The organism is Streptacidiphilus fuscans (assembly GCF_015690355.1).
GTDB lineage: Bacteria > Actinomycetota > Actinomycetes > Streptomycetales > Streptomycetaceae > Streptacidiphilus > Streptacidiphilus fuscans.
In genome coordinates, this window is the sequence record NZ_JADPRT010000010.1 from 229564 (window position 1) to 286228 (window position 56665).

The window sequence follows — 56665 nt, forward strand, 5'->3', positions numbered from 1 at the left end:
GTCGTGCTCTTCCGCGACCTCGGTCCGCTGCCCGAGGACAAGCTGAGCACCACCGGCTGGAAGGCCGGCATGCTCCTGAAGAATATGAACACCGGTGAGCCGATCCAGGCCTCCGACGTCCAGGTCGGTTCGCTGACCTTCGCGATGCCCGCCGACCTGTCGGAGACGGACGACGACTTCCAGGAGCGCATCGCCAAGGACGCGCTGATGCTGGTTCGCATGCAGCCGTCCGACATCAAGGACCAGAAGTCGGCGTCCCTGGGTTACGACGGCGTGCTGGCCTTCTCGAAGATCTGCACCCACGTCGGTTGCCCGATCAGCCTCTACGAGCAGCAGACGCACCACGTCCTCTGCCCGTGCCACCAGTCGACGTTCGACCTGTCGGACGGCGCCCGCGTCATCTTCGGCCCGGCGGGTCACCCGCTGCCGCAGCTGCAGATCGGGATCGACACGACTGGCAACCTCGAGGCCCTCAACGGCTTCACCGCCCCCGTCGGCCCCGGCTTCTGGGAGCGCAGCGAATGAGTACCCACGCATACGAGGACTCCCACGTGGAGCAGATCGGCCACAGCGAGGCCGGCGTCGAGCAGAAGCACCTCGGCGAGAAGGCCGCGGACTGGGCGGACGGCCGCCTCGGTATCTACAACCTGGCCAAGTCCAACCTGCGGAAGATCTTCCCGGACCACTGGTCCTTCATGCTCGGTGAGATCTGCCTCTACAGCTTCATCATCATCATCCTGACCGGCGTCTACCTGACGCTGTTCTTCCAGCCGAGCATGGCCGAGGTCGTCTACCACGGCTCGTACGTGCCGCTGCAGGGCATCAAGATGTCCGCGGCGTACGAGTCGGCGCTGGACATCAGCTTCGACGTGCGCGGCGGTCTGCTGATCCGTCAGATCCACCACTGGGCGGCGATCGTCTTCGTCGCGGCCATGCTGGTGCACATGATGCGCGTCTTCTTCACCGGCGCGTTCCGCAAGCCGCGTGAGATCAACTGGCTGTTCGGCTTCCTGCTGCTCTTCCTGGGCATGTTCGACGGCTTCATGGGCTACTCGCTCCCGGACGACCTGCTGTCCGGTACGGGTATCCGCTTCATGGAGGGCGCGATCCTGTCGGTGCCGATCGTCGGCTCCTACCTGGCGATGTTCCTGTACGGGGGTCAGTTCCCGGGCAACGACATCATCCCGCGCTTCTTCACGATCCACGTGCTGCTGATCCCGGGCATCATGCTGGGCCTGCTGGTGGCCCACCTGATCCTGGTCTTCTACCACAAGCACACCCAGTTCGCGGGCCCCGGCCGCACCGAGAAGAACGTCGTCGGCATGCCGCTGATGCCGGTCTACATGGCCAAGGCCGGTGGCTTCTTCTTCCTGGTCTTCGGTGTCATCGCGTTCGTCTCGGCGATCGCCTCGGTCAACCCGATCTGGGCGTACGGTCCGTACCGCCCCGACCAGGTGTCCACCGACGCCCAGCCGGACTGGTACATGGGCTTCTCCGAGGGCCTGATCCGCATCATGCCGGGCTGGGAGATCCGCGCCTGGGGTCACACCCTGGTGCTGGGCGTCTTCATCCCGCTGGTGGTCTTCGGTCTGATGTTCGTCGTCATCGCGATCTACCCCTTCCTCGAGGGCTGGATCACCGGTGACAAGCGCGAGCACCACATCCTCGACCGCCCGCGCAACGCCCCGGTCCGTACCGGCCTCGGCGTCGCGTGGATCGTGGAGTACATCATCCTGCTGGTCGGTGGTGGCAACGACCTGTTCGCCACCCACCTGCACCTGTCGATCAACGCGATCACGTGGACCTGCCGCATCCTGTTCTTCGTCGGCCCGGTCATCGCCTTCATCGTGACGAAGCGTTGGTGCATGGGTCTGCAGCGCAAGGACCGGGACAAGATCCTGCACGGTCGCGAGACCGGCACGATCAAGCGCCTTCCGCACGGTGAGTTCATCGAGGTCCACGAGCAGCTGCCGCAGGCGGAGCTCTACACCCTCACCGCTCACGAGCAGAACGCCCCGGCCGAGCTGCCCCCGGCGGTCGACGAGAACGGCGTCAAGCGCAAGATCGGTCGTATCGCCAAGCTCCGCGCGAAGCTCTCCGACGGCTACTTCGGCCCGCAGAGCCAGATCGCGAAGCCGACGGCCGAGGAGCACGCCGAGCTCACCAGCGGCCACGGCCACCACTGAGCGCTTCCCAGCGCACAGCGCACCTGCAGTAAGCCGCCGCCACAGCGGTAGAGGCCCCCTCCCGGGTTCGGGAGGGGGCCTCTGGCTTTCCCCCTCAGGTACCCGGGCGGAGGAAGCCTGCCGTCAGAGCGCTCGCTCCGCTCCCCTGGGTCGCGTCGTTCGTCGTCGAGACGGACGCCGTGGACGCAGCCGTCGTGGACGCACCCGACGCGGTGGAGGCGGTGGACGCGGTCGTGGACGCCGCAGTCGTCGACGCCGAGGCGGTCGCCGCCGCGAGGTCCGCCGCCGTCACCGGCGCCGTGCGGACCGGCCCGCCCAGCGCGCTGCCCTGCTGCCACGCGGACCAGCTGAGGTTCCAGTCGCCGAAGCCGTTGCCGAACGGCTCCATCTGGTGCCCCTCGCTGTTGATCACCTGGACCAGGTCCCCGCGCCGGAAGGCGTTGTAGAACCACTCGGCGTTGCCGGTGCTCATGCCCGTGCAGCCGTGGCTGACGTTGGACACGCCCTGGGATCCGACCGACCACGGCGCGGCGTGCACGAACTCGCCGCTCCAGGTGACCCGGGTGTCCCAGTAGACGTCCAGGTGGTAGGCGTTGGGGCTGTCCGCGGCGATGCCGACGGTGGAGGAGTTCATGAAGACCTCCTGCGACTGCTCGAGGACCACCTTGATGCCGTTGCGGGTGGAGAAGCCGGGCTTGCCGGTGGTCACCGGGATGCTGCGGATCTCCTGGCCGTTCTTGTAGACCGTCAGGTAGTCGCTGGCGGCGTCGGTGACCGCGAGCATCCGGTCCCCGGTACGGAACGCCACCGAGGCCGGAGCGCCACCGTAGAGGCCCTTCTGGACCTGCGCGCCGTGGAGGTCGAAGGCGGCCGCGATCGTGGCGTGCGTGGGCCAGTAGGACTGCGGACGGAAGTGCAGCGTCTTGTCGTCCACCCAGTACCAGCCGCCGACCACCTGGGGCGTGGAGCGCACGGTCAGCGCCCGCTCGACGGTCTTCCGCGCTGCCGGGTCGTGCACCGGCGCGCTGAGCGCGACGGTGAGGGGCTCGCCGACGCCGTAGACGGCGTGGTCGCCCGGAGTCATCGTCGCGGTGAGCAGCGCGGAGGAGTTGAGGGTGGTGAAGTCCCGCTGGACGCTGCCGCGTCCGTCGCCGTCCGCGGCGGTCACCCGGACCGTGTAGTGGGTGGCGATGGCCAGCGGGCTGCTGGAGCGCCAGGAGCGCCCGTCAGCGGCCAGCGTGCCGGCGACGTGGCGGCCGTTGTCGGCGACGACGGTGACGTCGGTCAGCCGGCCGCCGTTCCTCGCGGTGACGACGACGGGCAGGTTCGGGTCGACGCCCGTCTTGCCGTCGGTGGTCGGGGACATCTGGACCAGGGTGGCCGCGTCCACCTGGGCCGGCGGCTCGACGCCTCCCCCACTGCAGGCGGTCAGGGCCAGCGGGGTGGCCAGCGCCGCGCCGGTGAGCAGGCTGCGCACCCATACCGACTGTGCGGACTTCATGCGGTACCACCCTCTTCCAAGCCTCTTGCAGGTTTTAGACGCTCCGTCACATCGTAGGAAATCAGGACATTTTCCACCGCTCCGCGCACCCACCGGAGTGGTCCGGGTAACACGAAGGGCCGAACGCTCCGCCCGAAGGCGGGGTGTTCGGCCCTTGCGTGACGTGCGAGCTGCGAGCTCGGCAGTGTCACCCGGTGCGGGTCACTGCGTCTGGCTCTCGCCGCGGTAGTACTCGAAGGTCCAGCCGAAGAGTCCCATGAGGATCACCGGAACTCCGAACATCATCAGCCACCAGCCGAAGATGACGCCCAGGAAGGCCACCGTGCCACCGAGGCCCAGCAGCAGCGGCTGCCAGCTGTACGGGCTGAAGAAGCCCTGCACACCGGCGTCGTCCGAGACCTCGGCCTGCGGGTTGTCGCCCGCGCCCGTGTCCACGCGCTTGGCGGTGAACAGCAGGTAGAAGGCGATGAACGAGCCCAGGCCGAAGGCCAGGAAGAGGCAGGTGGTACCCGTCGGGTCCTTGGACCAGAGGCCGTACCAGATCGCGATGCCCAGAACGAAGATCGCGAAGCCGGCGAAGATCTTGCCTTGTTCCCTCATCGGTCACCCGCCTCCTTCTTCTCCAGCGCGGCCTGCAGATGGGCCGGCACCTCGCCGTGGTTCTCCAGGTAGTCCTGCGCCGCGATCTCCGGGTGGTGCAGGTCGAACGCCGGGGATTCCGAACGGATGCGGGGCAGCGTGAGGAAGTTGTGCCGCGGCGGCGGGCAGGAGGTCGCCCACTCGAGCGAACGGCCGTAACCCCACGGGTCGTCGACCTCGACCTTCTTGCCGTACTTGGCGGTCTTCCAGACGTTGTAGAGGAACGGCAGGATCGACGCGGCCAGGATGAACGAACCGATGGTCGAGATCAGGTTCAGCGTGGTGAAGCCGTCGGTCGGCAGGTACGTCGCGTAACGACGCGGCATGCCCTCGGCGCCCAGCCAGTGCTGCACCAGGAAGGTGGTGTGGAAGCCGATGAAGAGCAGCCAGAAGGTGATCTTGCCGAGGCGCTCGTCCAGCATCTTGCCGGTCATCTTGGGCCACCAGAAGTGGAAGCCCGCGAACATCGCGAAGACGACGGTGCCGAAGACCACGTAGTGGAAGTGGGCGACGACGAAGTACGAGTCCGAGACGTGGAAGTCGATCGGCGGGGAGGCGAGCAGAACACCCGTCAGACCACCGAAGACGAAGGTCACCAGGAAGCCGATGGTCCACAGCATCGGCGTCTCGAAGCTCAGCGAGCCCCGCCACATGGTGCCGATCCAGTTGAAGAACTTGACGCCGGTCGGAACGGCGATCAGGAACGTCATGAAGGAGAAGAACGGCAGCAGCACCGCGCCGGTGACGTACATGTGGTGGGCCCACACGGTCACGGACAGACCGGCGATCGCGATGGTGGCCGCGACCAGCGACTGGTAACCGAACATCGGCTTGCGCGAGAAGACCGGCACGACCTCGGAGATGATGCCGAAGAACGGCAGCGCGATGATGTACACCTCTGGGTGCCCGAAGAACCAGAACAGGTGTTGCCACAGGATGGCGCCACCGTTGGCCGGGTCGAAGACGTGCGCACCGAACTTGCGGTCGGCCTCCAGCGCCAGCAGCGCGGCGGCCAGGACCGGGAAGGCCAGCAGGACCAGCACGGCGGTCAGCAGGACGTTCCACACGAAGATCGGCATCCGGAACATGGTCATGCCCGGGGCACGCATGCAGAGGATGGTGGTGATGAAGTTCACCGAGCCGAGGATGGTGCCGAAGCCCGAGAGCGCCAGACCCATGATCCACATGTCGCCGCCGACGCCGGGGCTGTGGATCGCGTCGGAGAGCGGCGCGTAGGCGAACCAGCCGAAGTCGGCCGCACCCTGCGGGGTGAGGAAGCCGCCGACGGCGATCAGCGAACCGAACAGGTACAGCCAGTAGGCGAACATGTTCAGTCGCGGGAACGCGACGTCAGGGGCGCCGATCTGGAGCGGCATGATCCAGTTCGTGAAGCCGGCGAAGAGCGGCGTCGCGAACATCAGCAGCATGATCGTGCCGTGCATGGTGAACGCCTGGTTGAACTGTTCGTTCGTCAGGACGCCGCCGTCCGGCTGTGCCAGCTGCGCACGCATGGTCAGCGCGAGGATGCCGCCGATCAGGAAGAACGCGAACGACGTCACCAGGTACAGGGTGCCGATCGTCTTGTGGTCCGTCGTCGTCATCCACTTGATGATCGACGTCCCGTGCTTCTGCCCCTTCACCGGGCGCGCGGTGGCGGTTCCCCCGCTGAGCCCATGGGGTTCATTGAGGATGGTCATTTCTGGAGGTTCCCTGCTCCCGTGGTGACAATGCCGGACGGAACGTTGCCGCCCTGGCCCTTGGCCCGAAGCTGAGCCAGGTGGGCCTGGTACTGGGCCGGGGTGACCACCTTGACGTTGAACAGCATCTGCGAGTGGTCGACACCGCAGAGCTCGGTGCACTTGCCGCGGAAGGTGCCAAGCGCGGTCGGGGTGACCTCGAACTTGTTCACGATGCCGGGGATGACGTCCATCTTCATGAGGAAGTCGACCGGCCAGAAGCCGTGGATGACGTCACGCGAGGTCAGCTCGAACTCGGTGGTCTCACCCAGCGGCAGCCACAGCGTGGGCGGCTGACCCGGCGTGCCGACGTCGTAGGCGCCGGGGCCGTTCGGGTTCGCGGCGGTCTGGTTGTGCGGGTCGACCTGGAAGTCGTAGTTGAACGCCCAGCTCCACTGGAACCCGACCACGTTGACGTGGTTCTGCACGTTGTCGATCTTGAGCAGATCCGTCTCGTCACGCGCCGTGTAGTAGAAGAACACCGACACCATGATCAGCGGGACCACGGTGAACAGCGCCTCGAGCGGCATGTTGTAGCGGAACTGCGGCGGCACCTCGACCTTGGTGCGGCTGCGCCGGTAGAAGAAGACCGCCCACAGGATCAGTCCCCAGACGAGCGCACCGACCGCAAGCGCGGCGATCCAGGAGCTCTGCCAGAGGAAGAGGACCGTGTGGCCCTGCTGGTCCCTAGGAGTGGGCAGGCCGAGCCGGGGCAGGTCACTGGACTGGCAGCCTGTGGCGGTGGCAAGGACGAGGCCCAGCGTCAGCGCTGAAAGCAGCTTCCGCCGCATCGAGCGCCGCGGCGAGCGGTCGGAGCCGTTGGGACTCACGTAGCGCCTTCCCGAAGTCTCGCCCGCTCACCAGCCGACCGAAGAGATGCCGGAGATCTCTCCGGGATTCCCGATGGCGTGGTCACGGGCAGGGTTTGGATGTTTATGCGGCCCAAACCCTACTCCAGGCGAATCGAAGGTTCGCGGGCAGGTCCCACTAACGCGCCGATCATCCCTCCGGATGGCCCCCGAACAGGCGGAATCGCAGGTCAGGGCGGGTCTGCCCGGACCGCAGGGACAGCCCGGCGACACGCCGGGGGGCCGCCTTCTGACGCCTTATGAGCCCGTAATACGATCAGAGGCGAACGGGAGGAGTGTCCCTTCTGCCGCTGGTCCGGCCGTTGCCTGTCCGGCGCCCGTCGCGGTACCCGCCTGACGGTGTGCGCGGCACCGGCTGACACTCTGCCACCCCCGCGCTCGTTACGGTGGGACCGTGCCGAATTTTGATGTCGCGTCCACCGCGCCGTTGCACCCGCTGGCCAGACAGGCGCTGCTCTCCGCCCTGGACGAGGGATGGGCCGACCCGGCCCGGCTCTACCGCGACGCCCGGCACGCCAGGATGCTGCTGGACGCGGCCCGCGAGAGCGTCGCCGCCGACCTCGGCGTCCGCGCGGACGAGGTGAGTTTCACCGCTTCGGGTACGCAGGCGAACCATCTCGCCGTTCTCGGCCTCCTCTCCGGAAACCACCGGAAAGGACGTCATCTCGCACATTCCGCCGTCGAACATTCCTCCGTGCTCCATGCGGCGGAACAGCACGAGGCGACCGGAGGCACCGTCAGCTCCGTGCCCGTGGATGTGACGGGACGGGTGAACCTGGACGCGCTGGCCGTTGCCGTCCGCGCCGAGGGAACCGCGCTCGCCTGCCTCCAGTCCGCCAACCACGAGGTCGGCACCGTCCAGCCGGTCGCCGAGGCCGCACAGTTGTGCGCCGAGGCGGGCGTCCCGCTCTTCGTGGACGCCGCGCAGTCGGCGGCCTGGGGAAAGGTGGACGGCGCCTGGTCGGCGCTGGCCGCGTCCGCGCACAAGTGGGGCGGCCCGGCCGGGGTCGGCGTCCTCGCGGTGCGCAAGGGCGTCCGCTACCGCTCACCGCTCCCGGCCGACGAACGCGAGGGCGGCCGGGTGCCCGGCTACGTCAACGTGCCCGCGATCGTGGCCTCGGCCGTCGCGCTGCGCGCCGTCCGCCAGGAGGCGGCGGAGCTCGACGCGCGACTGCGCCCGCTGGTCGCGCTGCTCCACGAGCGGGTACCGGCCCTGGTCCCTGACGTGGCGGTGCTCGGCGACCCCGCGCTCGGCGATCCGGCGCGGCGGCTGCCGCACCTGCTCGCGTTCTCCTGCCTGTACGTCGACGGAGAGTCCCTGCTGGGCGCCCTCGACCGGGCGGGTTTCGCGGTCTCGTCCGGCTCCTCGTGTACGTCGAGCACCCTGACGCCCAGTCACGTGCTCGCCGCGATGGGCGCGTTGACCGAGGGCAACGTCCGCGTCTCGCTGGGCCGCGACGCGACCGCCGCGCAGGTGGAGGAGTTCCTCGCGGCCCTGCCCGGCGCGGTCGCCGAGGTCCGGGCGCACCTGCTGGGCCCGACGCAGGGCGGCGGGGCGGTCGGCACACCCGGCGGCACAGTCAGCGCCGACGTGACCGTGGTGGACGCGCTGGGCATGCTCTGCCCGCTCCCCGTCGCCGAGTTGGCCAAGGCCTTCGACCAGGTGCCGCTGGGCGGCCTGGTGGCGCTGCTCGCCGACGACGAGGTCGCCGCGATCGACGTCCCGGCCTGGTGCCACCTGCGGGACCAGGAGTACGAGGGCCAGGCCCCGGCGGACCGGTACCGGCCGGGCGCCGAGGGCACGGCCTACCTGGTCCGCCGGATCTCCTGAGGGGTGCTCAGCCGAGGTGGGCGCGCAGCTCCGCCGCCGCCTCGTCCCCGTACGCGACGGCGAAGCGCTCGGCGAAGTGGCCGCGGCGCAGCTCGTACTCCTGGGTGCCCAGGGTCTCGATGACCAGCGTCGCCATCATCGCGCCGACCTGCGCCGCCCGCTCCAGCGAGACGCCCCAGGTGAGACCGGCCACGAAGCCGGCCCGGAAGGCGTCGCCGACACCGGTCGGGTCGACCTTGGCGTTCTCCTGCGGGCAGGAGACGAAGATCGGCGCCTCGCCCTTGCGGTCGATCCGCGCGCCCTTCGCCCCGAGCGTGGTGATCCGGACGCCGACCCGGTCCAGCACGTCCTCCTCGGACCAGCCGGTCTTGGACTCGATCAGGGCCTTCTCGTACTCGTTGGAGAAGAGGTAGGCCGCGCCCTCGACCAGGTTGCGGATGTCGTCGCCCTCGAGCCGGGCCAACTGCTGCGAGGGGTCGGCGGCGAAGGCGAAGCCGCGGGTGCGGCACTCCTCGGTGTGACGGACCATCGCCTCCGGGTCGTCCGCGCCGATCAGCACCAGGTCCAGGCCGCCCGCACGCGCGGCGATCGGCTGCAGCTCGATGTTCCGGGCCTCGCTCATCGCGCCGGTGTAGAAGGACGCGATCTGGTTGTGGTCCTGGTCGGTGGTGCAGACGAAGCGGGCGGTGTGCCGCGTCTCCGAGATGTGCACCGCGCCGGTGTCGACGCCGTGCCGGTCCAGCCAGGAGCGGTACTCGGCGAAGTCGGCCCCGGCCGCGCCCACCAGGAGCGGCTTCAGCCCGAGCAGGCCCATGCCGAAGCAGATGTTCGGCGCCACACCGCCACGCCGCACGTCCAGGGTGTCCACCAGGAAGGAGAGCGACACCGTGTGCAGCTGGTCCGCGACGAACTGCTCGGCGAAGCGGCCGGGGAAGGTCATCAGGTGGTCGGTGGCGATCGAGCCGGTGACAGCAATACGCACGGCGGCGGACTCCTATGGCTGCAAGGCGGGCTGCGGAGAGTGCAGGCGCTCTACCGTACCGGCCCGCCTTTGCCGGTGGTGCGGGTACTACTCACGGGCGTTACCGCAGCGTAGGGGTAGAACCACTCCGAGTGCGGTTCTAGTGTCGAACTGTAGAGACCGAGAGGCGGCGGCCCAGCCGCCGAGGAGGCCGTGATGATGCCCGACCGCAGCCCTGTAAGGATCCCGGCGTACCTGCGCGGCGACGCGGACCAGGACACGCTGGCGGATCTGGTCGAGGGCGGACGCCGACTGGGCCTGTTCTGGCCGCTCCAGCCCGCCGCGAAGGAGCCGGTCACGAAGGAGTCGGTCGCGTCGGTGCGCCACCCCGGCTTCAAGGTCAGCGCACGCGAGGCCCGCCGGTTCGGCAACCTGTCGCCCTTCGGCGACTGAACACGCGGCTCGGACAGCCGATCGCACAGGTGACCGGGTAGGGGAACCACTTCTGTCACTCCCACGTCCCATGGTCGTTCAGCAAGGAACAGACCAGGAGGCCGAACCGTGGAGTTTCGCAGCAGTCCCCGCACGCCCGGCGCCCGCCCGCGTCCACGGGTCCGCGTCGCTCTCGCCGTCCTTGCCACGGCCGGAGCCCTCGCCCTGACGGCCTGCGGCCCGACCAACACGGGGCCCGGCACCGCATCGAGCTCCGGCTCGGCCACGGCGAAGCCCAGCGCGTCCGGCTCCCCGTCGGTGAACCCCGGCGGGCCGGTACAGACGGTCTCCCCCGGCCCGTCCCACTCCGGCGCGTCCTCCCCAGGCGGCGCCGCACCGACCGCGCCCGGCTCGTCCGGCGGCAGCGCGCAGGTCGTCCCCGCCACCGGCTACAGCGCGTCGGGCAACGACCTGACCGTGTACTTCGACGCGGGCACCTGCGACAAGTACGGCGCCACGGCCGACCAGTCGCACCCGGGCGAGGTGCTGGTCCGCATCGTCATCACGCAGCGGGCGCCCGCGGGCCAGATGTGCCCACTGGTGATCACGCCGCAGCACGCCACCGTGGACCTGGGCCGCCCGCTCGACGGCCGCCGCGTCGTCGACGGCTCCGACAGCAAGGCGCTGCCGCAGGCCAGCGGCATGCCGCAGAGCAAGGTGACGCACGGCCCTGCCACGCAGTAGCGGACGCAGCGCAGTCTGAGCACGACGCACGACGTGGGGCCCCGACCGTCACCGGCCAGGGCCCCTCGTCACTGCTTCACTGCTCCACCATGTTCGGTGGTGCGGCGCAGCTCAGCTGAAGGAGTCGCCACAGGCGCAGGAGCCGGTCGCGTTCGGGTTGTCGATCGTGAAGCCCTGCTTCTCGATCGTGTCGACGAAGTCGACCGTGGCGCCGGTCAGGTAGGGGGCGCTCATGCGGTCGGTGACGACGTTCACGCCGCCGAAGTCGGCCACGACGTCGCCGTCGAGCGAGCGCTCGTCGAAGAAAAGCTGGTAGCGCAGGCCCGAGCAGCCGCCGGGCTGCACCGCGACGCGGAGCGCCAGGTCTTCGCGGCCCTCCTGCTCCAGCAGGCTCTTGACCTTGGCCGCGGCGGTGTCGGTGAGGATGATCCCGCTCTCGACGCTGGTCTCGTCCTGGACGGTCATCTGCATACTCCCGGGTTTGACGACGTACTTCCACCGGCGGAAACCGGTGGCGCCCCGGATGTATTCCGGGTGAAGTCCTGAACCTCCATGCTCGCACACCCGGCCGCGCACGAGAATGCAGAGATGATCCTGCGACCCGTGCACGACACCGCCGCCGACGCGAGCGCCGTCCGCTCGATCTACCAGTCCGCCTTCGCGGTCCCGCCCCTCGCCGACCGGGAACGGGCGCGCGCGGACGTCCGGACCCGGCGACTGGCCGCGGCGGACCAGGGCGGTTGCTGGTTCGCGGTGGACGACCGCGAGGGTGACGGCGAACCGCTGGGCGTGTCGCTGTCGCTGCGGCGCGAAGGGCTGTGGGGTCTGGCGCTCTTCGCGGTGCGGCCGGAGGCACAGGGCAAGGGCGTCGGGCGGTTACTGCTGGACCACGCCCTCGCCCACTCCGGGGGCTGCCTGCGCGGCATGATCGTCGCCTCCGACGACCCGCGCGCGGCGCGGCGCTACCACGCGGCGGGCTTCCGGCTGCACCCCACCATGGCGATGGCCGGATCGGTCGACCGCACCGCGCTCCCCGCGACCGGCGGCATACCGGTCCATCTGGGTGACGCGACCCACTTCGACCTGCTGGACTCGGTCGACCGCCGCTCCCGCGGCGCCGCGCACGGCGAGGACCACCTGGCCCTGCTGCGCACCTGCGACGAGCTGCTGGTCGCGGACACCCTGGCGGGTTCCGGTTACGCCTACCGGCTGGGCGGCCGGGTGATGATGCTGGCCGCGACCTCGCGCCGGGTCGCCACGGCGCTGCTGATCGAGGCCCTGGCCCGGACACCGGAGTCGGACAGCACCGACGTCCGCACCGTCACCGCGGAGCAGGACTGGGCGGTGGACGTCTGCCTGGCCGTCGGACTCTCCGTCAGCACCCGTGGCTACCTGGCCCTGCGCGGCATGAGGCCCCCGACGCCCTACCTGCCGTCGGGGGCCTACCTCTAGCTTCCGGTCGCTTCCGGAAAGCCGGCTCAGACCATCGTGTCGAGGATCTCGCGGACCATGTCCATGGTCGTCCCCGGGTGCAGGAACGCGAACCGGGCCACCACCTCGCCCTCCCAGCCGGTCGGGGTGACGAACCCGGTCTGCTCCGCCAGCAGCCGCTCGGACCAGGCGTAGTACTGCTCCGGCGTCCAGCCCTTGCGCCGGTAGACGACGCTGGAGAGCTCCGGCTCGCGGATGAGCTCCAGGTCCGGGTACTCGGCCCGGATCAGCGCGGCGGTGTCGCGGGCCAGCGTGATGCCGGTCTCGATCGCCTCGCTGTAGGCCTCGGTGCCGTGGACCGCCAGCGAGAACCAGAGCGGCAGGCCGCGGGCGCGCCGGGTGAGGTGGTACGCGTAGTCGGTCGGGTTCCACTCCTGGTCGTGCTCGCCGGTGTGGAGCACGTCGAGGTAGGAGGCGTCCTGGGTGTGCACGGACTTGGCCAGGCGCGGGTCGCGGTAGATCAGCGCGGCGCAGTCGAACGGCGCGAAGAGCCACTTGTGCGGGTCCACCACGAACGAGTCCGCGTGCTCGATGCCGTTGTACTTCTCCCGCACCGAGGGGGCGAAGAGGCCGGCGCCGCCGTAGGCGCCGTCGACGTGGAACCAGAGGCCGTGCTCGCGGGCGACCTCGGCGATGCCCGCCAGGTCGTCGACGATGCCCGCGTTGGTGGTGCCGGCGGTGCCGACGACGGCGATGATCGAGCCCGGGTCCTCGTCGGCCGCGATGGCCTTGCGCAGGGCCGCGCCGGTGAGGCGGTGGTTCTCGGTCGGGACGACCAGCTTCTCGACGCCGATGATGTTCAGCGTGTTGGTGACCGAGGAGTGGGTCTGGTCGCTGACGGCGACGCGCAGCCGCGCGCCTATGCCAACGCCGAGGCGGCGACGCGCCGAGTCCCTGGCCACGACCAGCGCGGACAGGTTGCCCGCCGAGCCGCCGGAGACGAAGCAGCCGCCGGCCGAGGCGGGCAGTCCGGCCCGGTCGGAGATCAGGCGCAGCACCTGGTTCTCGGCCGCGATCGCACCCGCCGCCTCCAGCCAGGAGATGCCCTGGAGCGAGGCGCAGGAGACCACCATGTCGAAGAGGAGCGCGGCCTTGGTCGGCGCACACGGGATGAAGCTCAGGTAGCGCGGGCTGTCGGCGGAGATGACCGCGCGGGAGAGCTCGTGGTCGTAGAGCTTGAGAACGTCCGCAGGATCGTTTCCGCGCTCGTTGAGCAGGCCTTCGAGCGCCCCGGCCAGCTTCTCGCCGTCGCCGGGGTGGTCCAGCGGGACCGGGTCGTACTGCAGACGCTCCCGCATGTAGTCGAAGACCAGGTCGACCATGCGGGCGTCGTACTGGTGCATTCGCTCAGGGTGGGCCACGGGACGGTCCTTCGGCAGGGGGTGTGGGGGGCATTGCCACCCTAGGCAGCGCACGCCTCGCCCGGCATGTCGGAAACCGGCAGTCGACGCAGGCTACCGGCGTGATCACCACCCCCGGCGCACGATTCCTGCGCGCCCTCGGGCCGCCACGCGGGCTTCTGCCGTGCGGCTCAGCCGATGAGCCGGCTCAGCACCACCGTGCTGCGGCTGCGCTGGACGCCGGGCTCGCGGCGGATCCGCTCGATCACGGCCTCCAGATGCCGCATGTCGGCGGCCCGCAGGTGGACCAGCGCGTCCGGGTCGCCAGTCACCGTCCAGGCCGCGACGACCTCGGGGAACTGCCGCAGCGAGGAGAGGATCTCCTCCGGCGGAGTGCGTTCGCGGCAGAAGACCTCGACGAACGCCTCCGTGTGCCAGTCCAGCGCGGCCGGGTCGAGCACCACGGTGAAGCCGCGCACCACGCCGCGCTCGCGCAGCCGGTCGATCCGGCGCTTGACGGCCGTCGCGGACAGGTTCACCAGCAGGCCGATCTCGGCGTACGAGGCGCGCCCGTCACGTCCGAGCAGCTCCAGCAGCCGGCGGTCGGTGGCGTCGAGCGCGGCTGTGGGGCTGATCGGAGTCTGCGGTGCGGGCACACGCTCAGCTTTTCACAAGCCGCGCCGCTCACACCTCCGTCGGCTCGGCCACAGCTGGGCCGTCCGCGTCCCCGTCCCCCTGCAGGCGGTGGACCAGCAGCCCGACCGCGACCGACGCCGCGCAGACCAGCCCGGCCACCAGCACGGACGGCGAGAACAGCACCACCACCCCGCTCACCGGCAGCACCCAGAGCGCGATCCCGCGTTTGACATGCCGCGAGTGCAGCGCCCACACCGTGATCAGGTAGACCGCCGTCGGCACGGTCACCCCGAGCGTCGCGGCCTGCGCGGAGAGGTGCACCTTGCCGACGGCGTGCTCGACCGCCACCTCCAGCCCCGCGCCGACGGCGGCGGCCGAGCCGAAGACGAAGAAGTGGCCGTAGCCCCAGGTGAAGGCCACCCGGTTGGACCGAAGATGCTCCTCGACGGATCGCGCGAAGTAGATCCACCAGGCGGAGAAGCAGATCAGCAGCCCGCCGACAGCGATCGGCAACAGTTCGTGGAACGCCTGGTGCTCGTCCACCGCCGACTGCACCGCGACTGTCGCCGCCGAGACCGACTCACCCAGCACGATCAGCGTGAAGCAGCCGTAGCGCTCGGCGATGTGCCCGGGGTGCCAGGCCGTCTCGGCGTCCCGCTCGGCGACCACCGGCACGGCCATGTCGGCGACCAGCCCCGGCAGGAGGGCCCACCACTTGTCGCCGGCCGGGACGTAGACCAGCCAGAGCACCCAGTAGAGCTGCACCAGCGCGACGCCGACCGCGTACCGCAGGGCGACTCTCCGCTGCGGCCCGGCGTTGGAGGCCGCCGCCCGCAGCCACTGCGCGACCAGCGCCACCCGCATCACCACGTAGCCGGTCACGGTCACCGAGTAGTCGGAGTCCGCGAAGGCGCGCGGCACTCCGGCGGCCAGGATCAGCGCGCCCACGATGATCACGAAGGTGGCGATCCGGTAGGGCACGTCGTCGGTGTCGTAGGCGGAGGCGAACCAGGTGAAGTTCATCCAGGCCCACCAGATGGCGAAGAAGACGAAGAGGTACCCCGCGATCCCGTGCCGGACGTGCCCCTCCCCCAGCGCACTGCCCAGTTGCGAGCCCGCCTGGGCGACCGCGACGACGAAGCAGAGGTCGAAGAAGAGCTCCAGCGGCGTGGCGGCCCGGTGCCTCTCCTCCCGCCCGCGCGGACGCATCCGCCGCAGCCTCCCCGACGCCGTCCTCGGTCCCGTCCCCGACGCCGTCCCCGATACCGCTCCCGACGCCGTCCCCGATGTGTCGCCGACCCCCGCGCTCGGCTCCTCGCTCATCGCCGCGTACCCTCTCCTTCGCCGCTGTGTGACTCCCATGGATTCCTGCCAGACGATAGGGCAGGTCCGGGCCGAGGGACGGTAGCGCCGCAACGGCCACAGCGGGGTACGTCACATTGCCTCGGCGACCATCGCCAGCGTGATCGCGGCGGGCTATCATAGATAGCGTCAGGTAGACGATAAGGCGGTCGGTCTCGCACCACCGCCGAGCAGGAGGGCAGTCGCCCGTGACCACCACCTCCGCGCCCGGGACGGGCGCAACCTTCGCCGAGCCCGGGGCGACCCCGCTGGCGCTGCTGCTGCTCGGCCAGGAGGCCGACACGGGCAGCGAGCGCGGCGTCGACTGCCCCGGCGAGCTCCCGGTCGCCTCCGACCCCGACCTGGTCGCGCGTGCCGCCGCGGCCAAGGCCGCGCTCGGCGACAAGGTCTTCATCCTGGGCCACCACTACCAGCGTGACGAGGTCATCCAGTTCGCCGACGTCACCGGCGACTCCTTCAAGCTGGCCCGCGACGCGGCCGCCCGCCCCGAGGCCGAGTACATCGTCTTCTGCGGCGTGCACTTCATGGCCGAGTCCGCGGACATCCTCACCACCGAGCGCCAGCAGGTCGTCCTGCCGGACCTGGCCGCCGGCTGCTCGATGGCCGACATGGCCACCGCCGAGCAGGTCGCCGAGTGCTGGGACCAGCTGGTCGACGCGGGCGTCGCCGACACCGTGGTGCCGGTCGCGTACATGAACTCCTCGGCCGACATCAAGGCCTTCACCGGCCGCCACGGCGGGACGATCTGCACCTCGTCCAACGCCAAGCGCGCCCTGGAGTGGGCCTTCGAGCAGGGCCAGAAGGTGCTCTTCCTGCCGGACCAGCACCTCGGCCGCAACACCGCCGTGCGCGACATGGGCCTCTCCCTGGACGACTGCGTCGTCTACAACCCGCACAAGCCGAACGGCGGCCTGACCGCCGAGCAGCTGCGCGCGGCCAAGATGATCCTTTGGCGCGGCCACTGCTCGGTCCACGGGCGGTTCAGCCTGGACTCGGTCAACGAGGTCCGCGAACGGGTGCCGGGCGTGACCGTGCTGGTCCACCCCGAGTGCAAGCACGAGGTCGTCGAGGCCGCCGACATGGTCGGCTCGACCGAGTACATCATCAAGGCGCTGGACGCCGCCGAGCCCGGCTCCAAGTGGGCCATCGGCACCGAGCTCAACCTGGTCCGCCGCCTGGCCAAGGCGCACCCGGACAAGGAGATCGTCTTCCTCGACCGGACCGTCTGCTTCTGCAGCACGATGAACCGGATCGACCTGCCGCACCTCGTCTGGGCGCTGGAGTCGCTGGTCGACGGCCGGGTCCCGAACGTGATCACGGTCGACCCGGAGACGGAGAAGTTCGCCAAGGTCGCTCTGGACCAGATGCTCGCGCTGCCGTAGTACGCGGGCAGCACGAAGGGGCGTGAGGCCGTGGCCTCACGCCCCTTCGTCGTCTGCCTCTAGCCGGGGATCAGTCCGTCGGGCTTGAGCAGCGCGCGGACCTCCTCCACCGTCGCGTCCGCGTACGGAAGCGTGGCGTCCGAGGGGCCCAGGTAGTCGTGGGCCACCGGCTCGCCGCCGGTCCGGACCGCGCCCAGCAGCGCGTTCAGGCTGACCCGGAACTCCTCCTCGTGACCGCTGTCCAACGACGCGAGGACCGCGTTGTCCAGCTGGTTGAGGTGGTCGACCAGGGAGTCGGGCACCTCGTACTGGCCCTCCGTCAGGATCCTTACGATCATGGCGGCTCTCCCTACTTGTCGAAGCGGGGCTGGTCCTGCGGGGTGGCGTCCTGCTGCCCCTGCTCGATCGCCGGGGTCGGCGTCGAACCACCGGTGAGCTCGGCCTTCATCCGGGCCAGCTCCAGCTCGACGTCGCTGCCCGCGGACATGGCGTCCAGCTCGGCCGCGATGTCGTCCTTGCGCAGACCGCTCGGGTCGTCGAGCGCGCCGCTGGCCAGCAGCTCGTCGATGGCACCCGCACGGGCCTGCAGCTGGGCCGTCTTGTCCTCGGCCCGCTGGATCGCCAGGCCGACGTCGCCCATCTCCTCCGAGATGCCCGAGAAGGACTCGGCGATCTGGGTCTGCGCCTGTGCGGCGCTGTACTGGGCCTTGATGGTCTCCTTCTTGGTACGGAAGGCGTCCACCTTGGCCTGCAGCCGCTGGGAGGCGAGCGTCAGCTTCTCCTCCTCACCCTGCAGCTGCTGGTACTGGACCTCCAGGTCCTGCACCTGCTGCTGGATGCCGGAGCGGCGGGTCAGCGCCTCCCTGGCCAGGTCCTCACGGCCCAGCGAGAGCGCCTTGCGGCCCTGCTCCTCCAGCTTCGCGGACTGCTGCTGCAACTGGGTGAGCTGCAGTTCCAGCCGCTTGCGGCTGGTCGCGACATCCGCCACCCCACGACGCACCTTCTGCAGCAGTTCGAGCTGCTTCTGGTACGAGTAGTCCAGCGTCTCGCGCGGATCCTCCGCACGGTCCAAGGCCTTGTTCGCCTTGGCGCGGAAGATCATCCCCATCCGCTTCATGATTCCGTCGCTCATGGGCTTCGCGCGCCCCCTTCTCCGACCTGCCGGTTTCTCGTACCAAGCCTACGGGTCGCGCGGCCCTCGTCGCAGCGGTCCGCGCTGCAACAAGACTGCTACAGCGAAAACCGTCCGGGCCTCATCCGTGGGGCTGATTGTTCCGGAGGGATCCACTACCCGAGGGGCTGGGGAATACACCCCTTCACCACGTACTCTTGCTGGTGTGTTCCGACGAAGCTCCCAGGATGCCCCCGCCGACGCCGTGACGCTCGACAAGAGCGCCGAGGCCGAGGCCGCAGAGGCAGCCGTTCCCAGCGCCGAGGCCAAGAAGGGCCGCCCCACGCCCAAGCGCAGCGAGGCCGAGGCGAACCGCCGCGGCCGCGCCTACGTGCCGCCGGACCGCAAGGCCAGCGCGCGCAAGGCCCGCGACGCCAACCGCAGCGACCGGGACAAGACCATGCTGGCGCTGCGCGGCGAGGCCGACGCCAAGTACCTCCCGGCCCGTGACCGCGGCCCGGTGCGCGCGTTCGTCCGGGACTACTTCGACTCGCGCTTCACCGTGCTGGAGTTCTTCCTGCCGTTCGCGGTCGTCTTCATGGTGCTGGCGTTCTTCCGCTCCCCCGCGGCCGTCGAGCTGATCTACGTGCTGTGGCTGGCGTTCCTGGTCGCCGTCGTGATCCAGATGTTGTGGCTGGCGACGCGACTCCGCAAGGAGCTCGCCACGCGCTTCCCCGGCCAGAACACCAAGGGCGCCCTCGCCTACGGCATCATGCGCTCGATGAACCTGCGCCGGATGCGCCTGCCCAAGCCGGCCGTCAAGCGCGGACAGCGGCCCTGACCGGACACCCGGGCTACCCCGGGTACTCCTACTCGCCGCTCGAGCCGCGTCCGGGAACGGACGACTCGACGCTCGTGCTGCCCGCCCAACGGAACCTTCCGTCGGGCGGGCTGGCTGGTTCTGCTCCCCTCGGCCGCGCGCCCGAGGGCTTCTCCGCAGGTTCGGACGCCTGGCTGGCCAAGCTCGGCGGGCTGCGCAACGTGGTCCGCCAGGAGCTGGTCACCCGCCAGCTGACCGAGCAGCTGCACGCCCGCTTCGGCCCCGACGCCCGGCTGCGGGTGCTGGACGCCGGCTGCGGCCAGGGCACCCAGCTGCTGCGCCTGGCCCGGGCCGGTCACGAGGTCACCGGCCTGGACCCGGATCCCGGCACCCTCACCGCCGCCCAGCAGGCGCTCGCGCTTGAGCCCCTCGCGGTCCAGGCCCGGGTACGGCTGCTGCACGGCGAGGGCGGCGACTGCGGCCGGTGGTTCGGCCCGGCCAGCTTCGACGTCGTGCTCTGCCACGGCGTGCTGATGTACCTGCCGGACCCGGAACCGCTGCTGGCCGCACTGGCCCGGGTGCTCGCGCCCGGCGGGCTGCTGTCCGTGCTGGCCCGCAACGGCGACGCTCTGGCCCTGCGCCCCGGCCTGGCCGGTGACTGGGGAGCCGCTGTCGCCGCCTTCGACGACGCCCCCGGAACGAACCGCCTCGCCTACACCAACCGTCTCGGCCTGCCGACCCGCGCCGACCGCCGCGCCGTGCTCGCCCGCACCCTGGCCGAGCTGGACGTCCCCGTGCAGGCCTGGTTCGGCGTCCGGGTCTTCACCGACCAGGCCGCCGACGACGCCCCGCTGCCTCCCACGCCGGAGCTCTCCTTACTCCTCGACGCCGAGGACCGGGCAGGCCGCACCGACCCCTACCGCCGCGTCGCCGCCCTGCTGCACCTGGTGGGCATGCGGCCGTGACGGATCGCGGCTTTTCGATCTAGGGTCGGGGCCATGGAGTTTCGTCATTTGGGCCGTAGCGGCCTGGTCATCAGCGAGATCGCCTACGGCAACTGGCTCACCCACGGCTCCCAGGTCGAGGAGGACGCCGCCACGGCCTGCGTCCACGCCGCCCTGGACGCAGGCATCACCACCTTCGACACCGCCGACGTCTACGCCGCCACCCGCGCGGAGGCCGTCCTCGGCCGCGCGCTCAAGGGGCAGCGCCGCGAGGGCCTGGAGATCTTCACCAAGGTCTACTGGCCGACCGGCCCGGGCAAGAACGACCGCGGCCTGAGCCGCAAGCACATCATGGAGTCGATCGACGGCTCGCTGCGCCGTCTGCAGACCGACTACGTCGACCTCTACCAGGCCCACCGCTTCGACGTGGCGACGCCGCTGGAGGAGACCATGGTCGCCTTCGCCGACGTGGTCCACTCCGGCAAGGCCCACTACATCGGCGTCTCCGAGTGGACCGCCGACCAGATCCGCGCCGCCCACGGGCTGGCCCGCGAGCTGCGGATCCCGCTGGTCTCCTCGCAGCCGCAGTACTCCGCCCTGTGGCGGGTCATCGAGGCCGAGGTCGTCCCGACCTGCGAGGAGCTGGGCATCGGCCAGATCGTCTGGTCCCCCATCGCCCAGGGCGCGCTGACGGGCAAGTACCTGCCCGGCGCCGAACCCCCGGCGGGCTCCCGCGCCACCGACGACAAGGGCGGCGCCAACATGATCTCCCGCTGGCTGCGGGACGACGTGCTGGAGCGGGTCCAGCTGCTCCAGCCGCTGGCCGCCGAGGCCGGTCTGACGATGGCTCAGCTCGCGGTGGCCTGGGTGCTGCAGAACGCGAACGTGTCGGCGGCGATCGTCGGCGCCTCGCGTCCCGAGCAGGTCGCCGAGAACGTCAAGGCCGCGGGCGTGAAGCTGGACGCCGAGCTGGTCAAGCGGATGGACGAGATCCTCGCCCCGGTCGCGGAGTTCGACCCGGCGAAGACCCGCGAGAACTCCCCGCAGGCGCGCCCGTAGTACCCGCCGATGTGCGGGAGCCCGCCCCGGCACGTCGCCGAGGCGGGCTCCCGCGCTCTCTACTTCTCGCTACCGGTCCGGCTACCGGACCGCACTTCTGGCTACTGGTCCGCGGCGTGCAGGCTCATCGGGCCGTAGATCTTCCGGCTGTCCTCGAACAGCACCACCTGGTCCACCCCGTCGGCCGCGAGGTCCTTCCAGGACTCGCCGATCCAGGTCTCCGCGTCGCCCTGAGTGGGAAACTCCTCGGTTCCGTTCGGCGCGGTCACCGCAGACCCGTCGGTCTTCTCGAACCGCCACGTCCACACCATGAAGGGCTCCTTCCGCGCCGGGTCACCGTCTGCACAGGACAGTACCCAGAAAGTCGCCGCCGAGCCGCCGTGCCGCAGAATGACGCGGTGAGGATCTTCGCAGAGCGCACCCCCGACGGCACCAGACGGCTCGGCGTCGCCTGGGGGCGACCCGCCGCACCGCAGCGGACGCTGCTGCTGGGCGGCGCGCGCTCCGGCAAGTCCTCGCTGGCCGAGCGGCTGCTGCTCGCCCACGACCGTGGCGCCCCCGGCTCCGTCACCTACGTCGCCACCGCCGGACGCCGTGAGGGAGACGCCGAGTGGGCCGAGCGGATCGACCTCCACCGGGCCCGTCGCCCCGACCACTGGCGCACGGTCGAGACCTGCGAGCTGGCCCCGCTGCTCGCCGAACCCGCCGACGCCGGGCCGCTGCTCATCGACTGCCTGGCGCTCTGGCTGACCGACGCCATGGACCGGGTCGGCGCCTGGGACGACGCCACCTGGTACGCGACCGGTGAGAAGCAGCTGCGCGAGCGCACCGCCGAGCTGGTCACCGCGTTGCGCGGCAGCCGCCGCCGGGTCGTCGCGGTCAGCAACGAGGTGGGCAGCGGCGTCGTCCCGGCCACCGCCTCCGGCCGCCGGTTCCGCGACGAGCTGGGACGGCTCAACGCCGCCTTCGCCGCCGAGTGCGCGGACGTGCGGTTGGTGGTGGCGGGCCGCTCGCTGCCGCTGACAAACGAGTGGCGGTAACGTTCCCTCGCGTGAGCACCTTCGACCTCGACGAGTTCTCCGCGCAGGTGGCGCGCCCCGACGACGAGTACCGCCTGGCCGCGGAGCAGCGCTTCGACGCGCTGGACCTGCCGCACGGCGCGCTCGGCGAGCTGCAGGACCTGGCCGGCTGGCTGGCCGCGGTCCAGGCCCGCGTCCCGACGCGACCGATCAGCCAGGCCAAGGTGCTGGTCTTCGCCGCCGACCACGGCATCGCCTCGCTCGGCGTCTCCGCCCTGCCGCCGGGTACCACCGCCCGCCGGGTCCGCGAGGTGCTGGACGGCACCGCTCCGGTCAGCGTGCTGGCCCGTCAGTTCGGCGCCCAGGTACGCGTGGTGGACATGGCCGTCGACGCGGACGAGGACGCATTCCCGGCCGAGGTGAGCCGCCACCGGATCCGGCGCGGCTCGGGCCGGATCGACGTCGAGAACGCGCTGACCCGCGAGGAGGCCGAGCGCGCCTTCGCCGTCGGCGTCGCGCTCGCCGACGAGGAGGCCGACTCCGGCACCGACCTGGTGGTCCTCGGCGACCTCGGCGTCGGCTCGACCACCGTCGCCTCGGTCCTCATCGGCGTGCTGTGCGGCACCGACGCCGCCGCCGTCACCGGTCGCGGCTCGGGCATCGACGACAAGGTGTGGATGGTCAAGTGCGCCGCCATCCGCGACTCGCTGCGCCGGGCGCGTCCGGTGCTGGCCGACCAGATCGACCTGCTGGCCGCGGTCGGCGGCGCGGACTTCGCGGCGATGGCGGGCTTCCTGCTGCAGTGCGCGATGCGGCGCGTCCCGGTGCTGCTGGACGGCGTGGTCTCCACCGCGTGCGCGCTGGTCGCGCAGCGGGTCGCGTTCCGCGCGCCGGAGTGGTGGCGTGCCGGGCAGCTCACCGGCGAGCCCGCCCAGGCGAAGGCGTACGAGCGGATGAGCATCACGCCGCTGCAGCAGCAGCGGGTGGCCGCCGGCGGCGGCGCGGGCGCGCTGATGGCGCTGCCGCTGCTCCGCGGCGCCGCAGCGCTCCTGGCCGAACTGCCGCTGCCGCAGCCGGAGCTGGAGCCGGAGAAGTCCGCCGATCCCGTCGACGAGGCCTGACCGTCTTGTTCCACGCTCGATTCACAGCTCGGTTCAAGGCTCGGTTCACAGCTCGGTTCAACGCCGCGCTCGACGCGCTGCGCTTCTCCTTCGGCACGCTCTCCGTGCTGCCGGTCCGGGTCAACCGCTGGGACCGGCCCACGGCAGGGCGGGCGATACTCCTCGCCCCGCTGGTGGGGCTGGTGCTGGGCGGCGTCGCCGCCGCCCTGGCCACCGCGCTGGCGTGGGCGCACGCCGGGCCGCTGCTCGCCGCCGTCGCGGGCGTGTCCGTGCTGGCCGCCGCGACGCGGGGGCTGCATCTGGACGGCCTGGCCGACGTCGCGGACGGTCTGGGCAGCAACCGTCCGCCCGAGGCCGCGCTGAAGATCATGAAGGCCTCGGACATCGGGCCCTTCGGCGTGCTGGTGCTGCTGCTGACGCTGCTCGCGCAGGTCGCCGCGCTGGCCCGGTGCTTCGAACTCGGCCTGGCCGACGGCGCGTTCGGCGTCCTGCTGGCCGCCGTCACCGCCCGGACCGCGTTGCTGCGCGGCTGTCAGGTCGGCGTCCCGTCCGCGCGCCCCGACGGTCTCGGCGCGATGGTGGCGGGGACGGTGCCACGCCGCCAGGGCGCGTCGGTGGCGGCGTTGACGCTCGCCGCGCTCGGACTGGTGGCCTACGGCATCGCCCGTACGGGTGACAACAGGCTGCCCCTCGCGTTGGGTGCGGGCCTGGCCGTGGTGGCCGGACTGGCCGTCGCCTCCCTGCTGCTGACGCACTGCGTGCGTCGTTTCGGCGGAATCACCGGAGATGTCCTGGGTGCGATGGTCGAGTCCGCGGCCACGGGAACCCTCATTGTGTGGGTGCTTTTCGCGGCTGCCACCCCGTAGCGGGGTGCTGTCTCGAAATTGGCACCTCCCAGGCGGTCTCAGGGCCCACCATGCGGACTACCATGCCAGTGGCCGGTCCGTTCCCCACCCGTGGCGCGCCGGGCACCTATCTCCGACAGAACAGGACGCATTTCCGTGACTGCAGTGTCATTGAGCACCTCCACGGCCGCCGCGCTGCGCGCGGACGCCGTCGTCGTGGCCGTGGCGAAGGGCCCCAAGGGCCTCGTCCTGGCCCCCGGCGCCGAGGCGGTCGACGAGGCGTTCGAGGGCAAGCTTGCCGAGGTCCTCACCACCGTCGGCGCGACCGGCGCCGAGGGCGAGGCCGTCAAGGTCCCCGCCGCGGCCGGGATCAAGGCTCCGCTGGTGCTCGCCGTGGGCCTGGGCGAGGCCACCGACGACTCCTACGACGCCGAGGCGCTGCGCGCCGCCGCCGGTGTCGCCGCCCGCACGCTGGCCGGCGCCAAGAAGGCCGCCTTCGCCCTTCCGGTCGCCGACGCGGACGCCGCGGGCGCGGTCGCGCTCGGCGCGCTGCTCGGCTCCTACGAGTACACCGCCACCCGCAACCTGGGCGGCGACGCCAAGGGCCCCCTGGGCGACGTGGCGATCGTCGGCACCAAGCGCGGCGACAAGGCCGTCAAGGCCGCCGTCGAGCGCGCCGTCGTGCTGGGCGAGGAGATGAACCGCACCCGCGACCTGGTGAACCTGCCGCCGAACGACCTCTTCCCGAAGACCTTCGCCGAGCGCGTCGTCGCGGTCGGCAAGGAGCACGGCCTCAAGGTCGAGGTGCTCGACGAGAAGGCGCTGACCAAGGGCGGCTTCGGCGGCATCCTCGGCGTCGGCAACGGCTCCGAGCACGGGCCGCGCCTGGTCAAGGTGGCCTACACCCACCCGAAGGCCAAGGCCTCGCTCGCCTTCGTCGGCAAGGGCATCACCTACGACTCGGGCGGCATCTCGCTCAAGCCGGCCGGCCACAACGAGACCATGAAGTGCGACATGGCCGGCGCCGGCGCCGTCTTCGGCGCCGTCGTGGCCGCGGCCCGCCTGGGCCTCCAGGTCAACGTCACCGGCTGGCTGGCGCTGGCCGAGAACATGCCGTCGGGCACCGCCACCCGCCCCGGCGACGTGCTGCGCATGTACGGCGGCAAGACCGTCGAGGTGCTCAACACCGACGCCGAGGGCCGTCTGGTCCTGGCCGACGCCATCGTCCGCGCGGGCGAGGAGAAGCCGGACACCATCGTCGACGTGGCCACCCTGACCGGCGCCATGATGATGGCCCTGGGCAGCCGCACCTTCGGCATCATGGCCAACGACGACGAGCTGCGCGCCACCGTGCACACCCTGGCCGAGGCCGCGGGCGAACCGGCCTGGCAGATGCCGCTCCCGGCGCACCTGCGCAAGGGCATGGACTCCGGAGTGGCCGACCTCGCCAACATGGGCGAGCGGATGGGCGGCGGCCTGGTCGCCGGCCTCTTCCTCAAGGAGTTCGTCGCCGACGGCATCACCTGGGCCCACCTGGACATCGCCGGCCCGGCCTTCAACGAGTCCGCCCCCTTCGGCTACACGCCCAAGGGCGGGACCGCCACGGCCGTCCGCACCCTGGTCGCCCTGGCCGAGCACGCCGCGGGCTGATCGCACGCCGATCACACCGCACCAGCCACGCGCGCACGCGCGTACCAGCCGGTAACCGGCGGTGGACCTCGCCCACACGTTCGCCAGCAGCGAACACAGGCGCTGGTCCACCGCCGGTCCGGCCGGGGGCCCGGATGACCTGGGCCCCTTCCTCAGGCCGGAATTCCCCTACCGACCTGCGGAAACAGACATTTCCGAGCGAGCCGCCCGGTCTGCCGCGTCCGATTCGCCCTGTCCACACCGTGGCCCGGTCCATCACCACCAGGCAACAAGTGCGAGGATGTATCTCCGGCACGACGGGTCTCCCCACAAGGGAGCACCACACCCGGCCGGCGATCGACCGGGAGCATCCGCACCCTTTGCATGGAGGACGTGACGTGGCGAACGACGCCAGCACCGTTTTCGACGTAGTCATTCTCGGAGGCGGAAGCGGCGGTTACGCCGCGGCGCTGCGAGCGGCCCAGCTGGGTCTTCAGGTCGCGCTGATCGAGAAGAACAAGCTCGGCGGCACCTGCCTGCACCAGGGCTGCATCCCGACCAAGGCGCTGCTGCACGCCGGCGAGGTCGCCGACCAGACCCGCGAGGCCGCGGGCTTCGGCGTCAAGGCCGTCTTCGAGGGCATCGACATCAACGCGGTGCACGCCTACAAGGACGGCGTCGTCTCCGGCCTCTACAAGGGCCTGCAGGGCCTGGTCGCCAGCCGGAAGATCACCTACATCGAGGGCGAGGGCCGCCTCTCCTCCCCGACCTCGGTCGACGTCAACGGCCAGCGCATCACCGGCCGCCACGTCGTGCTGGCCACCGGCTCCGTGCCGAAGTCCCTGCCGGGCCTGGCCATCGACGGCAACCGGGTCATCTCCTCCGACCACGCGCTGACGCTGGACCGCGTCCCGAAGTCCGCCATCGTCCTGGGCGGCGGCGTGATCGGCGTCGAGTTCGCCTCGGTCTGGAAGTCCTTCGGCGCCGAGGTCACCATCATCGAGGCGCTGCCGCACCTGGCCCCGCTGGAGGACGAGAACTCCTCCAAGCTGCTGGAGCGCGCCTTCCGCAAGCGCGGCATCAAGTTCGAGCTGGGCGCCCGCTTCGCCGGTGTCGAGTACACCGAGACCGGTGTCCGCGCCTCGCTGGAGAACGGCAAGCAGGTCGAGGCCGAGCTCATGCTCGTCGCCGTCGGCCGCGGCCCGGTCTCGTCGGGCCTGGGCTACGAGGAGGCCGGGGTCGCCATGGACCGCGGCTACGTCCTGGTCGACGAGTACTGCCAGACCAACGTGCCCACCATCTCCGCGGTCGGTGACCTGATCCCGACCCTGCAGCTGGCCCACGTCGGCTTCGCCGAGGGCATCCTGGTCGCCGAGCGCATCGCCGGCCTCAAGGTCGTCCCGATCGACTACGACGGCGTCCCGCGCGTGACCTACTGCAACCCCGAGGTCGCCTCCGTCGGCATCACCGAGGCCAAGGCCAAGGAGCTGTACGGCGACGACAAGGTCGTCACCGCCAAGTTCAACCTGGCCGGCAACGGCAAGAGCAAGATCCTCAAGACCGCCGGCGAGATCAAGCTGGTCCAGGTCAAGGACGGCGCCGTGGTCGGCGTCCACATGGTCGGCGAGCGCATGGGCGAGCAGGTCGGCGAGGCCCAGCTGATCTACAACTGGGAGGCCCTGCCCGCCGAGGTCGCGCAGCTGATCCACGCGCACCCGACCCAGAACGAGGCCCTCGGCGAGGCCCACCTCGCGCTGGCGGGCAAGCCCCTGCACAATCACGACTGACCTCCCCTCGTCACACGCCAACCATCCGTACGCACCACAAGGAGCAACTGAAACCATGGCGGTCTCAGTAACACTGCCCGCACTCGGCGAGAGCGTGACCGAGGGCACCGTCACCCGTTGGCTCAAGGCCGAGGGCGAGCGCGTCGAGGTCGACGAGCCGCTGCTCGAGGTCTCCACCGACAAGGTCGACACCGAGATCCCGGCGCCCGCCTCCGGCATCCTGGCCTCGATCAAGGTCGGCGAGGACGAGACGGTCGAGGTCGGCTCCGAGCTGGCCATCATCGACGACGGCACCGGCGCCCCGGTCCCGGCCGCCGCGCCTGCCGCTGCCGCCGCGCCCGCCGCCCCGGCTCCGGTCGAGACCCCGGCCCCCGCGCCGGTCGCCGCCGCGCCCGCTCCGGTGGCCCCGGCCGCCCCCGCCGGTGGTGCCACCGGCACCGACGTCACCCTGCCCGCGCTGGGCGAGTCCGTGACCGAGGGCACCGTCACCCGCTGGCTCAAGTCGGTCGGCGACACCATCGCCGTCGACGAGCCGCTGCTCGAGGTCTCCACCGACAAGGTCGACACCGAGATCCCGGCCCCGGTCGGCGGTGTGCTGCTGGAGATCCTGGTCGCCGAGGACGAGACCGCCGAGGTCGGCGCCCGTCTGGCCGTCATCGGCGCCCCGGGCGCTGCCCCGGCTCCGGCCGCCCCCGCTGCTCCGGCCGCCCCGGCTGCCGCTCCGGCTCCGGTCGCCGCGCCCGCCCCGGTCGCGCCGGCTGCTCCGGTGGCCCCGGCTCCGGTCGCCGCTCCGGCTCCGGTGGCTCCGGCCCCCCTCGCCGCTCCGGTCCCGGCCGCCCCGGTCGCGGCTCCGGTCGCCGCTGCGCCGGTCGCTGCCGCTCCTGCCGCGGAGGCGTCCGACGCCTACGTGACCCCGCTGGTCCGCAAGCTCGCCGCCGAGAACGGCATCGACCTGAACGCGGTCAAGGGCACCGGCGTCGGTGGCCGCATCCGCAAGCAGGACGTGCTGGCCGCCGCCGAGGCCGCCCGCTCCGCCGCGTCGGCTTCCGCCGCCCCGGCCGCGTCCGGCGCCCGCAAGGCCCCGACGACGATCGCCGCCGCGTCCCCGCTGCGCGGTCAGACCGTCAAGATGACCCGCATGCGCAAGGTCATCGCCGACAACATGGTCAAGGCGCTGCAGACCGCCGCGCAGCTGACCACGGTCGTCGAGGTCGACGTCACCAACATCATGCGTCTGCGCGAGCAGGCCAAGGGCGCGTTCGCCGCCCGTGAGGGCGTCAAGCTCTCGCCGATGCCGTTCTTCGTGAAGGCCGCCGCCGAGGCGCTCAAGGCGCACCCGGTCGTCAACGCCTCCATCAACGACGACGACACCATCACGTACCACGCGGTCGAGAACATCGGCATCGCGGTCGACACCGAGCGTGGCCTGATGGTCCCGGTCATCCACGACGCGGGCGACCTCAACATCGCCGGCATCGCCAAGAAGACCGCCGACCTGGCCGCCCGCACCCGCGACAGCAAGGTCACCCCGGACGAGCTGTCCGGCGGCACCTTCACCGTCACCAACACTGGCTCGCGCGGCGCGCTGTTCGACACCCCGATCTTCACGCCGCCGCAGGTCGCGATCCTCGGCATCGGCGCGACGGTCAAGCGCCCGGTCGTCATGGAGACCGAGGAGCTGGGCACCACCATCGCCGTCCGCGACATGGTGTACCTGGCCCTCTCCTACGACCACCGGATCGTGGACGGCGCCGACGCCGCCCGCTTCCTGGGCACGCTCAAGGCCCGTCTCGAGGAGGGCGCGTTCGAGGGCGACCTCGGGCTGTGATCCACTCCGCCTGACGACAGTCGTCCTTCGACGGCTCGACTCTCAGCGGTAGCCGCCGTGGGCCCCGCTCCCCTTTTCCGGGAGGCGGGGCCCACGGCGTTTCGCGTGCGGTCCGGGCTGCCGACCGCGATGCTGGTGGACGTGATGGACGAGACGGACTTCTGGCTCCTGATCGACGAGACCCGGGACGCGTCCCAGGGCGATCCCGTCGACCATGCCGACATGCTGGTCGAACGCCTCGTCGAGCGGACGCCCGACGAGGTGCTCGACTTCTCCCGGCTCTTCGAGGCGCGGATGTCGCGGGCCTGGCGGACCGACCTGTGGGGCGCCGCCGACCTGCTGCTGGGCGGCGCGGGCGAGGACGCCTTCGAGTTCTTCTGCGCCTGGCTGATCGGCCAGGGCCGCGAGGTCTTCGAGGGCGCGCTGGCCGACCCCGACGAGCTGGCCGACCTGCTCCCCGACTTCGACGAGGACGAGGACGGCGACGCCGAGGAGCTCGGCTACGCCGGCGACCGCGCCTACGAGCAGCTCACCGGGCTGCACATCCCTGACCTCGGCCGTCGCACCAACGACCCCGTCGGCGCCGACTTCGACTTCGACGACGTCCGGGTCATGGAACAGCGGTACCCGCGCCTGTGGGAGCGGTACGGGGGCTGAGCAGGGCCGCAAGCTCCGCGGCGTCGGGCGGGTTGGCGCCCGCGCGGGAGACGGTGATCGCGGCGGCCGCGGTCGCCACGTCGAGCAGTGCGGTCAGCGCCGCGGTGTCGAGCGCGGCGAGGTTCTGTGCGGCGAGGTTCTGTGCAGCATGGTTCTGTTCGGTGTGGTCCAGTTCGGCATGGCCTGGTTCGGCCCTGTGCAGGCCGTGCAGGACCGCCGCCATGAACGCGTCCCCCGCACCGACCGTGTCCACCACCGTCGTCGGTCGGGCCGGAGCGGCGACGACCTGCTCGCCCGCATACGCCACCGCGCCCGCCGCGCCGCGGGTGACGATCACGAGCTGCGCGCCCGCCGCCGTCCAGCGTGCCGCCACCTCGGCCTCGGTGGCATCCGGGTAGAGCCAGGCCAGGTCCTCGTCGCTCGCCTTCACCACGTGCGCCGCCGCCACGCAGCGCTCGACGCGGGTCAGCGCCGCGTCCCGGTCGCCCATCAGCGTGGGCCTGACGTTCGGGTCGTAGCTGACCACGGCCCCACCCCCGCGCAGGGACCGGACCAGCGCCAGGGCGGCGTCCGCGCCCGGTTCCGCGACGGAGGCGATCGAGCCCAGGTGCACGTGGCGCGGCGGTCCGGGCAGGGCGGCCAGCAGGGCCTCCGGGTCGACCGGCCGCAGCGTCCAGGCGATGTCGAAGGCGTACGAAGCGCGACCCGCCTCGTCCAACGAGACGACGGCTGACGGCGTGTCAACATCCGTCCGCCCGCCGTCCAGCAGCATGACGCCCGCCGAGGTGAGATGGGCGCGGATCAGGTCGCCGAGCGGGTCCGCGCCGAGCTGGGTCAGCAGCGCCGGGCGGTGGCCGAGGCGGCCCAGCCCGTAGGCGACGTTGGCCGGGCTGCCGCCGGGATGCACCACGTCCGCCCGCCCCGGGCTCCGGACGATGTCGGCGACGCTCTCGCCGACCACCAGAAAGCCTCCCGCAGCACGGCTCACAGCTCGATCCCCATCAGCACGTCGTCGACATAGCCGCCCGCCAGCAGGAACTCGCCCGGCTGGACCCCGGTCACGGTGAAGCCGGCCTTCTCGTAGAGCGACCGGGCCACCGTGTTGTCGCCCAGGACCCGCAGCGTCACCCGTCGGGCGCCCTCCGCGCGGGCCTTGAGCAGGGCGGCGTCGAGCAGGCGGCGGCCGAGCCCGTGCCCGCGCGCCTCGGGGGCGACCAACAGCCCCTGGATCGACCGGATGTGGGCGTTGGTGGCCAGCGGCGTCGGCGGCAGCACCCGCACCCAGCCGACGATCCGGCCGTCGAGCTCCGCGACCAGCATGTGCTCCGGCTGGTGCCGCTCGTCACGGAACGCCGTGCTGTCCGGCCGCGGCAGGTCCGGACGCTCGGAGACTTCGGACTCCGGCGACCAGCAGCGGTACTCCAGCGCGTACACCTCGTACCCGTCGGCCGCCACCGCCGGACGGAGGACGAGACGGGCGGTGACGCGGTTGCCGTTCGCCTCGGTGCCTTCGGCCGCGTTGCCGTCAGCCCCGTCGCGGTCAGCCGCGTTGCCGTCAGGCGTGCTGCTGGCAGGCATGCTGCTGTCAGGCGTGTCGCTGTCAGCCGTGTTGCTGTCAGCCGTGTCGCCTGCGAATTCTCCGGTGCCCATGGCGGGAGCCTACGCGGTCCTTACCTGCGCGCCTGATTGAATGTCGGCATGCGCATCGCGGTCACCGGCTCGACCGGGCTCATCGGCTCCGCACTCGTCCGCTCGCTGCTGGACGACGGACACGAGGTGGTCCGCCTCGTCCGGCGAGAGCCGCAGGAGCGGGCCGACGGCAGCGTCGAGGTCCGGTGGAACCCACCCCTGCGCGCGATCGACCGTCAGGGCCTGGTCGGCGTCGACGCGGCCGTCCATCTGGCCGGCGCCGGGGTCGGCGACCAGCGCTGGACCGCGTCCTACAAGCGCAAGATCCACGACAGCCGGATCCTCGGCACCGCGACCCTCGCCGACGCCCTGGCCGGGCTGCCGCAGCCGCCTCGCGTGCTGGTCTCCGGCTCCGCCGTCGGTTACTACGGCCAGACGGGTGATGCCGTCATCGACGAGTCGGCGCCGGCCGGCGGGGACTTCCTGGCCCGGGTCTGCGTCGAGTGGGAGGCCGCCACCGCGCCCGCCGCCGACGCCGGGATCCGGGTCGCCCACGCCCGCACCGGGCTGGTCGTGGGCAGCGGCGGCGGGGCGTTCGCCCGGCTGTTCCCACTGTTCAAGCTGGGCCTCGGCGGACGGCTCGGCGACGGTCGGCAGTACTGGAGCTTCATCTCGCTGCGCGACCAGGTGGCGGCGTTGCGCCATCTGATCGACACCCAGGGCTTGTCCGGCGCGTTCAACCTGACCGCCCCCGTCCCGGTCACCAACGCCGAGGTGACGGCGGCGCTGGGCCGGGTGCTGCGCCACCCCACGGTCTTCGCGGTGCCGGAGTTCGCCCTCAAGGCGGCGCTCGGCGAGATGGCGGTCGAGGTGGTGGGCAGTCACCGCTGCGTCCCCACCCGGCTGTTGGACTCGGGCTTCCGCTTCGCCCACACCACCGTCGACCAGGCGATCCAGGCCGCGTTGTAGGCCGCGTCGTATGCCACGCTGTGGGCCACGCTCTAGATGGCGACCCCACGGCCTACACCTCGCGCAGGCGTCCCGCGCCCGGGCGCAGGTAGACCGCCCAGGTCACCACGAAGCAGACGGCATAGGCGACCAGGAAGGCGAGATACGCGGCGTCGCCGTTCCTGCTGTCCAGAAACGCCTGCCGGAAGGCCAGGTTGACCAGCACCCCGCCGAACGCGCCGATCGCGCCCGCCAGTCCGATCAGCGCCGACGCACGACGCCGGGAGTCGGTCTCCGCCGTGACCGGGTCCGCCCCCGCCGCCACTGCCTCGTCCGCCCTGACCCGGAAGATGGCCGGGATCATCTTGTACGTCGAGCCGTTGCCGAGTCCGCTCAGCACGAAGAGGACCACGAAGCCGGTGACGAAGAGCGGCAACGACCGCTGCGCCGAAGCCAGCAGCACCACCCCCGCCCCCGCCGCCATCGCGGCGAAGTTCCACAGTGTCACGCGCGCCCCGCCGAAGCGGTCGGCCAGCCTCCCGCCGACCGGTCGTACCAGCGAGCCCAACAGCGGTCCGAGGAAGGTCAGGTAGGCCGCGTCGACCGGGGTCGCGAACTGCTGCGGGAACTGCACCTGGAGCACCTGCCCGAAGGCGAAGCCGAATCCGATGAACGAGCCGAAGCTGCCGATGTAGAGCAGCGACATCACCCAGCTGTGCGGCTCGCGCACGACCTCGCGCAGCGCGCCGCGCCGGCCCTTCACGGCGGCCAGGTTGTCCATCCGCAGCGCCGCGCCCAGGGCTGCCAGCACGATCAGCGGCAGGTAGACCAGCGGCACCAGCCGCGGCTCCCCCGCACCGGCCGTGGCCAGCACCAGCAGCGCGACCAGCTGCACCGCCGGGACGCCGAGGTTGCCGCCGCCCGCGTTGACGCCCAGCGCCCACCCCTTGAGCCGCTGCGGGTAGAAGGCGTTGATGTTGGCCATCGACGACGCGAAGTTGCCGCCGCCGACCCCGGCCACGCAGGCGACCGCCAGCAACGCCCCGTAAGTGACGCCGGGTTGGAGCACGATCCCGGCCAGCACGGTCGGGACGAGCAGCAGCAACGCGCTGAGGACGGTCCAGCTGCGCCCGCCGAACCGCGCCACCGCGTAGCTGTAGGGCAGCCGGAGGAACGCGCCGAGCGCCGTAGGCAGCGCGGTCAGGGTGAACTTGCCCGCCGCGTCGACGTGGTACTGCGGCCCGAGGAAGAGCACCAGCACCGACCAGAGGCTCCACACCGAGAAACCGATGTGCTCCGACAGGACCGAGAAGACCAGGTTCCGCCGGGCGATCCGCGCCCCCGCCTCCTCCCAGAAGCTCAGCTCCTCGGGACGCCAGTCGGTGATGGTGCGCGTCCCTCTGCCGACGGCCCGGCTCGCGGCTCGGCTCGCGGCTTGGCTGTCGGCCCCGCTTTCGGCTGGGGTTCCGACGACCGCGCTGCCGCTCCCGCTCATGCGCCCACTCCCGCCAGCGCGGCGCTGGACGACCCGGCTGCTCCGCGTCGCACCGTGTGCCGCACCGGCCAGAGCCGCAGCACCGCCGGGGCGCCGTCGGGCGTGGTGTCCTCGTCCAGGCAGCGGCCGTCGCGCAGGTCGAAGACCTGCTTGTACATCGGCGAGGCGAGTGTGGGCACCCCGCCGCGACTGCCGAGGAGGCCGCGCGAGAGCACGTACGCGCCGCTGAAGGGGTCACGGTTGTCCACCGCGTACAGCTCGCCCGCCCGGTCCCGGAAGACCGCGATCTGGCGCCCGCTCGCGCTCAGCACGGCCACGCCGCGGCCCGGGGTCAACTCGTCGTACCCGCAGGCCCGGGTCCACGCCGTGCCGTCGAACACCTCCACCGTGCCCGTGTCCGCGCTGCTGCCGTTATACGCGCTGTTGCTCATGCGGTACGCACCTCCAGTTCGGGACCGGCGATCAGCGCCGGGGTGAGGATCCGCCCGTCCTCGCCGGGACGTGCGGGACGGATCTGGCCGCGCTCCGGGACGAAGGTCACGGCCGGGTCGGGCGTGCCGGGGGCGTTGACGAACGAGGCGAACCGCCGCAGCCGCTCGGGGTCCTCCAGTACGGCCGCCCACTCGTCCTGGTACGTGCCGACATGACGGTCCATCAGTTCGTCCAGCTCGGCGCAGATGCCGAGCGAGTCGTCCATCACCACGGCCCGGACGTGCTCCAGGCCGCCCTCGATGCGCTCCAGCCACACCGAGGTCCGCTCCAGCCGGTCGGCGGTGCGGATGTAGAACATCAGGAACCGGTCGATGGTGCGCAGCAGCGTCTCCCGGTCCAGGTCGGCTGCCAGCAGGTCGGCATGACGGGGCGTCATACCTCCGTTGCCGCCCACGTACAGGTTCCAGCCGGAGGAGGTGGCGATGACGCCGAAGTCCTTGCCCTGCGCCTCCGCGCACTCGCGGGCGCAGCCGGAGACCGCTGCCTTGAGCTTGTGCGGGGAGCGCAACCCCCGGTAGCGCAGCTCCAGTTCGATCGCCAGGCCGACCGAGTCCTGGACGCCGAAGCGGCACCAGGTCTCCCCGACACAGGACTTCACGGTGCGCAGCGACTTGCCGTACGCGTGCCCCGACTCGAAGCCCGCGTCCACCAGTCGCCGCCAGATCGGCGGCAGTTGGTCGACGCTGGCGCCGAAGAGGTCGATCCGCTGGCCACCGGTGATCTTGGTGTAGAGCCCGAAGTCGCGGGCGATCTCGCCGATCGCGATCAGGCCGTCGGGCGTGATCTCACCGCCCGGGATGCGCGGCACCACCGAGTACGAGCCGTTGCGCTGCAGGTTGGCCAGGAAGTGGTCGTTGGTGTCCTGCAGCGCGGCCTGCTCACCGTCCAGGATGTGGCCGTTGGCGAGGCTGGCGAGGATGGAGGCGACGGCGGGCTTGCACACGTCGCAGCCCTCACCGGTCCCGTGCCCGTCGATCAGCTCGGCGAACCCGGTGATGCCGGTGACCCGGACGATCTCGTAGAGCTCGGCCCGGCTGTGCGTGAAGTGCTCACACAATCCCTTGTTGACGCTGACGCCCGCGGCCTCCAGCTCGTCGGTGACGATGTTGCCCAGCATCCTCACGCAACTACCGCAGCCGGTACCGGCCTTCGTGCACTTCTTCACCTCGGGCACGGTGGCGCAGTCCTGTTCGTGCACGGCCGCGCGGATCTCGCCCTTGCTGACGTTGTGGCAGGAGCAGATCACCGCCTCGTCCGGCAGCGCCGCCGCACCGCCACTGTTACCCGCCGGGGCCAGTCCGCTCGGCAGCACCAGCTGCTCCGCCGGGGTCGTGAGCGGCTGCCCGCCCATCGCGAGCGGGCGCAGCAGCCCGTAGGAGTCGGTGTCGCCGACCAGCACCCCGCCGAGCAGCTGCCCTTCGCGGCCGATCACCAGCTTCTTGTAGATCCCCGAGCGGCTGTCGCTGTAGAGGACGTCCACCGCGCCGTCGGCAGCGCCGTGCGCGTCGCCGAAGCTGGCCACGTCCACGCCGAGCAGCTTGAGCTTGGTCGAGGTGTCCGCGCCGGTGAAGCCGTGCTCCTCCGCCACGAAGTCAGCGGCGGAGTCTTGCGCGAAGTCAGCCGAGAACTCAGCCCCGAACTCGGCCGCGAGCGAGCGCGCCGCCGTCTCCGCCATCGCGTACCCCGGCGCGACCAGCCCGTAGACCCGGCCGTCGACCGCCTGCGCGCACTCGCCGATGGCGTAGACGTGCGGGTCGCTGGTGCGGCAGCGCTCGTCGACGACGATGCCGCCGCGCTCCCCCACCGGCAGGTCGCACTCCCGGGCCAGCTGGTCACGCGGGCGGACCCCGGCGGAGAAGATCACCAGGTCGGCCGGGAGCTCGCGTCCGTCGGACAGCTCCATCGCCCGGACCCGGCCCGAGTCGTCGGTCAGGATCGCCTGCGTGCCGGCCCCCGTGTGGACGTGCACGCCCAGGTCCTCGATCTTGCGGCGCAGCAACCGGCCGCCGCCCTCGTCGACCTGAATCGCCATCAGGCGCGGTGCGAACTCCACGACATGGGTGGTCAGGCCCATCGCGGTCAGCGCACCGGCGGCCTCCAGGCCCAGGAGCCCGCCGCCGACCACGACGCCGATGCGGCCCTGCTGCTCTGCTCCGTCGGTGCCGGCAGCTCCGTCGGTGCCTGCAGCTGCGTCGGCGAGTGTGCCCGCGTCCGCGCGGATCGCCTCCAGGTCCTCGATGGTCCGGTACACGTGGCACCCCGCCGCGTCCTTGCCGGGGACGGGCGGGACGAACGGGTAGGCGCCGGTGGCCAGCACCAGCGCGTCGTAGTGCACGACCTGTCCCGAGGCCGTGGTGACGGTGTGGGCGGCCCGGTCGATCGCGGCCACCGGGTCGCCCAGCCGCAGGTCGATGCCGTGCTCGGCGAGGAAACCGGGCGGGGTGAGCGACAGTTCCTCGGCACTCGTGCCCGAGAAGAACGACGTGAGGTGGACCCGGTCGTAGGCGGGCCGCGGCTCCTCGGCCAGCACGGTGACCCGCCACCGAGCCGCGCCCGGCTGCTCGGCCAGCTCGGTCAGCGCCTCCAGGAAGCGCTGACCGACCATGCCGTGACCGACCAGCACGAGGTCCTTGGGGGGCGTCGGGGAGTTGGTCATCAGGAGGCTCCGTACGTGGTGAGCAGGTGCAGGGGTGGGGTGTCGGGCAGCGGGTCGTCGCGCTCGTAGGCCCGGGTCAGCGCGCCCACGGTGGTCAGGTCGCCGACGAGGATCCCGCCGACCAGCCGGTCGCCGCGGAGGACGAGCTTCTTGTAACTGCCGCGCGTGCCATCGGTGATCCGCAGCACGTCGCGTTCCGTGTGATGGTCGGCGTCGGCGTCCCTGTCGACCTCGCCGTCCGTGTCGACCTCGCCGTCCGTGTCGACGTCGGTGTGCGCCTCGCCGAACGCCGCGTACTCCAGTGGGCCGGCGCTCAGTCGGGCCACTGGCCGGGAGCCGGTGTACACCGCCTCCGGGTCCGCGCCGGAGAGCCGCGCGGCCAGGACGTCGGCCTGCTGCCAGGCCGGTCCGGAGAGTCCGTGGACCACGCCGCGGTGCTCGGCGCAGTCGCCGATCGCATGCACGCCCGGGCGCGTGACCCCGCCGACCCGGGCGGTGAGCGTGTCGTCGACGACGATCCCCGACCCGACGTCCAGCCCGCTGGCGTGGGCCAGCCCCGTGCGCGGTCGGACGCCGCAGGCCAGCACCGTCAGGTCGGTGCCGAGGCGGTATCCGTTGGCCAGCTCCACGGCTCCGCGACCGGCCGAGTCCGAGGTCAACGCGCGGGCGCGGTTGCGCGGGTAGGTCTCGACACCGAGCGTCCGCAGCCGCCCGCGCAGCACCTCCGCCGCTTCGAAGTCGAGTTGACGCTCAATCAGATGCGGTCCCTGGTGCACGATCTCGACCGGCAGCCCGAGCGCGGCCAAGGCCCGCGCCACGCTGACGCCGAGCACGCCGCCGCCGATCACCACGGCCCGCTCCGCCGAGGCGGCCTCCCCCGCCAGCCGGACGCAGTCGGCGAGGCTCCGCAGCGCGTGCACGCCGTCCCGCAGGCCGGACCCGTCCGACCGGCGCAGCCCCCGGATCGGCGGCAGCACCGGGTTGGCCCCGGTCGCGAAGACCAGCTCGTCAAAGGCCTCGACGGAGCCACCGGCCAGCGTCAACTTCCGTGCGTCGAGGTCGACGCCGATCACCTCGCCGCCCAGGCACAGCCGTGCGCCGCCGACCGGCAGCGCGACCGCCTCCGCGTCGTAGCGCCCCGTGAGCACGTCGGCGAGCAGCACCCTGTTGTACGGGGCACGCGGCTCCGCACCGTAGAGGGTCACCTGGGCGGTACCGCCCAGTGCCTGGTAGCGCTCGGCGAACCGGGCCGCTGCCATTCCCGCCCCGATCACGGCGATCTGCTGACGTGCGATGCCAGCCTGCTGGTGGGGGGCGGTCATCACGCGGCCCGTTCGACGCGGACGGCGCAGACCTTGAACTCGGGCATCTTCGACGTGGGATCCAGCGCCGGGTTGGTCAGCGTGTTGGCCCGCCCCGGACCGGCCCAGTGGAACGGCATGAAGACGGTGTCCGGTCTGACGGTCCCGGTGATCCGCGCCGCCGCGACGGCCCGCCCTCGGCGCGAGGTGACCGCGACCAACTCCCCCTCGGCGATCTCCAGACGCGCCGCGACCAGCGGATGCAGCTCGACGAACGGGCCCGGCGCGGCCGAGCTGAGCGCCGCCACCCGACGCGTCTGCGCCCCGCTCTGGTACTGCGCCAGCACCCGTCCGGTGGTCAGGTAGAGCGGGTACTCGTCGTCCGGCTCCTCCGCCGCGGGCCGATGGGTCACGGCCGCGAACCGGGCCCGCCCGTCGGGCGTCGCGAAGGCGTCGAGGAAGAGGCGCGGAGTGCCGGGATGGCGCTCGTCGGGGCAGGGCCAGAAGACGCCGTCCTCGGCCTCGATCCGGGCGTAGTCGATGCCCGCGTAGTCCGCCTGCCCGCCGGCCGAGGCGCGGCGCAACTCGTCGAACACCGTCTCCGGATCGTCGTCGAACCTGCCGCCCATCCTGTGCGTCCGTTGCGTCCCTTGTGGCAGGTAACCGGCGTCGGGTGCTTCGACGGCCTCGCGTGTTTCGACGGCCTCCGGATCGTCAGTCGCGGCGAGCCGCTCGGCCAGCTCGCGCAGGACCCACAGGTCGGATCGCACGCCCTCGGGCGGCGTCAGGGCCTGGCGACGCAGGATGACCCGGCCCTCCAGATTGGTCAGGGTCCCGGTCTCCTCCGCCCACTGCGCCGCCGGGAGTACGACGTCGGCCAGCTGCGCGGTCTCGGAGAGCACCAGGTCGCTGACGACCAGCAGGTCCAACGCCCGTAGCCGCTCTGCCACATGAGCCGCGCGCGGGGCGGAGACCACCGGGTTGGAACCCATGACCAGCAGTGCCCGCACCCCGTCCGGACCGGGCCGGCCGAGGCTGTCCAGCAGCTCGTAGGCGGACCGTCCGGCACGCGGCAGCGACTCAGGCGGCACGCCCCAGACCGCGGCGACGTGCGCCCGTGCGGCCGGGTCCTCGATCGAGCGGTAGCCGGGCAGTTGGTCGGCCTTCTGACCGTGCTCGCGTCCGCCCTGGCCGTTGCCCTGACCGGTCAGGCAGCCGTAGCCGCTGTACCGTCGGCCCGCCTTGCCGGACGCGAGGCAGAGGTTGATCCACGCGCCGACCGTGTCGGTGCCCTTGCTCTGCTGCTCCGGGCCACGCGCGGTCAGCACCATCCCGGTCCTGGCCCGGCCGAAGAGCCCGGCCGCGTCGCGGAGTTGAGCCACCGGGACGCCGGTGATCCGCTCCACCCGCTCCGGCCAGTGCGCCATCGCGGTCTCGCGAGCCGCCTCGAACCCCGTGGTCCGGGTGGCAACGAAGTCGTGGTCCACCATGCCGTCCGCGATCAGCAGGTGCAGCAGCCCGAGAGCCAGTGCCAGATCGGTACCGGGCTGCGGCTGCAGGTGCAGGTCGGCCTGCTCGGCCGTACGGGTACGGCGTGGATCGACGACGATCAACGTGCCGCCGTTCTCCGGCAGTTCGCGGAAGTAGCGCAGCGCGGGCGGCATGGTCTCGGCCGGGTTCGCGCCGACCAGGATCAAGCACTCGGTGTGCGGGATGTCCGCCAGCGGGAACGGCAGTCCCCGGTCCAGCCCGAAGGCCAGCCGTCCGGCTGCCGCCGCCGAGGACATGCAGAACCGGCCGTTGTAGTCGATGTTCGCCGTCCGCAGCGCGATACGGGCGAACTTGCCCAGCTGGTAGGCCTTCTCGTTGGTCAGCCCGCCCCCGCCGAAGACCCCGACCGCGTCCGCGCCGTGCTCGGCCCGTACCGCTGCCAGCCCGCCCGCGACCCGGTCCAGCGCCTCCGCCCAGCTCGCGGCGCGCAGTTCGCCCCGCGCGCCGGGCCCGGCACCCGCGCCGCCCACGCCGCCCACGCCGCCCACGCCGCCCACGCCGCCCACGCCGCCCACGCCACGATCCCTGACGAGCGGGGTGGTCAGTCGGACCGCCGGGTCGAGCAGCGCCGCCGCCGACTGGCCCTTGCCGCACAACGCGCCCCGGTTCACCGGGAACTCCGCACGCTCGCGAACCTCGACCGGCACCCCCGCCGACGCCCGGACGGCGAGCCGCATCCCGCACTGCAGAGAGCAGTACGGGCAGTGGGTGTCGGTGAGTCGCGCATCGCCGAGGAGCTGGGGAGTCATGCCAACGACCTTGACCGGCAGCCGTTACACCGCCGCGTCCCCGGTGTTGCGGCAGCGGTACGCGTCCCTCACGCCGCCCGGGGGACGGGGTGGGACGGCGGACATCTGCGGTAACACACGGGACCGGTTCACTAACGCCCACGTGATGGGCGAGCAACCTCCCGGTAACGCGGGAGCCGGAGTCTTCGTCCATGGGCACTGCACCGCCGCGATCCGAACCACCCCCGCAATCCGAACCACCGCCTCGATCCGAATCGCCGCCCCCTTCCGAGCCACCGCCTCCCTCGGACGGCTTCGCCGGGATGGGTCCGCTGACCGGGTTCACCGTCGGCGTCACCGCCGCGCGCCGACGCGACGAGCTGGTCGCGCTGCTGACGCGGCGTGGCGCGCGCGTGGTCGAGGCCCCAGCGTTGCGGATCCTCCCGCTGGAGGACGACGTGGCGCTGCGGCACGCCACGGAGCAATGCCTGACCGCGCCCCTGGACTACGTCGTGGCCACCACCGGCGTGGGCTGGCGCGGTTGGATGAGCGCCGCCGACGGCTGGGGACGCGGCGCCGAACTCGCCGCCGCCTGCCGCGACGCGGTGGTGCTGACCCGCGGCCCGAAGGCGACCGGAGCGGTCCGCGCCAGCGGCCTGGACGAGGCCTGGTCCCCGACCACCGAGGCCACCGACGAACTGCTGACCTGGCTGCTCGCCCGCCCCCTGGCCGGCCGCCGGATCGCGGTACAGGAGCACGGCCTGCCCCTCGACACGTTCGCCGCCGCGCTGCGTGAGCGTGGCGCGGAGGTGGTCTCCGTCCCCGTCTACCGCTGGGCTCCGCCGGAGGACCCGGCAGCGGTGCGACGCCTGGTCGAGCAGACCGTCCGCCGCGAGATCCACGCGCTGACCTTCACCAGCGCCCCCGCGATCACCGCCTTCCTGGAGACCGCCGCGGCCGAGGGCCTGCGCGAGCTCGCCCTGGAGGCGATGCGCGCGGACGTCCTCTCGCTCTGCGTCGGCCCGGTCTGCGCCAGACCGCTGCTGGAGGCCGACCTGCCGGTGGTCTGGCCCGACCGGGGCCGACTCGGCGCCATGGTCCGCACCCTCACCGAGGTGCTCCCCGCCCGCAGCCGCCGCCACCTCCAACTCGGCGGACGCGAACTGGTGCTGCAGGGCAGCGCCCTGCTCGTCGACGGCGAGAGCCACTGGCTCTCCCCCAAGGGCGCCGCCCTGCTGCGCGCCCTCGCCGAGCGTCCCGGCTGGGTTCTCAGCCGCGCCGAACTGCTCCGCCGCGTCTGGGCCGACTCCGACGCCGACGAGCACGCGGTCGAGGCCGCCGTGGCCCGGCTGCGCGCCGCACTCGGTCCGCACGGCGACCTGGTCCGCACCGTCCCCAAGCGCGGCTACCGCCTGGCGGCCGGATGAGTGCCACAGCCCCGGCCGGCGACGGAGCGGCCCACGGCATACCGGCTCATCGCGTGGCGGCCCACGGCATACCGGCCCCTTCAACGGTTCGCCGTACGCCGACGCTGCTCATCGTCGCTCACGGCACCCGCGATCCGGAGGGCGTCGCCGCGACCGAGGCTCTGGTCGCCCGGGTCCGGGAGCTGCGCCCCGAGCTCTCCGTGGCGTGCTGCTACCTCGACCTGGTCTCCCCGTCGCTGCCCGAGGCACTGGCCCGGCTGCACGGTCCGGTGGTGCTGGTCCCGCTGCTGCTCGGTGCGGGGTACCACGTCCGCGTCGACATCCCTGACGCCGTCGCTGCAGCCCCGAGCCTCGGCGCAGTGCACGTGGCCGACGCGCTCGGCCCGCATCCGCTGTTGGTCGATGCGCTCACCGACCGGCTGGCGGAGGCCGGCTGGCGTTCCGGACACGGCCCGGTGGTGCTCGCCGCCGCCGGATCCACCGACCCGGACGCGAACGCGGACGCCGATGCGATGGCGGCGCTGCTGGGCGAGCGCCATCCGTGCACCACGGTCGTCCCGTCCTACCTCTGCGCCGCGGGCCCGACTCCGGCCGAGGCCGTCTCCGCACTGCGGGCTGCCGGACACGACCGCGTCGCGGTCGCCGAGTATCTGCTCAGCCCCGGCTTCTTCGCCCGGAAGGCCGCACGGTCCGGCGCATGGACCACCTCCGCCCCCTTGGGCCCACACGACGCGATCGCCCAACTGGTCACGCTCCGCTACGACGAGGCCCTCCGTCGCGCGACGACTCGCGGCCGAGCCGGGGGCGTACGGGAGCACATTCGGGGCGCACGCTCACACCCGGGTACCGAGGGGCGCACAACTGCCCCATTCACTCACGGAGCGTGACCGACTCCTGACCGAACGCCAGCTTTGTCGCAAACTCCCTTGTCTGAGTGGGTGCTTGACGGGGCATCACAGGGGGAAGCCCCGGAAGCCAGGCACCCGGAGGGAGCCGTCCGTGCCCGCAGCAGCAACCCCTACCCCCCTGTATCCGCGCCATCGCAGCGCCGACGTCGTGATCGTCGGAGCCGGTCTCGCCGGTCTCGTCGCAGCCGCCAGACTCAGCGCGCACGGACTGTCCGTGACCGTCCTGGAGGCCGCCGACAAGGTCGGCGGCCGCATGGCCGAGCAGGAGCACGACGGCTACCGGCTGGACCACGGCACGCACCTGCTCAACACCGCCTACCCCGAACTGCGCCGCACCCTCGGCCTCGGCGGCCCCGAGGACCTCGAACTGCGCCCACTCAGCCCCGATGTCATGGTCCACAGTGACGGACGGCGCTACCGCGTGGGCGCGCCCACCTCGGCCCGAGCCGCCTTCGGAGCGGCCCGCGCACCGATCGGCCGCCCCTGGGACCGCGCCCGACTCGGCGCCAACCTGGCCCGCCTCGCCGCGACTCCGGTCGACCGGCTGCTGGCCCGCCCCGAACGCACCACCGCCGACGCCCTCCGCGAGCGCGGCATCCCTGCCGCCACCGTGGACGGGTTCCTACGCCCGCTGTTGACCGCCCTGCTCAGCGACCCGGCACTGGGCACCAGCTCCCGGGTCGCCGACCTGGTGCTGCGCGGCTACGCGCGCGGCGGGCTCTGCCTGCCCGCCCGGGGCGTCGGCGCGGTCCCGCTCGCCGTGGCCGAGCGGCTCCCGGCCGGCACCGTCCGGCTGGGCGTGCGGGTCACCGCGATCGCGGCCAACGGCGTCGAGACCGAGCGGCATGGCCGATTCGGCTGCCGCGCCGTGGTCGTGGCCACCGACGCCCGCTCGGCCGGTGAGCTGCTCCCGGGCCTGCACCAGCCCGCGCACCACCCGGTCACGACGTACTACCACGTCGCCGAGACCTCGCCGGTGGCCGAGCCGGTGCTGGTCCTCGACGCCACGCCGGGCGCGCTCGTCTCGCACACCTTGGTACTGAGCGACGTCCACCGCTCCTACGCTCCGAGCGGAGCGCTCGTCGCCTCCACCGTCCTTGGCCGGGCGGCCGAGACACACACGACCGAAGCTGAGGCTGAGGCCGGAAAGGCTGCCGAACCCGAGGTCCGGCGGTCACTCGCCCGTCTCTACGACACCGACACCAGCGGCTGGCGGTTCCTGACGGTCCGCCACTTCGCTGACGCCCTCCCGGCCATGCCGCCGCCGCACGTGTTCCGGCGACCGGTCCGGGTCCTCCACGGGCTCTACGTCTGCGGCGACCACCGTGGCACCAGCACCGTCCAGGGCGCGCTGACCTCCGGCCGCCGTGCCGCCGACGCACTCCTGCGCGACCTGGGACTGCTGCGCTCCCCAGCCACCACACCGGACGAGCTGGCGGCCTGACCGGTCGCCTGACGGCCAGACATGTTCGGACCGGCAGGCGCGTCCTGCCTGTCGGACTCGTCCTGACCGTCAGGCGAGGCCTGCGGTTCGGGCCGCCTCCTCGAAGGCCCGCACCGACGGGTTGCCCCGGTAGGGCGCCAGCCTCCGGGCGAAGTCCCGCAGATACTCCACCGCACGGAGCGAGCGCATCTCGGTGACCCCGCGCAGCGCCTCCGTCGCCGCCGCACACGCCTCGTCCAACTCGCCCAGCCCCAGGCGGGACGTGGCCAGCACGACCCGGCAGAAGACCCGGCTACGGGCGTAGGTCTGCGGGCGCAGCCGCAGCGACCGTTCCGCATGCTGTGCGGCGGGCCGCCACTGCTGCAGGTCCCGGTAGCAGTGCGCGAACTCGTCCGCCAACTGTCCCTCGTCGAAGAACCGGGCCCAGCTGGGCAGTTCGTCACTGCCGTGCGAGGCCTGCAACGCCCGCTCGGCCCGCACCAACGCCGCCGTGCAGGAACGGGCGTCGCCCAGCAGCCCATGGCCGCGCGCCTCCGCCGCGTGCATCAGGGCCTGCACGGCGACCGGCGCTGTGCTGCCCACGCCCTGCTGGGCCACCCTGGCCAGCTGGACCGCCTCGCGGCCATGACCCAGGTAGACCGCCTGCCGACTCATCGTCACCAGGACGTAGCCACCGTAGAGCCGGTCGTTGGCGGCCTGGGCCAGACGGAGCGACTGGACGAAGTAGCGCTGGGCGAGACCGTGCGCGCCGATGTCGTACGAGGTCCATCCAGCCAGTCGGGTCAGATCGGCGACCGCGCCGAAGAGCGCCCGCCCGATGGCCTCGTTGTACCGGCCGCGCAACATCGGCTCGGCCTCGCTCTCCAGGTACCGGATCAGCGCCTGCCGGGCGTGCCCCCCGCCGTAGGCGTTGTCCAGGGCCCGGAACAGGTCCCCGACGGCCCGCACCGCGGCCACGTCTCCGCGGCTGACTCGCTGCAACCCACGGGCCGACCCTGCCGGTGCGGCGGCGGACGCACCCGCAGTCTCGGCTGCACCAGCACCTGCTGCCCCTGTCGCCCCTGCTGCTGCCGACGCAGCCGAGGCTGCTGCCGAAGCGCGGCGGGCCTGTGTGGGGATGCCGGTGCGGCCGAGGTCCTGCGGCGTGTCGCGCGCGACGCGCTCGTCCGTCCGACCGATCAGCCAGTCCCTGCTGGGCACCACCAACCCGGCCGGGGTGAAGGCGATCCGGCGCAGCTCGCTGTGGACTCCGGTGTCCTTACGCCACATGCTGGCGACGATGTCGACCGCCTCGGCCGGGCTCTCGGCGAACTCCAGGCCCGCGTAGACCGGGGCGCAGGCGTCCAGCCCGAGGTCCTGTGCGGTGAGCCGGCGTCCCAATCGACGGGTGAACACCTCGGCGATCAACGCCGGGGTGGCCCCGCGCGGCTGCTGCCCGCGAAGCCAGCGGGTCACCGAGGTCTTGTCGTAGCGCAGGTCCAGGCCGTGCTCGCTGCCGAGCTGGTCCACCCTGCGGGCCAGCCCCGCGTGGGAGAACCCCGCCTCCTCGATCAGGGCCGCCAGCCGCTCGTTGTACTGCAGCCGATCGCTGTTCGCCCCGGTCTGGGCCGCGGCTCCGGCCTGACCGGTACTCCTGGGCCGCCCTGTGGTTCTCGCCTGGCCCGTGCTTCCGCCCTGAGCAGGCGTCTCGGACTGGCCCGTGGCCCCGGACGGCCCGGCCTGGGCAGTTGCACCGGCTGAGGTCGGGCCGGCCGCGGTGGACTCCGGCACCCGTGGAGCGCCGACGCGCAGGGCACGATCCGCGCGGGCGTCGAAGGTCGGTCGATCGGTCACAGGCCGTTGGGGCATGGGGCACACACCTTCCGGGTGCCCGCGCCACGGAGCGCCGCGGGCTCCCTAGGGGAACGGCGTGAATGTAGCGAGCATTTGGGGCTCGTGGCCGGTTCCGGCCGGACAATCGTCCGAACGGGTGAAGGCCATCCCCCCTGGCGGGGACGATGCGGCGCGTGAGGCGACACATCGGTTTACGGCTGAATCACCCCCACGGGCGAGGGTGTCGCACGAGGCACCATGAGCGGCGTGATGCGGGGCGCTCCTCGACGCACGCCGTGACGCGTGCCTAGACGCGTGCCGAGTCGCGCTCGGTGACGCATGCCGTGGCTCACTCCGTGGTGTGCCACCCCACACTCCGGCCCGACTCTGTGGGGCCGTCCCACATGGGACCGCCCACGTCAGCCGCCTACCGTCTCCGCCCATGGAGAGCAGCACCCGCAGCACCATTTCCCGCAGCACCGCTGCCCGCAGCATCGAAGCCGGCAGCGCCTTTCTGACCGGGCGGAAGGCTCTGGTCACCGGCGCGGCCGGAGGTATCGGCCGCGCCTGCGCGTACGCCCTGGCCCAGGCCGGGGCCGACGTGTACGTCGTGGACCGGGCCGCCCAGGCAGCGAAGGCCGTAGCCGCGGAGATCGCGGGGACCGCCCTGGTGGTGGACCTCGCGGACGCCGAGGCCGTGGACGCACTCCCGGACGACGCGGACATCGTCGTCAACAACGCGGGCCTGCAACACGTCGCCCCGGTGCACGAGTTCCCGCCGGAACAGTTCGTCCTGATCCAGAAGGTCATGGTCGAGGCCCCCTTCCGTATCCTCCGCCGGACCCTGCCGCACATGTACGCGACGGGTTGGGGACGGATCGTCAACATCTCCTCCGTCCACGGGCTGCGGGCCAGCGCCTTCAAGTCCGCCTACGTGACCGCCAAGCACGGTCTCGAAGGCCTCAGCAAGGTCGTCGCCCTGGAGGGCGCGCCGCACGGCGTCACCAGCAACTGCGTCAACCCCGGCTACGTGCGCACCGCGCTAGTGGAGGGGCAGATCGCCGACCAGGCCCGTACCCACGGCATCCCCGAGGCCGAGGTCGTCGACCGGATCCTGCTCGACCGCACGGCCGTCAAGCGCCTGATCGAACCCGAGGAGGTAGCCGCCTCGGTGCTCTGGCTCTGCTCCCCCGGCGCCGACTCCGTCACCGGCACCTCCCTCCCGATGGACGGCGGCTGGACCGCCCGCTGACAGCCCTGGCCCCCACAACCCGGACACCCCACGGATCTGCCCCCGACAGCCATCACGCCCAGCAGTCCTGACACCCCCACAGGCTCCCCCCGAACGGAAGGCCCCACCGTCGTGGCAACCGCATCCCCCGCTCCGAGAGCCCTCGCCAGAATCGTCGCCGCCAGCCTCGTCGGTACGACGATCGAGTGGTACGACTACTTCCTCTACGGCTCCGCCGCCGCCCTGGTCTTCGACAAGGTCTTCTTCCCGAACACAGACCCGCTCACCGGCACGCTCCTCTCGTTTCTGACCTACGCGATCGGTTTCGCCGCCCGGCCCGTCGGGGCCCTGGTCTTCGGTCACTACGGCGACCGGATCGGCCGAAAGAAGCTGCTGGTCATCAGCCTGCTGATGATGGGCGTGGCCAGCACCCTGATCGGCTGTGTCCCCGGATACGACACCCTCGGCGTCACCGCGCCGATCCTGCTGACCGTGCTGCGGCTGATCCAGGGCTTCGCCCTCGGCGGCGAGTGGGGCGGAGCCGTGCTGCTGGTCTCCGAGCACGGCGACGCTCGACGGCGGGGTTTCTGGGCCTCGTGGCCCCAGGGCGGCGCTCCCCTCGGCAACCTGCTGGCGGTCGGCGTGCTCTCCCTGATGACCGCGCTGCAGAGCGACGCGTCGTTCGTCGCCTGGGGATGGCGGATCCCGTTCCTGCTGTCCGCACTCCTGGTCGGAGTCGGCCTCTGGATCCGGCTCGGGGTGGAGGAGTCACCACTCTTCCAGGAGGCGCGCCGTCGGGCCGACGCCCGTGACGCGGCCGCCCGCGCCTCCGGCGGTCAGGCCGAACAGCCGCCGCTGATCGCGGTGGTGCGCCACCACTGGCGGGACATCCTCGTCGCCATGGGCGCCCGGATGGCGGAGAACATCACGTACTACGTGATCGTCACCTTTGTTCTGACCTACTGCGTCGACCACCTGGGCCTCGCCAAGCAGACCGCACTCAACGCCGTCCTGATCGGCTCCGCGATCCAGTTCTGCCTGATACCGGTCTTCGGAGCGCTCTCGGACCGAGTCGGCCGCAAGCCGGTCTACCTGGTCGGCGCGATCGGCACCGGCCTGTGGGCCTGGGCGTTCTTCGCCCTGCTGGACACCCGGTCCTTCCCGGCCCTGGTACTCGCGGTGACGGTAGGTCTGATCTTCCACAGTGCGATGTACGCGCCCCAGGCGGCCTTCTTCGCCGAGCTGTTCGCCACCCGGATGCGGTTCTCCGGCGCATCCATCGGCGCCCAGTTCGCCTCCGTCGCAGCGGGCGCGCCGGCTCCACTGATCGCCGTGGCACTGCTGCAGAGCTACCACAGCGGCACACCGATCTCGCTCTACGTCGCCCTCTCGGCGGTCGTCACGGTCATCGCGGTGCTCTGTGCCCGGGAGACCCGCGGCTCCGCGCTGGACGCCGCAGACGGGTCGGCCGACCTGCCGACCGATGTGGCAGCCATCCCGACCTCCTCGTGAAGCCGGCGGCCCTCGTGACACGAACCGTCCCTGCTGCCACGATGGCCCGCACCATGGACGACCAAGCCCGCACCGACCTGGCAGACGCTGTCGATACCGACACCGACACGGACACCGACACCAACGCCGACGCGCCCGCGACGGCCGAGCGGCTGCTCCGGCTGCTCGCCGACGGCGCGTCAGCGGAGGAGCTCGGGGCGGTAGGCGCGGGCTCGCCCGAGGCGGCTGCCCAAGCGCTGCGCGTCCACCGCACGTTGGCCCAGCACCGACGACGCGAGGCCCAACTCACCGCGCTCTTCGACACGGCGACCGACCTGGCCGCCTCGCGGGAGTTGGACGAGGTGCTCCAGGCCATCGTGCGGCGGGCGCGGCTGCTGCTCGGCACCGACCTCGCCTACCTGACCCTCCCGGACGAGGAGGCCGGCGACACCTACATGCGGGTGACCGACGGCTCCGTCTCGCCGCTCTTCCAGACGCTGCGCCTGGAGTTGGGCGAGGGCCTCGGCGGTCTGGTGGCCCAGACCGCGCGCCCCTACGCGACCCCGGACTATCCGACCGACAGCCGGTTCCACCACACCCGCAACATCGACGCCGGAGTGCTCGACGAGGGACTGGTCGGCATTCTGGGCGTTCCCCTGCTGCTGGGGAAGCAGGTGATCGGCGTGCTCTTCGCCGCCGACCGCAGTCCGCGCCCGTTCTCACCGGACGAGGTCGCGCTGCTCTGCACCCTGGCTGCCCATGCGGCGATCGCCATCGACACCGCACGTGCCCTGACTGACACACGCGCCGCACTCGCCGACCTGGCCCAGGCCAACGCGGTGATCCGCGACCACTCCGCGGCCATGCTGCGGGCCGAGGAGGCCCACGACCGGCTCACCGACCTCGTCCTGCGCGGCGGCGAGATAACCGCCGTGGCCGAGGCGGTCTCCACCCTGCTCGGGGGCGGCATCACCGTCCTGGACCCGCAGGGGCGCTCCCTGGTCGGCTCCCCGGTGCCTCCCGGCAGCGCCCGGCAGGTGGCCGAGCAGGTCGGCGAGTCCCGCGCCAGCGGTCGCGCCGTCAAGGCGGAGGATCGCTGGATCTGCGCGGTACTGGCCGGCCAGGAGCTGCTGGGCAGCCTGGTCCTGACGGGCCGTCGGGCCCTGGAGGACGCCGACCGGCGATTGTTCGAGCGGGCCAGTGTGGTCACCGCCCTGCTCCTGCTGCTGCGCCGGTCGGTCGCCGAGGCGGAGAACCGGGTCCGCGGCGAACTGCTGACAGATCTGCTCGACAGCCCGCAGCGCGACCCGGCCGGGCTGATCCAACGCGGCCTGCGGCTGGGCGTCGACCTCCGACAGCCGCACCTGCTGCTCACAGCCCAGGCCGCCGGCCCCGGGACTGTCGCCCAAGCCCGCGGCAAACTGGCAAGCGCCGCCACGCAGTTGCTCTTCGGCAAGGGCGGCATCAGCGCCGAGCACGGAGATGTCGTGGTCCTTCTGGTGCCCACATCCGTGCCCACGTCGGTAGGCACCGCCCCGGGGTCTGCGCCCGGACTCTCACTCAGGCCGGGGTCACCGGGGTCGCCGGGGTCACCGGCTGAGACGGCTTCCGCAGGAGCCTCAGCCGCAGCGGCCCAGCTCTCGCAGCTGACCTCCCTCCGCGTCACTGTCGGCGCGGCAGGCCCAGCCTGCGGGGTCACCGAGTTGGCCACCGCCCATGCCGAGGCCGTGCGCACGCTCCGTGCACTCCGCGCCCTGGGCCGCGAGGGGGACGGCGCCTGCGCGGCGGACCTGGGCTTCCTGGGGGTGCTCCTCGGGGACGGCCACGACGTGGGCGGCTTCGTCCGCGAGACCCTCGGCCCGCTTCTGGCCTACGACGAGCGCCGGGGCACCGAGTTGGTGCGGACCCTCGACGCCTACTTCGCCTGCGGTGGCAGCCTCACCCGGGCGAAGGACGCGCTGCACGTCCATGTGAACACCGTGGTGCAGCGCCTGGACCGTGTGGAGGCCCTCCTCGGCCGGGACTGGAACTCCCCCGAGCGCGCACTTGAGCTCCAACTCGCCCTGCGTCTCCATCTTCTGACGGAGTGAATCTGACGCAACGAAACCGAGGGGGATTGGCTACATCGCCCGCGTAGCCCCTCCATCCAATGCCGTCCAATCCCGCAGTACTTACATCAAGGCCCTTACATCAAGCCCCTCAGTACCAACCCGACGACGGCGTCGAACTCGGTGTCGACGTCCGGTCGGGACCACTCCTGGGCATAGCCCGGATCGTGGAAGTGCGCCGTGGCCTGGAAGACGACGCGGCCCAGCATCTCCGCGTCGCCCTGGGCGAAGACGCCCTGCGTCTGCCCCTCCCGGATGATCCCGGCAAGCTGGCCCTCCAGGCCCGTCACATGCTCGGTGATCAGTGCACTGTTTTCACCCACCAGCACCTGGTAGGTCTCGAAGAGCTCCGGATCGGCCAGTGCCTTCTCCTGCTTGGCGGCGAACAGCGTCGCCAGCCAGTGGCGCAGCCGTTCACCCGGCTCCTCCTGGCCCGCCGCGATGGCGGGGAGGGCCGCGTGTGCCCGGTCCAGCCAGCGCCGGGTGACCGCCTCCCGGAGCGCCGCCTTGCTGGGGAAGTGGCGATAGACAGTGCCATGGCTGACCCCAAGGGCACGGGCGACGTCCACTACGGTGGCCTTGGCCGGCCCGTAGCGACGCAGGACATCCTCGGCGGTCTGGAGGATGTCCTCGCGGGTGAGTGCTGCCTCCGCCATGGGCCTGGGTTTACCTCTCGCTGTCCAGATGTGCCATCTGAGCAGCAACATACCTGTCACCGGAGGCAGCCCCCGCCGGAACAGCCTCCTCGATGGCGGCGAGGTCAGCCGCACCGAGCGTGAGCCCGGCAGCACCCAGGGCCTCGGTCAACCGCTCCCTGCGACGGGCTCCGACCAGCGGGACGATGTCCTCGCCCTGGGCCAGCACCCAGGCGATGGCGACCTGCGCCACGGTGGCGTCCTTGGCCTCGGCGACCGCCCGCAGCGCCTCGACCAGCTTGAGGTTGGCGTCCACGTTCCCCGCCTGGAAGCGCGGGCTCAGACTGCGGAAATCCCCTGCGGCAAAGGCCCGGTCGGCCTGCCAGTGGCCACTGATCAGGCCACGGGAGAGGACCCCGTAGGCGGTGATGCCGATGCCGAGCTCCCGGGCCGTGGGAAGGATGGCGGCCTCGATCCCCCGGGATATCAGCGAGTACTCGATCTGGAGGTCGACGATCGGGTGCACCGCGTGCGCCCGTCGGAGCGTCTCCGCGCCCACCTCGGACAGCCCGATGTGCCGGACATGGCCGGCCTGGACCATCTCCGCGATGGCGCCAACCGTCTCCTCGATCGGAACCTGCGGGTCGAGCCGCGCCGGGCGGTAGACGTCGACGTAGTCCGTGCCGAGCCGGCGCAGCGTGTAGGCGAGAGCGGTCTTCACCGCGTTGGGGCTGGCGTCGTAACCGAGCCACTGGCCGTCGTAGCTGCGCTGGGCGCCGAACTTGACGCTGACCGCCACCTCACCGCGGGCCCGACCGCTGCTGCGCAGGGCGTCCCGGATGAGCAGCTCGTTGTGGCCCATGCCATAGAAGTCACCGGTGTCGATCAGGGTGACCCCGGCATCGAAGGCGGCGTGGATCGTCGCCGTCGACTCGGCCTCGTCGGCCGGTCCGTAGAGGTCGGACATGCCCATCGCGCCGAGCCCGAGGGCCGAGACAGTGAGCCCACGGCCGTGGCCGTCCACGCTGCCCGTGCCGTCCTTGCCGGGCCTGTCGTCGCTGCCAAGAGTGCGTGTTGTGAGTGCCATGGCTCGAGTATGCACAGATGCACTGACAGATTTCAATATCTGTCACTCGTTCGTTTGAACCGAGCTCGCATCGGGCGGGAACAGATCGAACGGGCCGTACAGTTGCGAATGGCAGGACAAGAGAAGGCGAGGGGCACCCGGTGGGCAGCATCACGAGCGAGCTGCGGTTCGTGCGGCTCGGGATCAGCGAGAACGGTGCCGACGGGGACAGTGCCGACGGAAACAGCACCGGAGAGAAAAGCACCGGTGCGGCCACGAAGGTCCCCTACCAGGAGGCGCTCGACGAGCAGCTGCGACTGCACGCGCTCCGGGTGGCCGACGAGATCCCCGACACAGTGCTGCTGCTGGAGCATCCGCCCGTCTACACCGCCGGCCGCCGCACCCGTCCCGAGGACCGCCCGCTGGACGGCACGCCCGTCGTCGAGGTGACCCGCGGGGGCGAGATCACCTGGCACGGCCCCGGCCAGCTGATCGGCTACCCGATCATCAAGCTCGCCGAGCCCATGGACGTGGTGGCCTACGTCCGCCGTCTCGAGGAGACGCTGATCCGGGCCTGTGCCGAGTTCGGCGTGGGGACCAGCCGGGTGGAGGGCCGCAGCGGCGTCTGGGTGCTCGGCCAGGACATACCGGGGGCCACAGTCGACGAGTCCCAGGTGATCAACATCGGTGCCCTCACCCTGCGCATGGGCGCCAAGCTCGGCATCGACCCACGGATGGCGGGCCCCGAGTACGCGCCCTCCAACGCCGGCCAGCGGGGCGACGACCGCAAGCTCGCCGCGATCGGCGTCCGCGTCGCCCGCGGCGTGACCATGCACGGGTTCGCGCTGAACTGCAATCCGGACATGACCTGGTTCGACCGCATCATTCCGTGCGGCATCCGCGACGCCGGGGTCAGCTCCCTGAGCACGGAGTTGAAGCGCGACGTGACGGTGTCCGAGGCACTGCCCGTCGTCCAGCGCCACTTCGCGGACGTCTTCGGCAGCTGAGCCGAAGCGCCCGGCCATCGAGCCGTCGGCTCGGTCCGGCCGGAGAACGACCACCCTGTGCGGGCGTAACCTAGGGTCCGCACTGAATTTCGAAGATGAGGGAGCCGCACGTGTCCGCTGTCGCACCCGACGGCCGGAAGCTGCTGCGTCTGGAGGTCCGCAACAGCGAGACCCCCATCGAGCGCAAGCCCGAGTGGATCAAGACCCGCGCCAAGATGGGCCCGGAGTACACCGGGCTGCAGTCTCTGGTGAAGCGCGAGGGCCTGCACACGGTCTGCCAGGAGGCCGGCTGTCCGAACATCTTCGAGTGCTGGGAGGACCGCGAGGCGACCTTCCTCATCGGCGGTGACCAGTGCACCCGGCGCTGTGACTTCTGCCAGATCGACACCGGCAAGCCCGCCGAGTTCGACCGGGACGAGCCCCGCCGAGTCGCCGAGTCCGTGCGCACCATGGACCTGAACTACGCGACCATCACCGGTGTCGCCCGTGACGACCTGGAGGACGGCGGCGCCTGGCTTTACGCCGAGACGGTCCGCCAGATCCACGCCGTCACCGCCGAGCGCGAGGCCGGTCGCACCGGCGTCGAGCTGCTGATCCCCGACTTCAACGCGGTCCCCGAGCAGCTGGCCGAGGTCTTCTCGTCCCAGCCCCAGGTGCTGGCGCACAACGTCGAGACGGTGCCGCGCATCTTCAAGCGGATCCGCCCGGGCTTCCGTTACGAGCGCTCCCTCAAGGTGATCACCGAGGCCCGCGCCTACGGCCTGGTCACCAAGTCCAACCTGATCCTGGGCATGGGCGAGACCCGCGAAGAGGTCAGCGAGGCCCTGCGGGACCTGCACGAAGCTGGCTGCGAGCTGATCACCATCACGCAGTACCTGCGCCCCTCCCCCCGGCACCACCCCGTGGAGCGCTGGGTCAAGCCCGACGAGTTCGTCGAGCTCCAGGCCGAGGCCGAGGAGATCGGCTTCGCGGGCGTCATGTCCGGCCCGCTGGTCCGCTCCTCCTACCGCGCCGGTCGCCTCTTCCGGCAGGCGGTCGAGCGTCGTCAGGCCGTCGCGGGCTGAGGTCCAGGCAGCGGTCTCGGCAGAGATCACAAGCTGAGGTCACAGGCTGAGAGCGAGAGAGCCTGTGACCTCGGTCGCACAGGCTTCACGGGGGTTTGACCGACCGGTCATGGAGCAGTAACACAAAGTGGTGACGATGGCCTGGTAACCGCAAGGGGAGATGGTCACCATGCAGTTTGCCCTGAGTCTCACCACGGCTCTGCGCATGGCCGAGTCGGTGTTCTTCGGCGGCGGCCAGCAGACGGCCCGGCGCAACGCCTGGGACGCCGTCTGCGAGAACCGCCGCCAGGCACGGGACCGCCAGGAGACCGAACGCGTCCTGTCGCGCGCCGTGCGCTGAGCGCCGAGGGCCGAGCCGGGGTCCCCAGAGCCCGCGTCAGTGGGCCCCTGACGATGCGCCGAACCGTCGCCGCCGGTCACGACTGGGACACGGGCGGTCCCACCCTGGCACCGGGCTTGGGCAACCGGGCATCCGGCCCCGTACCATGAACGTCATGGCGAGGCAGGAATCCACCAACGGCTCTGGACGGCTCTCTCAGATCCGCCAGGCATACACCATGACCAAGCGGGTCGACCCGAAGATCGGTCTTATCGTCGCCGGCGTCGGGCTCGGCACCTTCGTGGTGCTCCTCGCCATCGGCTTCGCGATCGGTCACCCGGTCTACCTGGGCATCCTGGGCTTCGTGCTCGGCGTGCTCGCCGCGGTCATCATCTTCGGCCGCCGTGCCGAGAAGGCCGCGTTCGGCCAGCTCGAAGGCCAGCCCGGAGCGGCGGCCGCGGTGCTCAACAACATCAAGCGCGGCTGGAACATCCAGCTGGTCGTCGCGGCCAACCGGAGCCAGGACGCCGTGCACCGCGCGGTCGGCCGGGCCGGCGTGGTGCTGGTCGGCGAGGGCAATGTCAACCGGGTCCGCCCGATGATGGCCGCCGAGAAGCGCAGGATGAGCAAGGTCGTCGGCGACGCGCCGGTGATCGACGTCGTCGTCGGCAACGACGAGGGCCAGATCCCGCTCAAGCGGCTCCAGATGCACCTGGCCAAGCTGCCCAAGACCATCTCCGGCGCACAGGCCACCGAGATCAACGACCGTCTGCGGGCGATGGGCGACCTGATGACCAACGCCCCGATCCCGAAGGGTCCGCTCCCCAAGGGTTCTCGGATGCCCAAGGGCGCCAGCAAGATGCGCTGAGCGGACGCACCGCCGGCACCAGCACCACCTCGGCACCACCCAAAACCAAAGCCCCGGCCTCGTCCTCGCGGACGCGGCCGGGGCTTCTTCTGTGCCTCGGCGTGAACCGGAACCTCAGGCCCGGAGGCCCGCAGGCTCGAAGGTCCGCAGACCAGGAAGTCTCAGACCCGAACCTCGACGGTGTGGACGGCCTTGTCGTGGAGGCCGCGTCCGTCGCGGTCCCAGATCAGGGCGGGGACGGCCAGCACCAGCAGGAAGGTCCGCAGCGCGATCTGGCCGAGGCCGGCACGCTCACCGTTCAGGCTCACCACCCGCAGGCCGACCAGCTTCTTGCCCGGCGTGGACCCAGTCGCCCCCAGAGTCAGCACGCTGACCAGGAAGAACAGGAGGGTGACCCACATGCTGACCTTGTTCACGTCCCGCCCGGCGATCAACGCGTAGGCGATCAGGTAGCAGAGCATCCAGTCGATGATGATCGCGAGCAGTCGCCGCCCGGTGCCGGCGATCGACCCGGGACCCTCCTCCGGCAGGCCGAGGCGCTTGCCCCGGTAACCG

Annotated in this window: 50 protein-coding genes and 1 pseudogene (2 of these 51 running past the window's edge); 28 read left to right on the forward strand and 23 right to left on the reverse strand. The window is 71.6% G+C overall.

Going from position 1 to position 56665, the window contains the following annotated elements; translation table 11 throughout:
- Positions 1-525, forward strand: partial view of a cytochrome bc1 complex Rieske iron-sulfur subunit gene (gene qcrA / locus I2501_RS23890; RefSeq protein WP_196196222.1) — the end only. The gene continues 543 nt to the left of window position 1, outside the view; only the last 525 of its 1068 coding nucleotides appear in the window; its start codon lies beyond the left edge, outside the window; its stop codon occupies positions 523-525.
- On the forward strand, positions 522-2186 hold the full coding sequence (qcrB, locus tag I2501_RS23895) for a cytochrome bc1 complex cytochrome b subunit (RefSeq protein ID WP_196196223.1): 1665 nt from the start codon (positions 522-524) through the stop codon (positions 2184-2186). The genes qcrA and qcrB overlap by 4 nt, the downstream gene beginning before the upstream one ends.
- A gap of 94 nt (positions 2187-2280) precedes the next feature.
- On the opposite strand, the gene I2501_RS23900 is transcribed toward qcrB, so the two are convergent.
- From I2501_RS23900 to ctaC, 4 genes are all read right to left on the reverse strand, one after another.
- The gene (locus tag I2501_RS23900) at positions 2281-3687 is read right to left on the reverse strand and encodes a L,D-transpeptidase (protein ID WP_196196224.1); all 1407 of its coding nucleotides are present in this window, start codon (positions 3685-3687) and stop codon (positions 2281-2283) included.
- Between the two features lie 201 nt (positions 3688-3888).
- Entirely contained in the window at positions 3889-4287 is a 399-nt protein-coding gene (locus I2501_RS23905) for a cytochrome c oxidase subunit 4 (protein WP_196196225.1), read from the reverse strand.
- A complete protein-coding gene (gene ctaD / locus I2501_RS23910; RefSeq protein WP_196196226.1) occupies positions 4284-6023 on the reverse strand; it encodes an aa3-type cytochrome oxidase subunit I in 1740 nt (579 codons plus the stop codon). Before ctaD ends, I2501_RS23905 begins: the two co-directional genes overlap by 4 nt.
- The gene (ctaC, locus tag I2501_RS23915) at positions 6020-6892 is read right to left on the reverse strand and encodes an aa3-type cytochrome oxidase subunit II (RefSeq protein ID WP_196196227.1); all 873 of its coding nucleotides are present in this window, start codon (positions 6890-6892) and stop codon (positions 6020-6022) included. Before ctaC ends, ctaD begins: the two co-directional genes overlap by 4 nt.
- A 433-nt stretch (positions 6893-7325) precedes the next feature.
- Here ctaC and I2501_RS23920 point away from each other — a divergent pair, with 433 nt between their 5' ends.
- A complete protein-coding gene (locus I2501_RS23920) occupies positions 7326-8762 on the forward strand; it encodes a cysteine desulfurase/sulfurtransferase TusA family protein (protein ID WP_196196228.1) in 1437 nt (478 codons plus the stop codon).
- A gap of 7 nt (positions 8763-8769) precedes the next feature.
- On the opposite strand, the gene I2501_RS23925 is transcribed toward I2501_RS23920, so the two are convergent.
- The gene (locus I2501_RS23925; RefSeq protein ID WP_196196229.1) at positions 8770-9744 is read right to left on the reverse strand and encodes a carbohydrate kinase family protein; all 975 of its coding nucleotides are present in this window, start codon (positions 9742-9744) and stop codon (positions 8770-8772) included.
- Positions 9745-9939: 195 nt separating this feature from the next.
- Between I2501_RS23925 and I2501_RS23930 the strand changes: the two genes are divergently transcribed.
- Positions 9940-10176 carry a hypothetical protein gene (locus I2501_RS23930; protein ID WP_196196230.1) on the forward strand — a complete coding sequence of 79 codons (237 nt, stop codon included), beginning with the start codon at positions 9940-9942 and terminating at the stop codon, positions 10174-10176.
- A 108-nt stretch (positions 10177-10284) separates the two neighbouring features.
- Positions 10285-10899, forward strand: coding sequence for a hypothetical protein (locus tag I2501_RS23935; RefSeq protein WP_196196231.1), 615 nt, complete (start codon positions 10285-10287; stop codon positions 10897-10899).
- Positions 10900-11010: 111 nt separating this feature from the next.
- Here the strand turns inward: I2501_RS23935 and erpA are convergent, their stop codons facing one another.
- The gene (gene erpA, locus I2501_RS23940) at positions 11011-11364 is read right to left on the reverse strand and encodes an iron-sulfur cluster insertion protein ErpA (protein WP_196196232.1); all 354 of its coding nucleotides are present in this window, start codon (positions 11362-11364) and stop codon (positions 11011-11013) included.
- A 123-nt stretch (positions 11365-11487) separates the two neighbouring features.
- Between erpA and I2501_RS23945 the strand changes: the two genes are divergently transcribed.
- Positions 11488-12351: a GNAT family N-acetyltransferase gene (locus I2501_RS23945; RefSeq protein WP_196196233.1), complete on the forward strand. Its 864-nt coding sequence runs from the start codon at positions 11488-11490 to the stop codon at positions 12349-12351.
- A gap of 26 nt (positions 12352-12377) precedes the next feature.
- Here the strand turns inward: I2501_RS23945 and I2501_RS23950 are convergent, their stop codons facing one another.
- The 3 genes from I2501_RS23950 to I2501_RS23960 all read right to left on the reverse strand — a co-directional run bounded on the left by I2501_RS23950 (position 12378) and on the right by I2501_RS23960 (position 15575).
- A complete protein-coding gene (locus I2501_RS23950; protein WP_196196234.1) occupies positions 12378-13733 on the reverse strand; it encodes a pyridoxal phosphate-dependent decarboxylase family protein in 1356 nt (451 codons plus the stop codon).
- A 188-nt stretch (positions 13734-13921) separates the two neighbouring features.
- Positions 13922-14386 (reverse strand): Lrp/AsnC family transcriptional regulator, encoded by a 465-nt coding sequence (locus tag I2501_RS23955; protein WP_328806574.1) that lies wholly within the window; start codon positions 14384-14386, stop codon positions 13922-13924.
- Between the two features lie 28 nt (positions 14387-14414).
- A complete protein-coding gene (locus tag I2501_RS23960) occupies positions 14415-15575 on the reverse strand; it encodes a low temperature requirement protein A (protein ID WP_196196235.1) in 1161 nt (386 codons plus the stop codon).
- A 341-nt stretch (positions 15576-15916) separates the two neighbouring features.
- Here I2501_RS23960 and nadA point away from each other — a divergent pair, with 341 nt between their 5' ends.
- Positions 15917-17110: a quinolinate synthase NadA gene (gene nadA, locus I2501_RS23965; RefSeq protein ID WP_196196236.1), complete on the forward strand. Its 1194-nt coding sequence runs from the start codon at positions 15917-15919 to the stop codon at positions 17108-17110.
- A 59-nt stretch (positions 17111-17169) separates the two neighbouring features.
- On the opposite strand, the gene pspAA is transcribed toward nadA, so the two are convergent.
- Together pspAA and I2501_RS23975 are read right to left on the reverse strand one after the other, a co-directional pair.
- The gene (gene pspAA, locus I2501_RS23970) at positions 17170-17448 is read right to left on the reverse strand and encodes a PspA-associated protein PspAA (RefSeq protein WP_196196237.1); all 279 of its coding nucleotides are present in this window, start codon (positions 17446-17448) and stop codon (positions 17170-17172) included.
- Between the two features lie 11 nt (positions 17449-17459).
- Positions 17460-18242: a PspA/IM30 family protein gene (locus I2501_RS23975; RefSeq protein ID WP_236047053.1), complete on the reverse strand. Its 783-nt coding sequence runs from the start codon at positions 18240-18242 to the stop codon at positions 17460-17462.
- A 205-nt stretch (positions 18243-18447) separates the two neighbouring features.
- Here I2501_RS23975 and I2501_RS23980 point away from each other — a divergent pair, with 205 nt between their 5' ends.
- From I2501_RS23980 to I2501_RS23990, 3 genes are all read left to right on the forward strand, one after another.
- Positions 18448-19062, forward strand: a complete 615-nt coding sequence (locus tag I2501_RS23980) for a DUF3043 domain-containing protein (protein ID WP_196196238.1) — start codon at positions 18448-18450, stop codon at positions 19060-19062.
- A gap of 173 nt (positions 19063-19235) precedes the next feature.
- Complete coding sequence (locus I2501_RS23985) at positions 19236-20006, forward strand: class I SAM-dependent methyltransferase (protein ID WP_236047112.1); 771 nt, start codon at positions 19236-19238, stop codon at positions 20004-20006.
- A gap of 33 nt (positions 20007-20039) precedes the next feature.
- Positions 20040-21044, forward strand: coding sequence for an aldo/keto reductase family protein (locus I2501_RS23990; protein WP_196196239.1), 1005 nt, complete (start codon positions 20040-20042; stop codon positions 21042-21044).
- Between the two features lie 101 nt (positions 21045-21145).
- Here I2501_RS23990 and I2501_RS23995 read toward each other — a convergent pair whose 3' ends face one another.
- Entirely contained in the window at positions 21146-21355 is a 210-nt protein-coding gene (locus tag I2501_RS23995) for a hypothetical protein (protein WP_196196338.1), read from the reverse strand.
- 48 nt (positions 21356-21403) lie between these two features.
- Here I2501_RS23995 and I2501_RS24000 point away from each other — a divergent pair.
- From I2501_RS24000 to I2501_RS24030, 7 genes and pseudogenes are all read left to right on the forward strand, one after another.
- Positions 21404-22084: pseudogene (locus I2501_RS24000) on the forward strand (bifunctional adenosylcobinamide kinase/adenosylcobinamide-phosphate guanylyltransferase); the annotation flags it as partial.
- Between the two features lie 11 nt (positions 22085-22095).
- Entirely contained in the window at positions 22096-23184 is a 1089-nt protein-coding gene (gene cobT / locus I2501_RS24005) for a nicotinate-nucleotide--dimethylbenzimidazole phosphoribosyltransferase (RefSeq protein WP_196196240.1), read from the forward strand.
- A 77-nt stretch (positions 23185-23261) separates the two neighbouring features.
- Complete coding sequence (locus tag I2501_RS24010) at positions 23262-24050, forward strand: adenosylcobinamide-GDP ribazoletransferase (RefSeq protein ID WP_408022776.1); 789 nt, start codon at positions 23262-23264, stop codon at positions 24048-24050.
- Positions 24051-24185: 135 nt separating this feature from the next.
- The gene (locus tag I2501_RS24015) at positions 24186-25679 is read left to right on the forward strand and encodes a leucyl aminopeptidase (RefSeq protein WP_196196242.1); all 1494 of its coding nucleotides are present in this window, start codon (positions 24186-24188) and stop codon (positions 25677-25679) included.
- A gap of 359 nt (positions 25680-26038) precedes the next feature.
- The gene (gene lpdA / locus I2501_RS24020) at positions 26039-27445 is read left to right on the forward strand and encodes a dihydrolipoyl dehydrogenase (protein ID WP_215909905.1); all 1407 of its coding nucleotides are present in this window, start codon (positions 26039-26041) and stop codon (positions 27443-27445) included.
- A 55-nt stretch (positions 27446-27500) separates the two neighbouring features.
- Positions 27501-29273: a 2-oxoglutarate dehydrogenase, E2 component, dihydrolipoamide succinyltransferase gene (gene sucB, locus I2501_RS24025; RefSeq protein ID WP_196196244.1), complete on the forward strand. Its 1773-nt coding sequence runs from the start codon at positions 27501-27503 to the stop codon at positions 29271-29273.
- Positions 29274-29417: 144 nt separating this feature from the next.
- Positions 29418-29930, forward strand: a complete 513-nt coding sequence (locus I2501_RS24030) for a DUF4240 domain-containing protein (RefSeq protein ID WP_196196340.1) — start codon at positions 29418-29420, stop codon at positions 29928-29930.
- Here the strand turns inward: I2501_RS24030 and I2501_RS24035 are convergent.
- Positions 29884-30918: a carbohydrate kinase family protein gene (locus tag I2501_RS24035; RefSeq protein WP_196196245.1), complete on the reverse strand. Its 1035-nt coding sequence runs from the start codon at positions 30916-30918 to the stop codon at positions 29884-29886. The genes I2501_RS24030 and I2501_RS24035 overlap by 47 nt on opposite strands.
- Complete coding sequence (locus I2501_RS24040; protein ID WP_328806576.1) at positions 30915-31580, reverse strand: GNAT family N-acetyltransferase; 666 nt, start codon at positions 31578-31580, stop codon at positions 30915-30917. Before I2501_RS24040 ends, I2501_RS24035 begins: the two co-directional genes overlap by 4 nt.
- Positions 31581-31628: 48 nt before the next feature.
- Here I2501_RS24040 and I2501_RS24045 point away from each other — a divergent pair, with 48 nt between their 5' ends.
- Positions 31629-32528: a TIGR01777 family oxidoreductase gene (locus tag I2501_RS24045; RefSeq protein ID WP_196196246.1), complete on the forward strand. Its 900-nt coding sequence runs from the start codon at positions 31629-31631 to the stop codon at positions 32526-32528.
- Positions 32529-32580: 52 nt separating this feature from the next.
- Here the strand turns inward: I2501_RS24045 and I2501_RS24050 are convergent, their stop codons facing one another.
- From I2501_RS24050 to I2501_RS24070, 5 genes are read right to left on the reverse strand one after another with little or no spacing between them, the layout of a single operon-like run.
- Positions 32581-34002: an MFS transporter gene (locus I2501_RS24050; RefSeq protein WP_196196247.1), complete on the reverse strand. Its 1422-nt coding sequence runs from the start codon at positions 34000-34002 to the stop codon at positions 32581-32583.
- Positions 33999-34433 carry a nitrite reductase small subunit NirD gene (nirD, locus tag I2501_RS24055; RefSeq protein WP_196196248.1) on the reverse strand — a complete coding sequence of 145 codons (435 nt, stop codon included), beginning with the start codon at positions 34431-34433 and terminating at the stop codon, positions 33999-34001. The genes I2501_RS24050 and nirD overlap by 4 nt, the downstream gene beginning before the upstream one ends.
- A complete protein-coding gene (gene nirB / locus I2501_RS24060; protein ID WP_196196249.1) occupies positions 34430-37150 on the reverse strand; it encodes a nitrite reductase large subunit NirB in 2721 nt (906 codons plus the stop codon). Before nirB ends, nirD begins: the two co-directional genes overlap by 4 nt.
- Entirely contained in the window at positions 37150-38472 is a 1323-nt protein-coding gene (locus tag I2501_RS24065; RefSeq protein ID WP_196196250.1) for an NAD(P)/FAD-dependent oxidoreductase, read from the reverse strand. Before I2501_RS24065 ends, nirB begins: the two co-directional genes overlap by 1 nt.
- The gene (locus tag I2501_RS24070) at positions 38472-40751 is read right to left on the reverse strand and encodes a molybdopterin oxidoreductase family protein (protein WP_196196251.1); all 2280 of its coding nucleotides are present in this window, start codon (positions 40749-40751) and stop codon (positions 38472-38474) included. The genes I2501_RS24065 and I2501_RS24070 overlap by 1 nt, the downstream gene beginning before the upstream one ends.
- A gap of 302 nt (positions 40752-41053) precedes the next feature.
- Here I2501_RS24070 and I2501_RS24075 point away from each other — a divergent pair, with 302 nt between their 5' ends.
- The 3 genes from I2501_RS24075 to I2501_RS24085 all read left to right on the forward strand — a co-directional run bounded on the left by I2501_RS24075 (position 41054) and on the right by I2501_RS24085 (position 44509).
- A complete protein-coding gene (locus I2501_RS24075; protein WP_196196252.1) occupies positions 41054-42157 on the forward strand; it encodes a uroporphyrinogen-III synthase in 1104 nt (367 codons plus the stop codon).
- Positions 42154-43044 (forward strand): sirohydrochlorin chelatase, encoded by an 891-nt coding sequence (locus I2501_RS24080; protein ID WP_196196253.1) that lies wholly within the window; start codon positions 42154-42156, stop codon positions 43042-43044. The genes I2501_RS24075 and I2501_RS24080 overlap by 4 nt, the downstream gene beginning before the upstream one ends.
- Before the next feature lie 112 nt (positions 43045-43156).
- The gene (locus I2501_RS24085) at positions 43157-44509 is read left to right on the forward strand and encodes an NAD(P)/FAD-dependent oxidoreductase (RefSeq protein WP_328806577.1); all 1353 of its coding nucleotides are present in this window, start codon (positions 43157-43159) and stop codon (positions 44507-44509) included.
- A 69-nt stretch (positions 44510-44578) separates the two neighbouring features.
- On the opposite strand, the gene I2501_RS24090 is transcribed toward I2501_RS24085, so the two are convergent.
- Positions 44579-46357: a regulator gene (locus I2501_RS24090; RefSeq protein ID WP_236047055.1), complete on the reverse strand. Its 1779-nt coding sequence runs from the start codon at positions 46355-46357 to the stop codon at positions 44579-44581.
- Between the two features lie 406 nt (positions 46358-46763).
- Between I2501_RS24090 and I2501_RS24095 the strand changes: the two genes are divergently transcribed.
- From I2501_RS24095 to I2501_RS24105, 3 genes are all read left to right on the forward strand, one after another.
- A complete protein-coding gene (locus tag I2501_RS24095) occupies positions 46764-47573 on the forward strand; it encodes a 3-hydroxybutyrate dehydrogenase (RefSeq protein WP_196196254.1) in 810 nt (269 codons plus the stop codon).
- Between the two features lie 111 nt (positions 47574-47684).
- A complete protein-coding gene (locus I2501_RS24100) occupies positions 47685-49064 on the forward strand; it encodes an MFS transporter (protein ID WP_196196255.1) in 1380 nt (459 codons plus the stop codon).
- A 53-nt stretch (positions 49065-49117) separates the two neighbouring features.
- Positions 49118-51133, forward strand: a complete 2016-nt coding sequence (locus I2501_RS24105; protein WP_196196256.1) for a helix-turn-helix domain-containing protein — start codon at positions 49118-49120, stop codon at positions 51131-51133.
- Between the two features lie 95 nt (positions 51134-51228).
- Here I2501_RS24105 and I2501_RS24110 read toward each other — a convergent pair whose 3' ends face one another.
- A complete protein-coding gene (locus I2501_RS24110; RefSeq protein ID WP_196196257.1) occupies positions 51229-51807 on the reverse strand; it encodes a TetR family transcriptional regulator in 579 nt (192 codons plus the stop codon).
- Between the two features lie 10 nt (positions 51808-51817).
- Positions 51818-52873 (reverse strand): aldo/keto reductase, encoded by a 1056-nt coding sequence (locus I2501_RS24115; protein ID WP_196196258.1) that lies wholly within the window; start codon positions 52871-52873, stop codon positions 51818-51820.
- A gap of 149 nt (positions 52874-53022) precedes the next feature.
- Here I2501_RS24115 and lipB point away from each other — a divergent pair, with 149 nt between their 5' ends.
- The 4 genes from lipB to I2501_RS24135 all read left to right on the forward strand — a co-directional run bounded on the left by lipB (position 53023) and on the right by I2501_RS24135 (position 56110).
- Complete coding sequence (lipB, locus tag I2501_RS24120) at positions 53023-53859, forward strand: lipoyl(octanoyl) transferase LipB (RefSeq protein WP_408022777.1); 837 nt, start codon at positions 53023-53025, stop codon at positions 53857-53859.
- A 110-nt stretch (positions 53860-53969) separates the two neighbouring features.
- Positions 53970-54923 carry a lipoyl synthase gene (lipA, locus tag I2501_RS24125; protein WP_196196259.1) on the forward strand — a complete coding sequence of 318 codons (954 nt, stop codon included), beginning with the start codon at positions 53970-53972 and terminating at the stop codon, positions 54921-54923.
- 169 nt (positions 54924-55092) lie between these two features.
- A complete protein-coding gene (locus tag I2501_RS24130; RefSeq protein ID WP_328806579.1) occupies positions 55093-55263 on the forward strand; it encodes a hypothetical protein in 171 nt (56 codons plus the stop codon).
- A 154-nt stretch (positions 55264-55417) separates the two neighbouring features.
- Entirely contained in the window at positions 55418-56110 is a 693-nt protein-coding gene (locus tag I2501_RS24135) for a DUF4191 domain-containing protein (protein ID WP_196196261.1), read from the forward strand.
- A 161-nt stretch (positions 56111-56271) separates the two neighbouring features.
- On the opposite strand, the gene I2501_RS24140 is transcribed toward I2501_RS24135, so the two are convergent.
- Positions 56272-56665, reverse strand: partial view of an RDD family protein gene (locus I2501_RS24140; protein ID WP_196196345.1) — the 3' portion only. 14 nt of this gene lie beyond the right edge of the window; the window shows 394 of its 408 coding nt (coding positions 15-408); its start codon lies beyond the right edge, outside the window; its stop codon occupies positions 56272-56274.

Excerpts from the sequence above, each read along its gene's own strand:
- I2501_RS24075 (WP_196196252.1), top strand. The coding sequence starts at position 41,054 with ATGGGTCCGCTGACCGGGTTCACCGTCGGCGTCACCGCCGCGCGCCGA.
- I2501_RS23995 (WP_196196338.1), bottom strand. The coding sequence starts at position 21,355 with ATGGTGTGGACGTGGCGGTTCGAGAAGACCGACGGGTCTGCGGTGACC.
- I2501_RS24105 (WP_196196256.1), top strand. The coding sequence starts at position 49,118 with ATGGACGACCAAGCCCGCACCGACCTGGCAGACGCTGTCGATACCGAC.
- I2501_RS23975 (WP_236047053.1), bottom strand. The coding sequence starts at position 18,242 with ATGAGCGACGGAATCATGAAGCGGATGGGGATGATCTTCCGCGCCAAG.
- I2501_RS24095 (WP_196196254.1), top strand. The coding sequence starts at position 46,764 with ATGGAGAGCAGCACCCGCAGCACCATTTCCCGCAGCACCGCTGCCCGC.
- I2501_RS23900 (WP_196196224.1), bottom strand. The coding sequence starts at position 3,687 with ATGAAGTCCGCACAGTCGGTATGGGTGCGCAGCCTGCTCACCGGCGCG.
- I2501_RS24110 (WP_196196257.1), bottom strand. The coding sequence starts at position 51,807 with ATGGCGGAGGCAGCACTCACCCGCGAGGACATCCTCCAGACCGCCGAG.
- I2501_RS23990 (WP_196196239.1), top strand. The coding sequence starts at position 20,040 with ATGGAGTTTCGTCATTTGGGCCGTAGCGGCCTGGTCATCAGCGAGATC.
- I2501_RS23905 (WP_196196225.1), bottom strand. The coding sequence starts at position 4,287 with ATGAGGGAACAAGGCAAGATCTTCGCCGGCTTCGCGATCTTCGTTCTG.
- I2501_RS23945 (WP_196196233.1), top strand. The coding sequence starts at position 11,488 with ATGATCCTGCGACCCGTGCACGACACCGCCGCCGACGCGAGCGCCGTC.
- I2501_RS24045 (WP_196196246.1), top strand. The coding sequence starts at position 31,629 with ATGCGCATCGCGGTCACCGGCTCGACCGGGCTCATCGGCTCCGCACTC.
- I2501_RS24065 (WP_196196250.1), bottom strand. The coding sequence starts at position 38,472 with ATGACCGCCCCCCACCAGCAGGCTGGCATCGCACGTCAGCAGATCGCC.
- I2501_RS23930 (WP_196196230.1), top strand. The coding sequence starts at position 9,940 with ATGATGCCCGACCGCAGCCCTGTAAGGATCCCGGCGTACCTGCGCGGC.
- pspAA (WP_196196237.1), bottom strand. The coding sequence starts at position 17,448 with ATGATCGTAAGGATCCTGACGGAGGGCCAGTACGAGGTGCCCGACTCC.
- sucB (WP_196196244.1), top strand. The coding sequence starts at position 27,501 with ATGGCGGTCTCAGTAACACTGCCCGCACTCGGCGAGAGCGTGACCGAG.
- qcrB (WP_196196223.1), top strand. The coding sequence starts at position 522 with ATGAGTACCCACGCATACGAGGACTCCCACGTGGAGCAGATCGGCCAC.
- nirB (WP_196196249.1), bottom strand. The coding sequence starts at position 37,150 with ATGACCAACTCCCCGACGCCCCCCAAGGACCTCGTGCTGGTCGGTCAC.
- nirD (WP_196196248.1), bottom strand. The coding sequence starts at position 34,433 with ATGAGCAACAGCGCGTATAACGGCAGCAGCGCGGACACGGGCACGGTG.
- I2501_RS24040 (WP_328806576.1), bottom strand. The coding sequence starts at position 31,580 with ATGGGCACCGGAGAATTCGCAGGCGACACGGCTGACAGCAACACGGCT.
- I2501_RS24030 (WP_196196340.1), top strand. The coding sequence starts at position 29,418 with ATGGACGAGACGGACTTCTGGCTCCTGATCGACGAGACCCGGGACGCG.
- I2501_RS24090 (WP_236047055.1), bottom strand. The coding sequence starts at position 46,357 with ATGCCCCAACGGCCTGTGACCGATCGACCGACCTTCGACGCCCGCGCG.
- I2501_RS24115 (WP_196196258.1), bottom strand. The coding sequence starts at position 52,873 with ATGGCACTCACAACACGCACTCTTGGCAGCGACGACAGGCCCGGCAAG.
- I2501_RS23960 (WP_196196235.1), bottom strand. The coding sequence starts at position 15,575 with ATGCGTCCGCGCGGGCGGGAGGAGAGGCACCGGGCCGCCACGCCGCTG.
- I2501_RS24070 (WP_196196251.1), bottom strand. The coding sequence starts at position 40,751 with ATGACTCCCCAGCTCCTCGGCGATGCGCGACTCACCGACACCCACTGC.
- ctaD (WP_196196226.1), bottom strand. The coding sequence starts at position 6,023 with ATGACCATCCTCAATGAACCCCATGGGCTCAGCGGGGGAACCGCCACC.
- I2501_RS23950 (WP_196196234.1), bottom strand. The coding sequence starts at position 13,733 with ATGCACCAGTACGACGCCCGCATGGTCGACCTGGTCTTCGACTACATG.
- I2501_RS24135 (WP_196196261.1), top strand. The coding sequence starts at position 55,418 with ATGGCGAGGCAGGAATCCACCAACGGCTCTGGACGGCTCTCTCAGATC.
- I2501_RS24130 (WP_328806579.1), top strand. The coding sequence starts at position 55,093 with ATGCAGTTTGCCCTGAGTCTCACCACGGCTCTGCGCATGGCCGAGTCG.
- I2501_RS24080 (WP_196196253.1), top strand. The coding sequence starts at position 42,154 with ATGAGTGCCACAGCCCCGGCCGGCGACGGAGCGGCCCACGGCATACCG.
- I2501_RS24050 (WP_196196247.1), bottom strand. The coding sequence starts at position 34,002 with ATGAGCGGGAGCGGCAGCGCGGTCGTCGGAACCCCAGCCGAAAGCGGG.
- erpA (WP_196196232.1), bottom strand. The coding sequence starts at position 11,364 with ATGACCGTCCAGGACGAGACCAGCGTCGAGAGCGGGATCATCCTCACC.